The 56,424-nt window shown below is 66.9% G+C and carries 54 protein-coding genes and 1 pseudogene (1 of these 55 running past the window's edge); 33 read left to right on the top strand and 22 right to left on the bottom strand.

Going from position 1 to position 56,424, the window contains the following annotated elements; translation table 11 throughout:
• Window positions 1–184: 184 nt before the first annotated feature.
• The 4 genes from ACWEO2_RS24745 to ACWEO2_RS24760 all read right to left on the bottom strand — a co-directional run bounded on the left by ACWEO2_RS24745 (window position 185) and on the right by ACWEO2_RS24760 (window position 3,068).
• Window positions 185–1,405, bottom strand: coding sequence for a cytochrome P450 (locus tag ACWEO2_RS24745; protein WP_452407477.1), 1,221 nt, complete (start codon window positions 1,403–1,405; stop codon window positions 185–187).
• A 142-nt stretch (window positions 1,406–1,547) separates the two neighbouring features.
• Window positions 1,548–1,955 (bottom strand): arsenate reductase ArsC, encoded by a 408-nt coding sequence (locus ACWEO2_RS24750; RefSeq protein WP_452407478.1) that lies wholly within the window; start codon window positions 1,953–1,955, stop codon window positions 1,548–1,550.
• 16 nt (window positions 1,956–1,971) lie between these two features.
• Complete coding sequence (locus ACWEO2_RS24755) at window positions 1,972–2,694, bottom strand: aquaporin (RefSeq protein WP_452407479.1); 723 nt, start codon at window positions 2,692–2,694, stop codon at window positions 1,972–1,974.
• Window positions 2,691–3,068, bottom strand: a complete 378-nt coding sequence (locus ACWEO2_RS24760) for an ArsR/SmtB family transcription factor (protein ID WP_452407480.1) — start codon at window positions 3,066–3,068, stop codon at window positions 2,691–2,693. Before ACWEO2_RS24760 ends, ACWEO2_RS24755 begins: the two co-directional genes overlap by 4 nt.
• A gap of 114 nt (window positions 3,069–3,182) precedes the next feature.
• Between ACWEO2_RS24760 and arsM the strand changes: the two genes are divergently transcribed.
• From arsM to ACWEO2_RS24775, 3 genes and pseudogenes are all read left to right on the top strand, one after another.
• Window positions 3,183–3,995, top strand: coding sequence for an arsenite methyltransferase (arsM, locus tag ACWEO2_RS24765; RefSeq protein WP_452407481.1), 813 nt, complete (start codon window positions 3,183–3,185; stop codon window positions 3,993–3,995).
• A gap of 375 nt (window positions 3,996–4,370) precedes the next feature.
• Window positions 4,371–4,886, top strand: a complete 516-nt coding sequence (locus ACWEO2_RS24770) for a tetratricopeptide repeat protein (protein WP_452407482.1) — start codon at window positions 4,371–4,373, stop codon at window positions 4,884–4,886.
• Window positions 4,887–5,024: 138 nt separating this feature from the next.
• Window positions 5,025–5,873: pseudogene (locus ACWEO2_RS24775) on the top strand (glycosyltransferase 87 family protein); the annotation flags it as partial.
• Between the two features lie 251 nt (window positions 5,874–6,124).
• On the opposite strand, the gene ACWEO2_RS24780 reads toward ACWEO2_RS24775, so the two are convergent.
• Entirely contained in the window at window positions 6,125–8,086 is a 1,962-nt protein-coding gene (locus ACWEO2_RS24780; RefSeq protein WP_452407483.1) for a potassium transporter Kup, read from the bottom strand.
• Window positions 8,087–8,442: 356 nt separating this feature from the next.
• Here ACWEO2_RS24780 and ACWEO2_RS24785 point away from each other — a divergent pair, with 356 nt between their 5' ends.
• From ACWEO2_RS24785 to ACWEO2_RS24820, 8 genes are all read left to right on the top strand, one after another.
• Entirely contained in the window at window positions 8,443–9,111 is a 669-nt protein-coding gene (locus tag ACWEO2_RS24785; protein WP_452407484.1) for an MspA family porin, read from the top strand.
• Between the two features lie 59 nt (window positions 9,112–9,170).
• Complete coding sequence (locus ACWEO2_RS24790) at window positions 9,171–9,848, top strand: MspA family porin (protein ID WP_452407485.1); 678 nt, start codon at window positions 9,171–9,173, stop codon at window positions 9,846–9,848.
• A gap of 124 nt (window positions 9,849–9,972) precedes the next feature.
• Window positions 9,973–10,626 carry a YcnI family copper-binding membrane protein gene (locus ACWEO2_RS24795; RefSeq protein ID WP_452407486.1) on the top strand — a complete coding sequence of 218 codons (654 nt, stop codon included), beginning with the start codon at window positions 9,973–9,975 and terminating at the stop codon, window positions 10,624–10,626.
• A 116-nt stretch (window positions 10,627–10,742) separates the two neighbouring features.
• Entirely contained in the window at window positions 10,743–11,333 is a 591-nt protein-coding gene (locus tag ACWEO2_RS24800) for a hypothetical protein (protein WP_452407487.1), read from the top strand.
• 383 nt (window positions 11,334–11,716) lie between these two features.
• On the top strand, window positions 11,717–12,355 hold the full coding sequence (locus ACWEO2_RS24805; RefSeq protein WP_452407488.1) for a sigma-70 family RNA polymerase sigma factor: 639 nt from the start codon (window positions 11,717–11,719) through the stop codon (window positions 12,353–12,355).
• Window positions 12,355–12,990, top strand: a complete 636-nt coding sequence (locus ACWEO2_RS24810; RefSeq protein ID WP_452407489.1) for an ATP-binding cassette domain-containing protein — start codon at window positions 12,355–12,357, stop codon at window positions 12,988–12,990. Before ACWEO2_RS24805 ends, ACWEO2_RS24810 begins: the two co-directional genes overlap by 1 nt.
• 55 nt (window positions 12,991–13,045) lie before the next feature.
• Window positions 13,046–13,888: a metal ABC transporter permease gene (locus ACWEO2_RS24815; RefSeq protein WP_452407490.1), complete on the top strand. Its 843-nt coding sequence runs from the start codon at window positions 13,046–13,048 to the stop codon at window positions 13,886–13,888.
• Window positions 13,867–14,661, top strand: a complete 795-nt coding sequence (locus ACWEO2_RS24820) for a metal ABC transporter solute-binding protein, Zn/Mn family (protein ID WP_452407491.1) — start codon at window positions 13,867–13,869, stop codon at window positions 14,659–14,661. Before ACWEO2_RS24815 ends, ACWEO2_RS24820 begins: the two co-directional genes overlap by 22 nt.
• Window positions 14,662–14,705: 44 nt before the next feature.
• On the opposite strand, the gene ACWEO2_RS24825 is transcribed toward ACWEO2_RS24820, so the two are convergent.
• A complete protein-coding gene (locus tag ACWEO2_RS24825) occupies window positions 14,706–16,328 on the bottom strand; it encodes a class I adenylate-forming enzyme family protein (RefSeq protein WP_452407492.1) in 1,623 nt (540 codons plus the stop codon).
• On the bottom strand, window positions 16,325–18,121 hold the full coding sequence (locus ACWEO2_RS24830; protein ID WP_452407493.1) for a CoA transferase: 1,797 nt from the start codon (window positions 18,119–18,121) through the stop codon (window positions 16,325–16,327). The genes ACWEO2_RS24825 and ACWEO2_RS24830 overlap by 4 nt, the downstream gene beginning before the upstream one ends.
• A 127-nt stretch (window positions 18,122–18,248) precedes the next feature.
• On the opposite strand from ACWEO2_RS24830, the gene ACWEO2_RS24835 reads away from it, so the two are divergent.
• Window positions 18,249–19,448, top strand: coding sequence for an acyl-CoA dehydrogenase family protein (locus ACWEO2_RS24835; RefSeq protein ID WP_452407494.1), 1,200 nt, complete (start codon window positions 18,249–18,251; stop codon window positions 19,446–19,448).
• Window positions 19,449–19,455: 7 nt separating this feature from the next.
• Here the strand turns inward: ACWEO2_RS24835 and ACWEO2_RS24840 are convergent, their stop codons facing one another.
• The 3 genes from ACWEO2_RS24840 to ACWEO2_RS24850 form a co-directional block, all read right to left on the bottom strand.
• The gene (locus tag ACWEO2_RS24840; protein ID WP_452407495.1) at window positions 19,456–20,745 is read right to left on the bottom strand and encodes a hypothetical protein; all 1,290 of its coding nucleotides are present in this window, start codon (window positions 20,743–20,745) and stop codon (window positions 19,456–19,458) included.
• A 115-nt stretch (window positions 20,746–20,860) separates the two neighbouring features.
• Window positions 20,861–22,066 carry an MFS transporter gene (locus ACWEO2_RS24845; RefSeq protein ID WP_452407496.1) on the bottom strand — a complete coding sequence of 402 codons (1,206 nt, stop codon included), beginning with the start codon at window positions 22,064–22,066 and terminating at the stop codon, window positions 20,861–20,863.
• 203 nt (window positions 22,067–22,269) lie between these two features.
• The gene (locus ACWEO2_RS24850; protein ID WP_452407497.1) at window positions 22,270–22,797 is read right to left on the bottom strand and encodes a MarR family winged helix-turn-helix transcriptional regulator; all 528 of its coding nucleotides are present in this window, start codon (window positions 22,795–22,797) and stop codon (window positions 22,270–22,272) included.
• 68 nt (window positions 22,798–22,865) lie between these two features.
• Here ACWEO2_RS24850 and ACWEO2_RS24855 point away from each other — a divergent pair, with 68 nt between their 5' ends.
• The 4 genes from ACWEO2_RS24855 (at window position 22,866) to ACWEO2_RS24870 (ending at window position 25,841) form a co-directional block, all read left to right on the top strand.
• On the top strand, window positions 22,866–23,075 hold the full coding sequence (locus ACWEO2_RS24855; protein WP_452407498.1) for a VOC family protein: 210 nt from the start codon (window positions 22,866–22,868) through the stop codon (window positions 23,073–23,075).
• Window positions 23,076–23,082: 7 nt separating this feature from the next.
• A complete protein-coding gene (locus ACWEO2_RS24860; protein WP_452407499.1) occupies window positions 23,083–23,679 on the top strand; it encodes a YdeI/OmpD-associated family protein in 597 nt (198 codons plus the stop codon).
• 152 nt (window positions 23,680–23,831) lie between these two features.
• Window positions 23,832–24,269 (top strand): carboxymuconolactone decarboxylase family protein, encoded by a 438-nt coding sequence (locus ACWEO2_RS24865; RefSeq protein ID WP_452407500.1) that lies wholly within the window; start codon window positions 23,832–23,834, stop codon window positions 24,267–24,269.
• Between the two features lie 612 nt (window positions 24,270–24,881).
• Window positions 24,882–25,841 (top strand): TIGR04222 domain-containing membrane protein, encoded by a 960-nt coding sequence (locus tag ACWEO2_RS24870; RefSeq protein WP_452407501.1) that lies wholly within the window; start codon window positions 24,882–24,884, stop codon window positions 25,839–25,841.
• Window positions 25,842–26,106: 265 nt separating this feature from the next.
• On the opposite strand, the gene ACWEO2_RS24875 is transcribed toward ACWEO2_RS24870, so the two are convergent.
• Window positions 26,107–26,517, bottom strand: a complete 411-nt coding sequence (locus tag ACWEO2_RS24875) for a RidA family protein (RefSeq protein ID WP_452407502.1) — start codon at window positions 26,515–26,517, stop codon at window positions 26,107–26,109.
• Window positions 26,518–26,595: 78 nt separating this feature from the next.
• Between ACWEO2_RS24875 and ACWEO2_RS24880 the strand changes: the two genes are divergently transcribed.
• Both ACWEO2_RS24880 and ACWEO2_RS24885 read left to right on the top strand, forming a co-directional pair.
• Window positions 26,596–26,997: a winged helix-turn-helix transcriptional regulator gene (locus ACWEO2_RS24880; protein WP_452407503.1), complete on the top strand. Its 402-nt coding sequence runs from the start codon at window positions 26,596–26,598 to the stop codon at window positions 26,995–26,997.
• 244 nt (window positions 26,998–27,241) lie between these two features.
• Window positions 27,242–28,201 carry a DUF6924 domain-containing protein gene (locus ACWEO2_RS24885; protein WP_452407504.1) on the top strand — a complete coding sequence of 320 codons (960 nt, stop codon included), beginning with the start codon at window positions 27,242–27,244 and terminating at the stop codon, window positions 28,199–28,201.
• A gap of 104 nt (window positions 28,202–28,305) precedes the next feature.
• On the opposite strand, the gene ACWEO2_RS24890 is transcribed toward ACWEO2_RS24885, so the two are convergent.
• Window positions 28,306–29,322: a helix-turn-helix transcriptional regulator gene (locus tag ACWEO2_RS24890; protein WP_452407505.1), complete on the bottom strand. Its 1,017-nt coding sequence runs from the start codon at window positions 29,320–29,322 to the stop codon at window positions 28,306–28,308.
• 97 nt (window positions 29,323–29,419) lie between these two features.
• Here ACWEO2_RS24890 and ACWEO2_RS24895 point away from each other — a divergent pair, with 97 nt between their 5' ends.
• On the top strand, window positions 29,420–30,664 hold the full coding sequence (locus tag ACWEO2_RS24895; protein ID WP_452407506.1) for an FAD-dependent oxidoreductase: 1,245 nt from the start codon (window positions 29,420–29,422) through the stop codon (window positions 30,662–30,664).
• Window positions 30,665–31,056: 392 nt separating this feature from the next.
• Here the strand turns inward: ACWEO2_RS24895 and ACWEO2_RS24900 are convergent, their stop codons facing one another.
• Window positions 31,057–31,422 (bottom strand): darcynin family protein, encoded by a 366-nt coding sequence (locus ACWEO2_RS24900; RefSeq protein ID WP_452407507.1) that lies wholly within the window; start codon window positions 31,420–31,422, stop codon window positions 31,057–31,059.
• Window positions 31,423–31,522: 100 nt separating this feature from the next.
• Complete coding sequence (locus ACWEO2_RS24905; RefSeq protein WP_452407508.1) at window positions 31,523–32,416, bottom strand: NAD(P)H-binding protein; 894 nt, start codon at window positions 32,414–32,416, stop codon at window positions 31,523–31,525.
• A 105-nt stretch (window positions 32,417–32,521) separates the two neighbouring features.
• Here ACWEO2_RS24905 and ACWEO2_RS24910 point away from each other — a divergent pair, with 105 nt between their 5' ends.
• Window positions 32,522–33,493 (top strand): LysR family transcriptional regulator, encoded by a 972-nt coding sequence (locus ACWEO2_RS24910; RefSeq protein WP_452407509.1) that lies wholly within the window; start codon window positions 32,522–32,524, stop codon window positions 33,491–33,493.
• A gap of 343 nt (window positions 33,494–33,836) precedes the next feature.
• On the opposite strand, the gene ACWEO2_RS24915 is transcribed toward ACWEO2_RS24910, so the two are convergent.
• Entirely contained in the window at window positions 33,837–34,667 is an 831-nt protein-coding gene (locus ACWEO2_RS24915) for an SDR family NAD(P)-dependent oxidoreductase (protein ID WP_452407575.1), read from the bottom strand.
• 243 nt (window positions 34,668–34,910) lie between these two features.
• On the opposite strand from ACWEO2_RS24915, the gene ACWEO2_RS24920 reads away from it, so the two are divergent.
• From ACWEO2_RS24920 to ACWEO2_RS24935, 4 genes are all read left to right on the top strand, one after another.
• The gene (locus ACWEO2_RS24920) at window positions 34,911–36,101 is read left to right on the top strand and encodes an NAD(P)/FAD-dependent oxidoreductase (RefSeq protein WP_452407576.1); all 1,191 of its coding nucleotides are present in this window, start codon (window positions 34,911–34,913) and stop codon (window positions 36,099–36,101) included.
• Window positions 36,098–37,033, top strand: coding sequence for an RNA polymerase sigma factor SigJ (sigJ, locus tag ACWEO2_RS24925; RefSeq protein ID WP_452407510.1), 936 nt, complete (start codon window positions 36,098–36,100; stop codon window positions 37,031–37,033). The genes ACWEO2_RS24920 and sigJ overlap by 4 nt, the downstream gene beginning before the upstream one ends.
• Before the next feature lie 6 nt (window positions 37,034–37,039).
• Entirely contained in the window at window positions 37,040–37,579 is a 540-nt protein-coding gene (locus tag ACWEO2_RS24930) for a YceI family protein (protein ID WP_452407511.1), read from the top strand.
• A gap of 119 nt (window positions 37,580–37,698) precedes the next feature.
• Window positions 37,699–38,652, top strand: coding sequence for an alpha/beta fold hydrolase (locus tag ACWEO2_RS24935; protein ID WP_452407512.1), 954 nt, complete (start codon window positions 37,699–37,701; stop codon window positions 38,650–38,652).
• Between the two features lie 168 nt (window positions 38,653–38,820).
• Here ACWEO2_RS24935 and ACWEO2_RS24940 read toward each other — a convergent pair whose 3' ends face one another.
• The 5 genes from ACWEO2_RS24940 to ACWEO2_RS24960 all read right to left on the bottom strand — a co-directional run bounded on the left by ACWEO2_RS24940 (window position 38,821) and on the right by ACWEO2_RS24960 (window position 42,207).
• Window positions 38,821–39,030, bottom strand: coding sequence for a TOBE domain-containing protein (locus ACWEO2_RS24940; protein ID WP_355179796.1), 210 nt, complete (start codon window positions 39,028–39,030; stop codon window positions 38,821–38,823).
• A 129-nt stretch (window positions 39,031–39,159) separates the two neighbouring features.
• A complete protein-coding gene (locus ACWEO2_RS24945) occupies window positions 39,160–40,209 on the bottom strand; it encodes an ABC transporter ATP-binding protein (protein ID WP_452407513.1) in 1,050 nt (349 codons plus the stop codon).
• On the bottom strand, window positions 40,206–41,018 hold the full coding sequence (modB, locus tag ACWEO2_RS24950) for a molybdate ABC transporter permease subunit (protein ID WP_452407577.1): 813 nt from the start codon (window positions 41,016–41,018) through the stop codon (window positions 40,206–40,208). Before modB ends, ACWEO2_RS24945 begins: the two co-directional genes overlap by 4 nt.
• Window positions 41,018–41,797, bottom strand: a complete 780-nt coding sequence (modA, locus tag ACWEO2_RS24955; RefSeq protein ID WP_452407514.1) for a molybdate ABC transporter substrate-binding protein — start codon at window positions 41,795–41,797, stop codon at window positions 41,018–41,020. The genes modB and modA overlap by 1 nt, the downstream gene beginning before the upstream one ends.
• Window positions 41,798–41,808: 11 nt before the next feature.
• Window positions 41,809–42,207 carry a TOBE domain-containing protein gene (locus tag ACWEO2_RS24960; RefSeq protein ID WP_452407515.1) on the bottom strand — a complete coding sequence of 133 codons (399 nt, stop codon included), beginning with the start codon at window positions 42,205–42,207 and terminating at the stop codon, window positions 41,809–41,811.
• Window positions 42,208–42,364: 157 nt separating this feature from the next.
• Here ACWEO2_RS24960 and ACWEO2_RS24965 point away from each other — a divergent pair, with 157 nt between their 5' ends.
• The 4 genes from ACWEO2_RS24965 (at window position 42,365) to ACWEO2_RS24980 (ending at window position 47,186) form a co-directional block, all read left to right on the top strand.
• On the top strand, window positions 42,365–43,036 hold the full coding sequence (locus tag ACWEO2_RS24965; protein WP_452407516.1) for a class I SAM-dependent methyltransferase: 672 nt from the start codon (window positions 42,365–42,367) through the stop codon (window positions 43,034–43,036).
• Between the two features lie 127 nt (window positions 43,037–43,163).
• Window positions 43,164–45,377, top strand: coding sequence for a hypothetical protein (locus ACWEO2_RS24970; protein ID WP_452407578.1), 2,214 nt, complete (start codon window positions 43,164–43,166; stop codon window positions 45,375–45,377).
• A 106-nt stretch (window positions 45,378–45,483) separates the two neighbouring features.
• Window positions 45,484–46,428: an ATP-binding cassette domain-containing protein gene (locus ACWEO2_RS24975; protein WP_452407517.1), complete on the top strand. Its 945-nt coding sequence runs from the start codon at window positions 45,484–45,486 to the stop codon at window positions 46,426–46,428.
• Window positions 46,425–47,186 carry an ABC transporter permease gene (locus ACWEO2_RS24980; RefSeq protein ID WP_452407518.1) on the top strand — a complete coding sequence of 254 codons (762 nt, stop codon included), beginning with the start codon at window positions 46,425–46,427 and terminating at the stop codon, window positions 47,184–47,186. Before ACWEO2_RS24975 ends, ACWEO2_RS24980 begins: the two co-directional genes overlap by 4 nt.
• Here the strand turns inward: ACWEO2_RS24980 and ACWEO2_RS24985 are convergent.
• Window positions 47,170–50,295 carry a BTAD domain-containing putative transcriptional regulator gene (locus tag ACWEO2_RS24985; RefSeq protein WP_452407519.1) on the bottom strand — a complete coding sequence of 1,042 codons (3,126 nt, stop codon included), beginning with the start codon at window positions 50,293–50,295 and terminating at the stop codon, window positions 47,170–47,172. The two genes, ACWEO2_RS24980 and ACWEO2_RS24985, sit on opposite strands and share 17 nt — an antisense overlap.
• Before the next feature lie 354 nt (window positions 50,296–50,649).
• On the opposite strand from ACWEO2_RS24985, the gene ACWEO2_RS24990 reads away from it, so the two are divergent.
• From ACWEO2_RS24990 to ACWEO2_RS25010, 5 genes are all read left to right on the top strand, one after another.
• Complete coding sequence (locus ACWEO2_RS24990) at window positions 50,650–51,294, top strand: DUF4097 family beta strand repeat-containing protein (protein ID WP_452407520.1); 645 nt, start codon at window positions 50,650–50,652, stop codon at window positions 51,292–51,294.
• A gap of 150 nt (window positions 51,295–51,444) precedes the next feature.
• Window positions 51,445–51,585, top strand: coding sequence for a hypothetical protein (locus ACWEO2_RS24995; protein ID WP_452407521.1), 141 nt, complete (start codon window positions 51,445–51,447; stop codon window positions 51,583–51,585).
• Window positions 51,569–51,763 carry a ferredoxin gene (locus tag ACWEO2_RS25000; RefSeq protein ID WP_354956413.1) on the top strand — a complete coding sequence of 65 codons (195 nt, stop codon included), beginning with the start codon at window positions 51,569–51,571 and terminating at the stop codon, window positions 51,761–51,763. The genes ACWEO2_RS24995 and ACWEO2_RS25000 overlap by 17 nt, the downstream gene beginning before the upstream one ends.
• Before the next feature lie 20 nt (window positions 51,764–51,783).
• A complete protein-coding gene (locus ACWEO2_RS25005; RefSeq protein ID WP_452407522.1) occupies window positions 51,784–53,004 on the top strand; it encodes a cytochrome P450 in 1,221 nt (406 codons plus the stop codon).
• A 698-nt stretch (window positions 53,005–53,702) separates the two neighbouring features.
• Entirely contained in the window at window positions 53,703–55,235 is a 1,533-nt protein-coding gene (locus tag ACWEO2_RS25010; protein WP_452407523.1) for an alpha/beta fold hydrolase, read from the top strand.
• A gap of 124 nt (window positions 55,236–55,359) precedes the next feature.
• Here ACWEO2_RS25010 and ACWEO2_RS25015 read toward each other — a convergent pair whose 3' ends face one another.
• Window positions 55,360–56,424 carry the 3' portion of an ABC transporter ATP-binding protein gene (locus ACWEO2_RS25015; RefSeq protein ID WP_452407524.1) on the bottom strand. It continues 726 nt past the right edge of the window, so the window shows 1,065 of its 1,791 coding nt (coding positions 727–1,791); the start codon falls outside the window, past its right edge; its stop codon occupies window positions 55,360–55,362.

Below are 56,424 nucleotides of genomic sequence, written 5' to 3' on the forward strand. Positions count from 1 at the left end.
GGTTCGGGTGCTGTGTTTATGGCGTTGCCTGGAGTGGTGTGTGGTTCGGGTGCTGTGTTTATGGCGTTGCCTGGAGTGGTGTGTGGTTCGGGTGCTGTGTTTATGGCGTTGCCTGGAGTGGTGTGTGGTTCGGGTGCTGCCTTCATGGCGTCGCCCCGAACGGCGCGCGGTCCGAATGCCGCATTCATGGCGACACCCGGAACGGCACACGGTCCGGCCAGCGCACATAGCTGCCGGGCGCATAGCGGACTCGGTCGATATCGACGACGAAATCCGGACAGCGCGAGAGCAATTCCTCGAGCGCCACGCATGCGACCATGCGTGCGGCGGCGGCGCCGAGGCAGTGATGGTTGCCGTGGCTGAAGGTCAGGATCTGCTTCGGGTGTCGAAGTACGTCGAGTTCGCCTGCGTTGGGGCCGAATTCGCGCTCGTCGCGGTTCGCGGAGGCATACAGCAGCAGTGCGCGGCGTCCGGCCGGAATGGTCGTGCCGTGCAGCTCGGTATCGCGCACCAGGGTGCGCGCCAACCCCTGCACCGGCGAGGTGAGCCGGAGGAATTCCTCGACCGCGTCCGGGATGAGCGCCGGATTCTCGATCAGCAGCCGTCGCTGATCCGGGCGCTCGGTGAGCAGTTGCACCGCACCGCCGAGATTGCCGGTGGTGGTGTCGTTTCCGCCGGTGATCATGGTGAAGGCGAAGCCGAGAATCGAGATGATGCCCGCGTAGTCGCCGTCCGCGCCGAGGCCGGAGGCGACCAGATGCGAGATCGTATCGTCGGCGGGTTCGGCGCGGCGGCGTTCGATCAGCTGGGTGAAGTACTGCATCAATTCACCGATGGCCCCTTGGGCATCGAGCGGACTGCCGCCCGCGGAGGCGGTCATGATGAGATCGGTCCACTCGTCGAATTTCGGCCGATCCGGTTCCGGCACACCGAGATAGTGCGCGACCACCATGCTCGGCAGTGGTTTGAACAGTTCGACGACGATATCGCCCTCGCCCGCCGCCCGCAGCCGCTCCAGTCGCTCGACCACGAATGCGCGCACCTGCGGTTCGACCGAACGCACCTGGCGTGGCGTGAAGCCCTTCATGACCTGCTTGCGAAAGGTGGTGTGATCCGGCGGATCGGTGAAGACGAACGGCCGCGGCTCCGGCAGGCCGATTTCGCCGAGATCGCGGTAGTCGACGGTCAGCCCGTGCGCCGAGGAGAACGTCGTGACGTCGCGCGCCGCCGCGTGCACATCCGCATAGCGGGACAGCACATAGTAGTCGCTCGCCGGATCATCCTGGGGCACAACGTGATGCACGGGATCGTGTGCCCGCAGCTCGGCATACATCTGCCACGGATTCCGCCAGGTCTCCGCGGATCTCAATTCGAACTGCGGTCGGTGAGACAACTCTGTCGTCATGAACCGAGCGTAAGACAAAACATCAAAACTGTCTAGAACGTGTTCTAGCACTCGCTCGGCAGGTGAATCCGGCTCGGCGCGCCCGGTTTCGTCCGTGAAGTCCGACCGTGGTCCGCGAATATGGTCGGTGATGCGCCAGGCGTCAGCTCTGGATGCCGAGTTCACTCAGCAGGTCGCGCACGCGTTGTTCGATCTGGTCGCGGATGGCCCGGACGGTGTCCAGGTCTTGGCCCGCGGGGTCGTCGAGTTTCCAGTCGCGGTAGCTGACGCCGGGAAAATAAGGACAGGTGTCGCCGCACCCCATGGTGATGACGACGGTGGAGGTTTCCACGGTGTCGGGGGTGAGGATCTTGGGTGTCTGCCCGGTGATATCGATGCCGAGTTCGGCCATCGCCTCGACGGCAAGGGGATTTATGGCGTCGGCGGGCGCGGTTCCGGCGGAGCGCACGTCGATGGCGCGGCCGGCGAGATGGGTGAGGAAACCCTGGGCCATCTGGGAGCGTCCGGCATTGTGGACGCAGACGAACAGGACACTGGGCTTGGCAGCCATCGGTGGATCGGATCTTTCAGGAGGCGGGAGCGATGACATCCGCTGCCGATTCGACAGTGGCGCTGGGGTAGAGGACGCGAACCAGAGCGAGTCCGGCGAGTGCGCCGACGATTTGGGCGGCGATGAATCCCGGGACGGAGGCGGGCGCGATTCCGGCGAACGTATCGGAGCAGGCGCGCCCGATCGTGACCGCCGGATTGGCGAATGACGTGGAGCTGGTGAACCAGTAGGCCGCGCCGATCCAGGCCGCGACCGCGGCCGCCGACAGCGTCGCGCGGCCGGTGCGGGCCAGGGTGAAGATGACCGCGATAAGTCCTGCGGTAGCAATGATTTCGCCGACCAGATGTCCGCCGCTGACGCGGTGGTGGGTGGCGATCTGGACCGGGGTCTGGTCGAACATGACGTTCGCCAGCACCGCGCCGCCGATTGCACCGCCGATCTGCGCGCCGGTGTAGGCGATGACATCGCGGCCGGTCAGCCCGGTGCCGCGGCGCAGGCCGAGCAGCCAGTGCGCGGCGGAGACGGTGGGGTTGAAGTGAGCGCCGGAGACCGGTCCGAACATCAGGATCAGCACCGCGAGTCCGAATGCCGTCGCGGTCGAGTTCTCCAGCAGTTGCAGTCCGATGTCGTCGGGCGAGAGCTGGGCGGCGGCGATCCCGGAACCGACGACAACACAGACCAGTAGTGCCGTCCCGACGAACTCCGCGAGCAAACGTCGCGCCAGCGCGGGCGTGCTCATTCGGATACGGTCACGGGCTCGGCGCCCGTGGTGCTCAGGACGGCCGAAAGTCGGTGCAGTACTTGCGGTATCGCCCAGTAGAAGACCCAGGTGCCGCGACGCTCGCAGTCGATGAGGCCGGCCTCGCGCAGCACCTTGAGATGGTGCGAGATGGTGGGCTGGGACAGGTCGAACTGGGGGGTCAGCTCACAGACGCAGACCTGTTCGCCGGGGCGGGAGGCGATCAGCGACAGCAGCCGTAGCCGGACCGGATCGGCCAGCGCCTTGAATGACGCCGCCAGCTCCGTCGCCGCCTCGTGGTCCAGCGAGCTGGTCAACGTCGGGGCGCAGCAGGTGTTGGTTGAGCCGGTTGCCGGCAGATCCTGTTTCGACACCCATCTATATTGACATTCATCGATTCAGGGCGCAAGCTGTATCGACATTCATCAATACAGCCAGGCAGACGAATCTTCTCGCTGCCTGGTGAACCTACAAACTAGGGGTGTGTCATGACAGATCAGCACAGCGAACTTCGTGAGACCGTCCGGGCGCGGTATGCCGAGGCCGCGAATATGGTTGCCGAAGGCGGTGTCGCCAACGATTGTTGCGGGAGCCCTTCGGTCGAGGTCGATGCCAATTTCGGCGCCAGCCTCTACCGGGCCGCCGACCGCGACCAACTCCCGATCGCCGCAACCGCCGCGTCGCTGGGCTGCGGCAATCCGACCGCCGTCGCCGAACTCCGCGAGGGCGAGCGGGTGTTGGATCTGGGTTCCGGCGGCGGCATCGACGTTCTGCTGTCGGCGCGCCGCGTCGGTCCGACCGGTAAGGCGTACGGGGTCGATATGACCGACGAGATGCTGGCCCTGGCGCGGGAGAACGCCGCGAAGGCCGATGCGGCGAACGTCGAATTCCTGAAAGGCGCGATCGAGGCGATCCCGTTGCCCGCCAACAGCATCGACGTGGTGATCTCCAACTGCGTTATCAACCTGTCGGTGGATAAATCCGCGGTATTCGCCGAGATGGCCCGCGTGCTCGTGCCCGGCGGGCGGATCGGGATCTCCGACGTCATCGCCGACGATGCGCTCTCGGCACAGCAGCGCGCCGAACGCGGCGACTATGTCGGCTGCATCGCCGGTGCGCTCTCGTTCGCCGAATACCGCGCCGGGCTGGCCGCGGCCGGTTTCACCGAAATCGAAATCACCGCAACCCATTCCGTGGCCGACGGCATGCATTCGGCGATCGTCAAGGCCGTCAAACCGGCGCCGCAGCCGACTGTCGATGATACGGCGGCGCCGTGCTGCGGACCGACCTGCTGCTCATGAGGCAAAGCGAGCAGTTGCCGCCGACGACATCGGACACTGTTTCGGCGAATGCCCGGATCAGCGGTGTTTCCGCGGCGCTGCGCCACACCAGCGCCCAGCGGGCGGGCGCGGCATCACGGATCGGCACGAATGCCAGGCCCGGCCACGGGTAGTGGCCCGCGAACTCCGCGACGACTCCGGCGACGCACTGCCCCGAGGTCACCGTGTTGACCACCTGCTGGTGGACATCACCGGGCCACGCGCTATCGGGCGGCCCCGACGGCGGACTACGGCGGATTCCGCAGTGGCCACATCGGGGTGGGCGCACCAATCGCGATGGCATTCGGCTACGAACAGCTGCGTAGTACGCACCGATTATCTGTCGATAGGAGATCAATGCGCAGGTCGGCGTTCTGGTTCTGGGGCAGCAGGATCGGGGCGGGGGTGGCCGCGTACGGCACGATCTTCGCGGTCGGATCGTGGTTTTCCGACAACGGCTACTGGCGTGCCTATGCGGTCGCCGGGGTCGGCGGCGTCATCGCGTGGCGGTTCGGTCACCGGCTGGGAGTGCGAACCGCGGCGCAGGAGCGCGCGCCGGTGGCGCATCCGGACATTGCCCAGCGTCGGTGGGAGCTGGGTCAATGTATCGACGCGTTCGGTGCGGAGGATGCGCGCACGCTCGGGGCGCAGTTGGTACTCGCCGATGCCTGCTGGGCGTCGGGGCAGCACGACGAAGCGCTCTACTGGTACATGGCAACCCACGCCAGCTGCCTGCGTGCCCTCGGACCCGATCATCCGATGTCGATCAAGGCGGAGCACCAGCTGCGCGACGCGCATCGCCGATCGAGATTCGGCCTCGGCGAAGATGATTCGGCCGGGCCGTCGGATTCGTCGGAGCCGACCACGCCCTGATCCCGGACGCCATCGACGGCGGTGCCCCCCACCTGCATCTCGTGCTGATCAGGGTCCCGATGGTTAGGCTGCGGCGTTGTGCGTGGGCTGTCGTCGGTATCGAGGTTGTGGTTGGTGTGGGGTGTCACTCGGCTGCTGATGGTGGTGTTCACCGGGGTGACGGCGCTGCCGCATAGTATTTGGGATGCCGCGGCCGCGGACTTGACGCTGTACCGCGAATGGGCCGAACTCATTGTGTCCCAGAATATTTTCCCGCTGCACGATGAGCGGTGGCAGTATCCGCCCGGTGCGGGCGCGCTGTTGGTGCTGCCCTGGCTGCTCGGTGGCGGGCACGGCTACAACTGGTGGTTCTTCGCACTGGTCGCCGCGGCGGACGCGGGCGTGCTGGCCTTGTTGATCCGGGCCGCGCCGCGCGCGGGCCGGGCGAGCGGGCCGTGGGTCTGGACGCTCGGGGTGGCACTGCTGGGCCGGGTCTGTTACGGCCGATTCGATCTGATCGTGGCGGCGGCCGCGGTCGTCGCACTGCTGTGGGCGTCGCGCCGACCGGCGGCGGCGGGTGCAGCCGCCGCCGCTGGCGTGCTGCTGAAAGTGTGGCCGCTGGTGGTCGTGCTGGGGTTGCGCTGGCGAGCGCTGTGGCGGATGAGTGCGGTGGCGGCCGGTGTCGGTGTGCTGGCGAGCGTCGGACTGACGGTGCTGGGTCCGGGCGCGTGGTCATTCCTGCAGTTCCAGTCGAAGCGCGGGTTACAGATCGAATCTGTCGCTGCCACACCGCTGTTGATTGCTCGGCTGGTGACCGGCGGCTGGCGCATCGTGCATCGCTACGGGGCCGAGGAGCTGTCGGGGCCGGGGGTGTCGGCCGTGGCCCTGGGCTGCGTGGCGGCCACGGTCATCGGTGGCGCAGTGCTGCTGGTCGCCTGGTGGCGCATGCGGCCTCCGGCAGCGGATCTGGCCTTGGCCGCGGTGCTGCTCGCCTTGGCGACCAGCCGGGTGCTCAGCCCGCAGTACCTGGTGTGGGCGGTGGCGGTGGCCGCGGTGTGCGCGCTCGACTCGCGCACCACACAGCGGCCCGTCGTGGTCCTGGTGCTGATTACCGCGCTGGTGAGCCAGGTCGAATTCCCGTTCGTCTACGACCGGGTGGCCACCGGAAGCTGGCCCGGCGTGCTGGTTCTGGCACTGCGCAACGCCCTGCTGCTCGGTGCGACCGTGTGGTCGATTGTGCGGCTGAGCCGCGGCACCGGCTACACCTCGATCTGTGAGCCCATGATGACCGTGCGGTCGCGGGGGAGGCCGAAGTATTCGGCAGCGTCGGCGGTGATGTGGCTGGTGGCAATGAACAGTCGCTTACGCCAGTCCGCCATGGTCGGGGCGTCGCCGCGGCGCAGTTCGATGGTCGAGAGGAAGTACGAGGCGTCGTCGAGTTGCAGTAGGCCTTCGGTTTCCGCCGGGTCGAGTAGGGCCAGTGCGGCGGGCACGTCGGGGGTTTCCATATAGCCGTAGCGGGCGGTGACGAAGATGATGCCGTCCTCGCGGTAGCCGAGGTGGTCGATGGCGACGCGCTGGTCCACCGGAACGCGCGGCACCGGCTCGGTCTTGATGGAGATGATCACGATCTGCTGGTGCCGGACGTGGTTGTGCTCGACATTGGCCCGCATGGCCAGTGGCGCGGTTTGTTTGCCGCGATTGAGGAAGATGGCGGTGCCGGGGACGGTGATCGCCGAGGCAGTTCCGCTCTGCAGTTCGTCGACGAACTCGCCGAGCGATCCCTCGCGCCGTTCGCGCTCGGCGGTGACGATTTCGCGGCCGCGTTGCCAGGTGGTCATGATGGTGAATGTGGTGATGCCGATCAGCAGCGGCAGCCAAGCCCCGTGCACGAATTTGGTGATATTGGCCGTGACGAACAGCAGGTCGACCGCCAGCAATGGGATCGCGCCCAGCGCGATCAACCACAGCGGTGTCTGCCATTTCGCGCGGGCGACATAGAAGAACAGCAGCGTGGTGATGGTGATGGTGCCGGTGACCGCCATACCGAATGCGTAGGCCAGCGCCGCCGAGGAACGGAAGGCGAAGACCAAGGTCAGCACCGAAACCATCAGCAGCCAGTTGATCCATGGCACGTAGATCTGGCCGATGGTGGACTCCGAGGTGTGCGCGATGCGCAGCCTGGGCAGATAGCCGAGCTGAGCGGCCTGCGCGGCGACCGAGTACGCGCCGGTGATCACCGCCTGGGAGGCGATGACCGTGGCCGCGGTGGCCAGCAGCACCATCGGTAGTCGCCCCCACCCGGGCACGAGCAGGAAGAACGGGGCGCTGAGATTGGCGGGATCGTCGAGGATCAGCGCACCCTGGCCCATATAGCTGAGTACGCACGCGGGGAATACCAGAACGAGCCAGGCGCGGGTGATCGCTCGGCGGCCGAAGTGCCCCATATCGGCGTAGAGCGCCTCGGCGCCGGTGACCGCGAGCACGATCGCGGCCAGCGCGAAGAAGGCGATGCCGAAATGGCCGAACAGAAAGCTCAGCGCATACGTCGGTGACAGTGCCTTCAGGATCTCCGGATGTTTGCCGATGCCCGCGACACCGCATGCACCGATCGTGATGAACCAGACGATCATCACGGGCCCGAAAACCCGGCCGACCGCCGCGGTCCCGCGCTTCTGGACCAGGAACAACGCCACGATGATCACCGCGGTGATCGGCACGATCAGCTCTTCCAGCGAGGGTTGTACGACCTTGAGTCCCTCGACCGCCGACAGCACCGAGATCGCCGGGGTGATCATGCTGTCGCCGAAGAACAGCGACGCGCCGAAGATGCCCAGCGCGGACAGTGCCATGGCGGTGCGGCGGCCGCCCGGCGCGGTCCAGCGCCGCAGCAGCGTGATCAGCGCCATGATGCCGCCCTCGCCATCGTTATCGGCGCGCATCGCCAGCAGCACATAGGTGACGGTGACAATGATCATTACCGACCAGAACACCAGCGACACCACACCGAATATGTTGTCCCGGCTGACCGGAACGGGATGCGGGTCGCTCGGGTTGAACACCGTCTGCAGGGTGTAGATCGGGCTGGTGCCGATATCACCGAACACCACACCCAGCGCAGCGACCACCACCGCGAGCCCGGCCGTGCTGTGCGCGCCGGACGCACCCGACGGTGTCCCTGGCGTCTCTGCTGTCGCTGCCGTATGCGGTCGGTCGGTCACGGTGATCCTCCTCCACGCGGATCGTTGAGCCAGCTGCCCGCGCATCGTGCCGGACGATACCGGCCTCACCTCACAACTTCAGCACATCCCCGGCTACCACGCTGCTCCCGATTCGCCGGAACGGGAGGGGAGCGGCTGTTCGGTCACCGGGACTGGGCCGGATGCGCATCGCGGCCAGGCGTGATGGACCCGCGCTGGTGGTCATCTACCCGGGTCGTGACCCGTGCCACAGATTCGCGCCGGGCGGGAACTCTCGGCGTTCGGGCGCGACTACCGATCGGTCAGCGCCGACGCCCGGGATCGGAGGGTGTCGCGAACGCTGAATCGTAAGTGGCGCACCTGTTGAGGGGTTAGTAGTGAGAGATGTCTGTGGCTTCGGCGTGCGCCGGAGTCTGGGGATTGCCGGGGCGGGCGCGGTTGTGGCCGTTGGTTTGCTGTCGACGGGCGCCGCGAATGCCGATGCGTTCGTCGCATTGCCGGACGGGCAGAAGGCCGGTCCGGGCGTGAACATCATCCGCAATGGCGAGCATGCGATCGTGTCGCCCTCGTTGGCGGCCAATGGTGCCGGGCGCACGGTGTGGGTGTCGGGTAATGCGATCGCCGAGGTCGCTGTCACGCCGGAGGGTGTGGTCGGTCCCAATAACGGCCCTTCGGGCGCTGCGGGCACCAATAATTCATCGACACACGGTATTTCGCAGCTGAGCACCGGTTACCTCGTCGGGTGCCAGGTCAGCATTGCCGACAATGCGATCTCGGCGGGAGTGTCCGGCGGAATCAACCTGAGTGGGGGATCACTCGGCGGTTCGGTGGGGGTGAATCTCGGGCCCGGTGAGGTGAAGTTCGTTCAGATCGACTACAAGGACATTCCGAAGCCTGGCACGTACTCGGTGGAGTATCAGGACGCCGAGATCGAGATCCAGGGCTGTGCGGGCTATGCACAGGCGCGTGCGTACACGGTTGTGGAAATCATCGGCGACCACTACTCGAAGACCACCCTCTATGGGGCTCCGTTCAGTATCGGCTGATCCCGGATTTGTCGAATCTCTTCTCGCTCAGGCGAATTCACTCTTCGAGGAAGTCAAAGATGATCAACCGCAAGCTCATTGCCCGACTCGCCGGCCTGGGGATCGCAACCGTCGCCGGTCTGGGATGCTGCGCCACGGGCGCGGCGAATGCCGATACCTTCGTACCGCTGCCCGGTGCACGTCTGACCAAGACGCTGTCGGATGGCACCGTCGTCGATATCACGCTGTCCGGTGAGTCGGCGAATATCAACCCGTCGATGGGGGCGACGCCGCTGCACCGCAATGCCTGGGTGTCGGGGACGGCGTCGGTCGAGTTGTCCGGGCCCGGGGTCAGGGGCGGTCGCATCGCCCCCGGTTACGTTGTCGGCTGCCAGGTCAATATCGCCGGTGGCGGTGCCAATGGCGGAGTGACGGGCACCCTCGACTGGAGTGACGGGCAGCACGTCAAGCCGGGTGCAGGCGCCAATAGCGGCGGCAATCTGACATTGGGTCCCGGCCAGGCGAAGTCGTTCTTTCTGCTCGACCTCGAGCAGGCGGATGATTTCGGCCAGGAGGTGCACCGGATCCGGCACGAGTTCAAGGGCCCCAGCGGGGGTGTGTCCTGGGCCGATGAAACCATCGACCTCAATGGATGTGCCGGGTATGCCCAGGCCCGCTCCTTTGTGGGCGTCGAGGTGGAGACCGCCAATGTCGTCACCTGGGTCACCGTGTGGGGCGAGCCGTTCAGTATCGGCTGAGGGATACCTACCAGCTGGGTCGCCGGATAAGCCGATATCCCTGGTAAAGGGATAACGCGCGGCTATCGTCACTGCTGAGCATCAGTTGCGTTCGATTCCTTTACCCGAAGGAGTGATCTCGACGATGAACAAATCCTGGTTGGGACGTGCGGGTTCGACCGTCGTCGCCGCAGCCGCCGCCGTGGTGATCGCCGCGGCTCCCGCATCGGCTCATGTCACCGTGTCGGCGCCGGATGCGACGCGTGGCGGTTCGGCAGTGCTGGTGTTCCGGGTGCCGAACGAATCGCTGACCAATAGCCCGACCGTCGAGTTGGCGGTGCGGATTCCGGGGGTGACCGCTGTCGATACCGAGGCGGTGCCCGGCTGGAAAGTGGTGACACACAAGGACGGCGATGTCACCGCCGTCACCTGGACCGCCGACTCCGGTGGTGGGATCGGGCCGGGACAATTCGGACAGTTCACGGTGCTCGCCAATGGGCTGCCCGACAAGGACAAAATCACCATGCCAGCGGTGCAGACCTACGCTGACGGCGAGATCGTCAAGTGGGAGGATCAGCCCGAAACCGGTAAGGGTGAGCCCGAATACCCCGCTCCGACTTTGGCTTTGGCGGCCAAACAATCCGGTGGGGCCGAGAACCACGGCGACATTCCGGCGATGTCGACCAGCAGCGGGTCCGCCAGCGATGACACCGCACGCTGGCTCGGCGTCATCGGCATCGTGCTCGGCGCGCTCGGTCTGCTGATCGGTGGCGGCGCGGTGATGCGGCGCAGGCAATGATCGAAACCTCGGATCGTGCTCGGTCGCGCCGGGCATGGATCGAGAGATGACCGAGCGCGGCTGATCAAACCCTTCCGACTCGCACGCGCGTGCCGGATGGGAGGATAGGCATTGTTATGAACCGCTTGCCGATATCGCCGCACCTGCGGGCAATCCGTGCGGCGATATTCGCGGCGATCGGTGTGTTGTTGTCCGCTGTCGGCCACGCCGAGGCATCCGGGCACGCGCTGTCATTGTCGACGCTGCTCGTGGCGTTCGCCGCGACGGGTTCGGTGGCGTGGGCGCTGGCCGATCGGCAGCGGGGAATCATTGCGATCGGCGGTGGCCTGCTGGTAATGCAGGCGGCACTGCACCTGTGGTTCGGTGTCTCGGTGGTATCGGGCGGTCATGGCGCATCGCACGTTTCGGCTCTGCCGGATTCCCTCGCGCAGGCAGGTTCGCTGGCGATGATCGCCGGGCATGCGGTGGCCGCTGTGGTTTGTGCGGTGTGGCTCTGGTGCGGCGAGCGGGCCTTGTTCGCGCTGTTGCGCGCGCTGTATTCGCGGATTCTGGCACCGCTGCTGTTGGTGTTGATCCACTCGACGGTGGACGAAGCCGGGGTCGGTGTTCCAGTCGTTTCCGAGCGCGCGGCCGTGCCTGTGCGCGGTGCTGTGCTGCGTCATGTGGTGGCTCGGCGGGGACCGCCGGTCGGCGTGGTTGTGGTCTGAGAGTCCGTCACGGGCAGCCGGAATGGTTCCGGTGCAGTGGCGCGGGACCGGTGGCCGACGATTCCGGTCGGCACTTTATCGGTGCGGCGTGCACGAGTGGCGGACGTCGCCGTCGTAGCTTGTGCGTCCGTCCTGGACGGTAGGTGCGGCGAGCTTCCGCCCAGCGGTCGCCGAAGGTGGTACGCGCACTCGTCGGTGCGCGGCGATAGGCCGTGTGCGACCGGTCTTTTCAACGCCGCATTGCTGTGGCGTCGCTGAACCGAGATTGTTCGACAAATGCATTCACTATTGAGAACACTGCCGCGCGGCAGTGGTATTTCGTTGTCCCCCATGACATTTCCCGCGGTGCGCCCGGGTGAGTCGTGCCGGTCTGGAAACCGTCCATGTCCGACGAAGAACTGACCGCGCTCGCGCTGGCGGCCGGCACGGGAGATCGAGCGGCGCTGGCCGAGTTCATCCGATCGACGCAACGTGATGTGTGGCGTTTCATCGCCCACCTGACCGATGTGCAGTCCGCCGACGATCTCACGCAGGAGACCTTCCTGCGCGCCATGCGCAGCCTGCCGCGGTTCGCGGGTCGGTCCACCGCCCGGACCTGGCTGTTGTCGATTGCGCGGCGGGTGGTCGTCGATCGGTTCCGCAGTGCCGCGGCCCGACCGAAGAACGCACAGCTGGCCGAATGGCAGCAGGACCTGGACCATCGCCGCGAGCACGAAAGACCGGATTTTCCAGAGGAAATGGCGATTGCCGATCTGCTGCGCGGCCTGCCCGCGGAACGGCGGGAGGCATTCGTCCTGACCCAGGTACTCGGTCTGTCCTATGCCGAGGCAGCGCAGACCGTGGGCTGCCCGACGGGCACCATCCGCTCGCGGGTCGCGCGGGCTCGCGAAACCTTGGTCGCGCTGTTGCAGGCGGCGGAGACGCCCACGCCCAGGGAACCGAACGGTGCACCCGTGCGACTGCCGCTCGGTGCGCGCCGCCCGATCACTGGGATCGGGCCGGGTATGGCGGAGGTGGTGTGATGGGCGGACTGGAGCTGCGGTTGGCGGGGGTGTCGTGCCGGCACGGTCGCATCGAGGTCGTCAGCGATGTCGATCTCGACGTCCGCGCCGGACAGCGAGTCGCGCTGACCGGCACCAACGGTTCCGGCAAGACGACGCTGCTGCGTGCGGTGCTCGGTCTGCACCGCGCGGTCCGCGGCGAGATCACCGTTGGCGGGCGTAGCGGCGGCGGCACTGCCGAGCAGGCGTGGCGCCGCCGGGTCTGCGCATGGATTCCGCAACGTCCGGCGGCTGGGCGGTTTCCGTTGCTCGCCGGTGAACTACTGGCCAGCAGCGGGGACCGGGCGGCGGCCGCGGCGATGGCAACGCGGCTCGGCGTCGGCGCGCTGGTCGACCGGCCGCTCGACACGCTGTCGGGTGGGCAGTTGCAGCGCATCCACCTGTCGCGGGCGGTGGGCTGTGTGGCGGCGGGCGCGGGTGTCGTGCTGGCCGATGAGCCAACGGCCGCACTCGATTTCGCGGGACAGGACGAGGCGGCCGAGGTATTGGCCGGACTGCCGGTCACGCTCGTTGTGGTCACCCACGATCGGGCGCTGGCGCGGCGCTGTGACCGGGTGCTGGAGATGGCGGCGGGCCGGTTGCGGGAGGTCGAATGAGATTCGTTGCTGCGGTGCGCATCCCGGCGCGAGTTCGCAAGACACGGGAGCCATCGTGAACGGCCCCGCGGCGGTGGCCGATCTGCTCGGGCTGGTCCCGGTGCGGCGGGCCGGACTGGCGTTGCTGCTCGGGTCGATCGGGTTGCCGATCGTCGGGGTGGTGATCGTCGGGCTCGACATCATTCCGGTGCGGTTCGCGATGATGCACGTCGCATTGCTCGGCGCTGCCATCGGGATGCTGACCGGACTCGATCCGGCGCTGTGCGGGCTGGTGGCCTGCGCGGTCGCCGGAGCCGGGATCTCGCCGCTGGCCCGCACACCGGAAAGCCTGTCCGGGGCAATGGGTCTGCTGATGAGCCTGGCCATCGCGGCGGCGTTGCTGGTGCTCGCACTGGCGGGGGTGAACGCGTCATCGGCGTTCTCGCTGCTGTGGGGCTCGATCCTGTCCGTGCGCACCCAGGACGTGATAGTGCTTGCGGCACTCGCGATTGCGGTGCCCGCGCTGTTCTGGTGGCGGCGGCGCGACCTGGCCCTGCTGTTGCACGATCGGGAGTTGGCGCTGGTATCGGGGGTGCCGGTGCGGTGGCTGACGCTGGTGCTGCTGGTATTGGTCGCGGTAGCGGTGGCCGGGGCGATTCGGCTCACCGGTGCACTGCTGGTCGATGCGCTCACGCTGCTGCCCGCGCTGGCCGCGCGGCGGCTCGGCCATTCGCTCATATCGATCATCTGCTGGGCCATCGGTATCGGCGTCACGGTCAACCTCGTCGGCTTCCTCCTCGCCCTCGCCTTCGACCTGCCTCCCGGGCCGGTCCTGGTCCTCACCGCGGGGGCAGTCGCCCTCGCGGCCCACCTGATCCCCGAACGGAGATACAACTCATGGCACGTTTCCATGCACTGACCGCGGGGCTGGCCCTCGCCGTGGCAGCCGGTGTGCTGCTCGGCGGCTGCTCCAGCACCGACGGCGATCACGACCACCACGACGGACACCAGCACCCCAAGATCGTCGCCACCACCACCTGGGAAGCCGCGTTCGCGAAAGCCGCAGGCGCAGCGGATGTCACGGTGATCGTGCCCGCATCGGTGCACCACGCACCCGATTACGACCCCAAGCCGTCGGATCTGACCGCGGTCGCCGAGGCGGACTTCGTGCTGTACGCGCCGTTCGAACCGTTCGCGGCGAAGATCAAGGAGGCGGCCGGTGCCAAGGCGAAGCTGATCGAGGTCAACCTCGACAACTCCGCCGATAAGGCGACCGCGCAGGTCAAGTCCCTTGGTACCGAGTTCGGCACCGCGGCGGCCGCCGATGCCTGGACGGCGACGTTCACCGCCGAATACGACAGGCTGGGCAAGGACATTCGGGCCGCATGGCCGGGCGGCAAGCAGCCGACCGTGGTGGCGCAGGTCTTTTCGACCTGGGCGGCGCAGTTGGCAGGCGCCGATATCGTCGGCACCTATGGGCCCGAGGCAGTCACACCGGGACAGCTGTCCGCGCTCGCGGCGAAGAAGCCCGAGTTCGTGCTCGATAACGCGCACATGTCCAGTGGAACCGTGCTGCCCGACAGTGGCGCCGAGCAGGTGTCGATCATCAACTATCCGGGCCAGGACCAGGAACTGCTGACCGTCTACCGCGATGCGGCCGCCGCATTGAAGAAGGTCATGTCCGGTTCCTGAGAACTGTGGGGCAGGCACGTGAAGTGCCTGCCCCACAGCCGATTTCAGCTCACGGCCGCCCGCATGGCCGCCCGGTCCGGTTTACCCGCCGGAGTCAGGGGTAGCGCATCGAGCAGCAGTAGCGATTCGGGATGCTTCCCGCGCTCCAAACCGTGAGCGCTCAGGTGTGCGCACAATCCGTCCAGGTCAGGTGTGCGACCGGGCCGCGGCACGACGCACGCGGCGAGCCGTTCACCCAATCTCGGATGCGGCACACCGACGCACGCGACGTCACGGATGTCGGGGTGACCGGCGAGCAGCTGCTCCACCTCGGCCGGGCTGATATTCGCACCGCCGCGGATCACGATCTCCTTGAGCCTGCCGACCACGTGCAGGCGTCCGTCGGCATCGAGGACGCCGAGATCTCCGGTGCGGACCCAGCCGTCGTCGGTGCGGTAGCGGGCGTCCAGTGCGGGATCGCCGACGTAACACAGCGGGGTCATCGGGCCGCGGGCCACGATTTCGCCGGTCGCACCCGCGGGGGCGGTTTCGCCGGTATCGATATTCGTGATGCGTATTTCGGCGACGCGCGGATTCGGGCGTCCGACAATAATGCCGGGACCGGCAGTGGCCGTATCGGTTTCGCCGATATCGGTGTGGCAGTTCACGCCGTCGGCGGAGCCGTAGAGGTTGATGACCGAGCAGCCGAAGGCGTTTTCGGCTTCGTCGGCGGTGGCTCGGTCCAGCGGTGCACCGCCGAGCACGAGTGCCTGCAGCGAGCCGGTATCGGTGCCGGATGCGTTGTGTTCGAGCATCATTCGAACCATCGTCGGGACGCCGAAAACGTGGGTCGGCCGGTGTTTTTCGATCGCGGCCAGTGCGGCCTCGGGGGTGAAATGGTCGAGCAGGATGAGGGTGCCGCCGTGTCGGGCCAGGGTGACGGCGGTGCCGCTGCTGCCGAAGGCCGAGGCGAGGGGGACCAGGAACAGGCAGCGCGGCGGTTCGCCCTCGAGCAGCGCGGCCATGAAGTTGCCGCGGCCGCCAGCAAGCGCATTGTGTGAGTAGGCAATCATTTTCGGCTCCGACTCCGAACCGGAGGAGACCAGGATCCGTGCGGCGGTATCGGGATCGGGCCGAGCCGGGACGAACAATTCGCCGTCCGTGCGCAGCAGTTCGGCGAAGGAGATACATCGGTCCGGGACGGGTTCCTTGCCGACGGCGGCGACGAAACGCAGGTCCGGTAATTCACCGAGCAGTTCGGCAAGATCCGCCGCGTGGGCGTGGCCGCGGAAATCGGTGGCAGCCAGTACGGCAACGGCCTCGGCGCGGCGCAGCAGCGATTCGGCCTCCCGCATGCCGCGGCCCGCCGGAAACGGCAGCGCCACCGCGCCGAGCGCCGCCAGAGCCAGGTCGGTGATGACCGCTTCGCGGGAGGTCGGAAGCTGAACGCCGACAACGTCTCCGGGGCCGACGCCCGCGGCTGCCAGACCCGCCGCCAGGCGACGGACCAGCCGGTCAAGTTGGGTATAGCAGACCTTGCCCTTGGCATCGAGCAGCGCGGTGCGATGTGGGTCGAGGCAGCGCTGCGCACGAAACAGCGAATACAGGTCGAGGTCGGGACAGGCGCCGTCGGCGGCCCACGAACGGCGGAGCCGATGCGGGACCAGATCGTGTAGCACAAGGCTCATCGGAAACTCCAGGGAGACGAAACAGCGACAGCGCCGAGTGAGTCGGTGGTCAATGCGTCGGCGCAGCGCGGGTCGCCGGGCAGATCGGCCAAATCGGTGGTCACCGCGGTGGCTTCGATTCCGCTGTCGCGCAAGGTGGCGACGGCTTGTGTGGTGGATAGACCGCCGATTCGATCGGCGTGCTCGACGGCCGCCGCGGCGTGCTCATCGGTGGGGATGACCCACCCGTCAGCGGTGGCCAGTGGTCGGCGGAATCCGGCCGGTCGGCGCGGGTCCAGTCCGCCGGCGGCCCGGCGCAGCGCGGGCGCGGTGAGCAGATTCGCCGCCGCGAGCAGCGAGGATTCGACCCGAACACCGCGCGCGGTCTGCTCGCGGGCGAGTAGACCCGCCAGGATCGCCTCGGTGCCCAACATGCCGCCGAGCACATCGAGCAGCGTCATCAGCGACGGTACCGGTGTTTCATCCGCGGGCCGTGCGGCCTCGCCGACCCCGGTACGGGCCTGCACCATGAAGTCGGTGCCCATCGGGGCGTCGGCGAGCCGCCCGGCCCAGCCGCTGGTGTAGGCGTAGATCAGGCCGGGGTTGGCCGCCCACAGGTCATCAGCGCCCAATCCGAGCTGCTCGGCCTTGCCGGGCGCCCAGTTGTGCAGGAACACATCCGCTCCGGCCGCCAACTCGCACAACCGCTTCCGATCCTCGGCGGATTTGATGTCGATCTCGACCGCGTCCTTGCCCCGGTTCAGCGCCAACCAGCGCGCGGAGATATCCGAGCAGGTGGGCGGCATACCGCGCAGTGGGTCGCCGCCCGGCGGCTCGATGCGCACCACGTCCGCGCCGAGCAGCCCGAGCAGATGCGCCGCCAGCGGGGCCTGCACCCGACGCCCGGCCTCCAGCACGGTGAAACCCGCGAGGGGGCGATCGGTCGCCGGTGCGGAAACCGAAGCGGCAGTGTGCCTTTCGCTGCCCAGGCGGAACTGCCATGGCACGGTGTCCTCGCCATTGGCGCGCATCTCCTGGCCGCGCTCGGTGAGTGTGCGCAGTCGGCACACGTCCGCGCCGGACTCCTCGGCGGCGGCCCGCACCTGCGCCCAGCTCCGCAGCGCGGTGGTGTCGTGCAGTGCCCGGGGAATCGGTGCGCAGGCGGTTGCGTAGCGGAATTGGAAGGGCCGCCAGCCCTTTCGCAATGCGTCCTGCGGTGCGTCCAACGCCCGCCAGAAATCGGCCCACACACCGACGTCGAGGGCTTCTACCTCGAATTGGACGCCGTCGGCAGTAGTGAACGGCGGCCCGCCCGTTGCCAGCGAGGTCGCTTCGTCATCGTCGGCGCACGCTGCCGCCAGATACTGGGAGACGGTCAACAAGGCCGTCTTGTCGACCGCGACATCCACTCCGGTCAGCGTGCCGCCGCGGGCGCGACCGATCAGGGTGGCGAGAAGTCCCTGCACCGTCAGGATTCCGGTGGCAGTCGAGACGTAGTCCACCGCCAGACCGCGAGGTGTGCCGTCGCGTCGGCCGTGCACGAGCATCAGTCCCGCCGCGGCCTGCGCGGTCGCCTCATCGTGCACCTGACCGCCGGATCCGCCCCAGGCCACCGCGGCGTGCACCGCACTGCCGTCCGGGCCGGTCAGGGTCAGCGCGTCGGCGTCGCCGTCGATCGGTTCGGCGCCGAGCAAGCGCAGGTGTTCGGTCGCCGTGGTGATCGGGCCGGGTGGGCTCGCCGTGTGAAATCGCATGCCCCGCAGGGGTGCCGTTAGCTGGTCGGTGCCGGATGTCCGCATGGTGCCGGGTGTCATGGCTCTCCCTGTTGAACGGTCGTGCTGCCCGTGGGAACTCGGCGCGGTTGCCCGCCGACCAATCCCTCGGACAACAGCAGTCGGACCGTCGGGCACTTGGGTTCCCGGTCAGCGTGGAGGAGAAGTCATGACGCCGTTCACATCTCACAGTGCCGTTCCGGCCGCTGCCGCATCGAGACCGCTCGGGCCGGAGGTGGATATCGCGGAATTGCGGGCGCGCGTGGCAGCTTTCGTCGCGGAAGCAGTGGTGCCCCAGGAAGATGTGCTCGACGCGGGCGGGCCGAGGGCGGCCGTCATATCCGCGGAGCTGCGGGCGGCGGCGCGGACGGCGGGATTGTGGGCGTTGCCGTTACCGGTCGAATGGGGCGGACAAGGACTTTCGTTCGCCGACTACATATGCCTGGCCGAAGCGGAGGGCGCCAGCGATCACGGGCCCGCGATCCTCGGCTCGGCATCGCTGCTGGATGTGTCGATGCTGCAACGACATGGCAGCCACCACGTGCGCGAGAGCTACCTGAAGCATCTGGTCTCCGGTGAGTTGCGCGCCGCCTACGCGATGACCGAACCCGACACTCCCGGCACCGATCCTGCCATGACCGCCACCCGCGCGACCGCCGAACCGGATGGCTCGTGGACGCTGACCGGTCGAAAGTGGTTCGTCAGCGGCGGCGCCGATGCCGACGTGATCACCGTGCTTGCCCGCACCGATGGCGAGGCACCCAGTCGCGATGGGCTCACCCTACTGCTGGTGCCGACCGATACGCGCGGCTTCCGAATCGTGCGCGAGGTACCGGTATTGGGCGTCGGCGGGCAATGGGAGATCGAACTGGACCGGGTCCGGGTACCCGGTGACCACGTGATCGGCGACCTCGGGCGGGCACTGGCCATTGCGGGGGAGCGGCTGCAACTCGGCCGAACGCTGCGGTGTTTGCGCTGGCTCGGACAGGCGGAGCGCGCGTATGCGCTGATGTGTGATCGGGCCCGCGGCCGCACCCAGTCGCGCGGGCCATTGGCCGAACGGCAACTGGTGCAACAGCATGTCTTCGAATCCTTGCTCGCCATCCGCGGCACCCGGCCGCTGGTACACAAAGCGGCCGCGCTGATCAGCGCTGGTCACGATGCTCGGGTGGAGGCCGGTCTGGCGAAGGTCGCGGCGGCCCGAACACTGCAGCAGGTCGCCGACGCCGCGATCCAGGTGCACGGCGCGGCCGGGCTGGGGCCTGATACCGCACTACCTCGGTTGCTGCGCACCGGCCGGATGGCACGCATCCTCGATGGTCCCGATGAGCTGCATATCGAGGCGGTGGCGCGGCGGGTGCTGCGCTGACCCGGGTTCAGGTGTCGAACGGTGCGACCACACCGGTGTGGATGGCCAGGGCGAGTGCGAAAAAGTAGTCGCCCCAAATGAGTTCGTGCGCGGTGGCCAGGTTGGGATCCAGGTCATAGCAGCCGTCCAGCAGCATGCCGGAGTGGTTCAGATGCCGGGTTGTCAGCCGTTCGAGTATCTCGATCGCCCTGTCTTTCAGGCGCTTCGCTCGCTCCGGAACATGATGTGCGGCAGCCAGTTTGAGGAGCGCGACGGCTTGTATGGCGGCTGCGGAGGTGTCCGGTGGCGCATGCGGTGTCATCTCGGCGGCCGGAATCAGCGGTGCGGTGTCATCGATCAACTCCGCGGCGGTGTCCAGGTAGCCGGTATCGATATGCCAGCTCGCATCCGCCAGCGCCAGCAGCAGCCAGGCCCGTCCCCGGCTCCAGCCCGCCCTCGGCTGCGGGCACGCATGCCAATCGCCGTCGGTCCACGCCCAGGCCGGGGTGAACACCGGTTCGGTGCGCCATCGGATGAGGTGGGTGTCCAGATGTGCTTTGGCCGTGGCCGTACCTGTTGCGGTGGCCAGCGGCGGCTTCGGGCGCGCGGCGCGATCGCCGTCGGTCTGGTCCCGTGCCGGGGTGGACGCCGGTTCGGTGCGCCATGGGGTGAGGTGGGTGTTCAGATGTGCTTTGGCCGTGGTCGTACCTGTTGCGGTGGCCAGCGGCGGCTTCGGGCGCGCGGCGCGATCGCCGTTGGTCTGGTCCCGTGCCGGGGTGGACGCCGGTTCGGTGCGCCATGGGGTGAGGTGGGTGTCCAGAGGTGCTCTGGCCGTACCCGATGCCGTGGCCAGCAGCGGCACGATGCCCGCCACGCTATCGACGCGGGCCAGCAATCGCGGGCCGCCGAAGGCCGAACCCCATGGCAGCACGCCGAGTTCGTGATCGAAGTCGTTCAGACAGGTCTGCGCGGCTCGCGCGCCCAGCTCAGCAGCTGTGTCGTCACCCATGGCATTGCTCGCCAAAGCTGTTCCGTACCAGAAGATCAATCCGCGGGTTGCGGTATCCGCGCCGACCCAGTCCGCCAGACGAGCGGTCACCTGCGCGGCGGCCGAACGGTCGTGGGCCGATCCGCTGAGCAGAGCCCGCAGCCACAGCAGACCCGCCCAGAAACCGCCGGTCCAAGAACCGCGCGAGGTCGTCACCCACTCACCGCTGCTGCGCTCGGCATACAACGGGAACCGCTCACCCACGACAGCGCGTGTCTTTTCGGCACGGTCCAATACCGAATTCAACGCCACCTCGGCCCACTCGCTCATTCCCGCACCTCACCTGGGTAGTCCCCGATGCGGAGAAGCTCCAGAACGTCCCCGAGGCCCAAACCTGTGGATTCGGAACCGTTCGGCTCCGCAGTGACCTCGGCGTTTCGCTCGCTCATGCCCGGTCCCGCAATGCCCACGCCCCGGCGACACCCGCGGCGGTCACGAACTCCGCGGCCACCAGCAACCAACTGCCGCTGTAACCGATCGAAGGCACCACTGCGCCGAAAAGCGGTGGCCCCACAGCGAACCCGGCAAAGAACCCGGCCGATACCAATGCCGAGTCCCGCCCAGCCCGACCGGGTGCCGCCCGCTGGATCACCAGCACCATCGACACCGCATTACCCGCCATCCCGAATGTTCCCACCGCGACGACCGCAAGCCAGACCAACCCGTTCACCAGCGGTGCCGCGGCCATGAGCCCCGCGGCGCCCGCCGACCCGACCGCCAATCCCGCGGGCAACACCACTGCCATGCGCGGCCTGCTCGCTACCCGCGCCCACCCGATCCGTCCTGCGATCCCGGCCACGCCGAGCACGGCGACGAGCGTCCCGGCCGCGGCCGCGCTGAGCCCGAGCCGACGCTCTCCGAACAGCGCGAGATAGGTATTGATCGAGGCCATGCCAGCACCCAGGAACAGTGAGTACACCGCAAGCCAACGCACCACGCTCGGCCCGGTCGATGTGACATTCGTCGAACCTATTGCGGCAGCGCCGATTTCCGGCTTATGCCGCGGTGGATCGGTCGGCAAGGTCCACCACACCCATAACGTGACCAGCACCGCCGAACCGGCCGCCACCAACACCGACACCCGCCAACCAGCGACAGCGGCCAACGCCGTCAACGGCAGCCCCGCAGCGATCGCGCCCAATTGCACGCCGGACTGCTTCGTGCCCGTCACTCCCGCTCGCTGCGCAGCCGGAACAACCGCCAAAATCGCCTTGTTGGTCGCCGGATTCGCCAATGCCTGCGGCAACCCACCCAATCCAACCGCCACCAGCAACACCACGTACCCCGGCGCGGCAGCGATCAATCCCAATGCGAGCGCGACCAGCCCCAACAAGGCAACCAGACATCGCCGCGGGCCGAGCACATCCACCGCCCGCCCGGCCAGTGGCGACAGCAGCGCGGCAGTCCCGAACCCGACCGTCGTCGTGAACCCCAACATCGCCGCGGACAACCCGAGATCCGGCACGATCCGTGGACCCAGCGCCCCCACCAAGAACAGTTGCAGCATGGAAAAACCCATGGCGGCGGTCAACACCCCTGCCACCGACACCGTCGCCACCCGGTCCGCACGGACCTGCGGATGTGCCTGCACCGCCGTTCTCCTCCCAGCCACGCCACCGTTCGACGCCCGAACTCACGTAGTCGGGTTGGCGGCTGTCCGGGTTCCCAGCGAATTTCTCCAACCGCCCACTGCCGCGTCCAGACACCTTCCCCCGTATCGAGCCCTCGGCCCGGGGAGTTCCGTCGAACGCAGTCAGATGGTGGTCGCACACGCCACAATCGACCGCCCTATCACTACGCTCGGTGAGCACTGGTCGTAACCGCGTTGTTGACCGGGCATTCGCCTTCGCTCCGGCCGCACGCGGCGAAGTCGCAGAGTCGACACATCCAAGGTTGTGAACGGTCGTTGGTGCCGGTCGCACGTTCCTCGGCTCTGAGGAAGGCCAGTGTGGTCAGCATTGTGTCCAGCGCTGCCGCAAGATTGTCGACCTCGTCCGAGGACAATGCCGATAACGCGCTCGTCAGTGACGTCTCGCGTGTTTGAAGTATCCGTGCGGCCGTGCGGCGGCCAGTTTGGGTCAGGACAAGGGAGACAGCCCGTCCGTCCTGTGCTCCGACGCGCTCGACGAAACCTTCGGTGGCGAGACGGTCGACGAGGCGGACGGTGCCCGAGTGAGTCAGGCCCAGCACGGAACTCAACTGGGTGACCGATCCGCCATCGAGGAACTCGTGCAAGGCGGCCAGTGCGGCGGGGGCCGACGGGCCGAGCGCCGCGACCGCTTCGATGGCCGAGTTCATCCGGTCGGTGACTATGAGGCTCAACGCGCCCAGGGTGTTGGCTGCGTGCTGGCGGCTTGACTGTTTTCGCGTCACCGTTCTAGGTTACATGTATGAGTCATACATATACTTCGTCCGGGCGTCGTGAGTCGACGGCGGCGCTGTCGATGCTGAACATCGACAGCGCGGACCCGGCGAGGCTGGCACGGTTCTACGCGGCCGCGCTCGGCTGGGAGGTCACCTACAGCGCCGACAGTTACGGGATGGTCGAAGGCAACGGCCAACCTTTTTGCCTGAGTCCCCGTTCCCCGGCCGCACCGTAGCCGCGCCGTGTCCGATCTCGCGGAGCTGCTCGTCCAGGACGCCGAGGCGTGGCGCACCTGGTTGGACAGTCATCACGCCGACAATCCGGGCGTGTGGCTGGTGCTGAACAAGAAGGGCGGTCAGGCGACGGCCCTAACCTACGCGCAAGCGCTTGACGAGGCGCTGTGCTTCGGCTGGATCGACGGGCAGATCGCACGACGTGACGACGACAGCTATCGCCAGCGCTTCACGCCCCGTCGGCCGAACAGCCCCTGGTCCGCCAGGAACGTCGAGCACATCGCCCGCCTTACCGAAGCCGGGCGGATGCAGCCAGCCGGGATCGCGGCCGTCGACGCGGCCAAGGCGCAAGGGCGGTGGCAAGCGGCCTACCGCGGGCAGGCCGACATGCAGACCCCGCCCGACCTGCTTCAAGCGCTGGCAACCAATCCCGCCGCGGCCTCCACCTTCGACCAGTTGGACGCCGCCAACCGCTACGCCATCGCCTACCGGCTCAACACCGTCAAGCGCCCGGCGACTCGGGACCGCAAGCTGGCCGAGTATGTCGACATGCTCGCTCGCGGCGAATCCCTCCATCCCCGCAAGCCCCGGAAGGATCGCCAGTGATCGTCCCCATCCCGTCCAACGCCGAAGCAGCACCGCGACCTGGTGGTCGCTGATGCCTGCAAGCGCTTGATGAGGCGCTGTCGCAGACGATCTCGGCCAAGGGTGCATTAGCGCACGTAAACCAACGAAGGGCAGGACCCATGGAAACACGCATGAAGATTGTGGCGAGTCCCGACTTGCTCACAGGGATCGAGCATCTCCAAAAGGCGATTCACGCCAGTAGCGTCGACCCGCTCGTGCTCGAGCTGGTCCATCTGCGGGCCAGCCAGATCAACGGTTGCAGCCCGTGTGTGTTCGCTGGCGTCCAGTCGGCGAAGAAGCTTGGAGAGACCGAGGAGCGACTGCACAGCGTGGTCGCTTGGCGCGAAACCCCGTTCTTCACCGAGAAGGAGCGTGCAGCGCTCGCGCTCGCCGAGGCCGCCACCCGGATCCAGGACGGCTCGGCGGGAGTGACCGACGAGATCTGGGACGCTGCTGCCACCCACTACGACGAGAACCAGATGTCCGCGATCATCCTGAACATCGCAATCACCAACTTCTTCAACCGGATCAACCACACGATCCGGGAGCAGGCCGGCAAGACCTGGTGAAGGCGGGCGTGCGTCATCCGTTCAAACGCCGCGGTGGTCGACGTGGCGATGGGACGGGATCGGTCAGCTCCACCGCTGACCGATCCCGCGCCGCTTCCGGCAGGCCCCCCGTCCTAGGCTCCCACCTTCGGCGGGGGTCTGCATGTTGACCGCCTGTTGTCGCACTTGGGCAGCAGGGAAGCGGTAGGCGACACTGGCGTATGGGATTGGGCTGCGCGTCCACCGGTCGATCAGCTCATCTTGGTCGAGCTCCCTCATTACGCGCGAAAACTACACCGCGCCAACCTCCCTCGACCGGGTTTCGGGAGCGTTCATGTACCGGGGTGCGAGCAGAAGCCTGTTGTAAGGTCTCGAAAGTCCTGTTCTCCAGAATCCGTATGTCTCATGAGATATTGAGGCGTCCCCGTGCAGGTGCGACTGCCCCGCCCGGGGAGTGCGGGGCACTGCGTGCTCGGATGAGGTATCGCGGACGAGGTGTACTCGGCCCGCATCGAATCGAACCCTGTTGTGGCACAAGCGTGCCGGGAGGGGATTCCTGAGCGGGCCGGTCATTGGCGATCGCGCCGATATGCCTCATAATTGGTTCACGGCCACATTCGGGGAGGGTTCGCCGTGACGGGTTTCGTTCTTATCGTCCTGTCCGCGCTGCCGGTTGGGGTATCGGCGCTACTGCGTATCCCGTTGTGGGTGCGTTCGATCCCGGAATTGTCTGCCAGTGAGCTCGGCTACCTGTGGCGCGGCGGGCGTGGCGCTGTCGTCACCGCGGTCAAGTCGCTGGATATGGACGACGTGATCACGATGAACGAGCGCCGAAAATTCCGGCGGACCAGGAAAACGCTACCTTCGGACGCCGACGAGTTGGAGCGCGCCGTCTTCAGCGATGTACGCGACCCGGCACGGTTGTCCGAACTGCCCGAAAAACGGTTCATCCGAAGGGAGTTGGCGGCGACGCGGGACCGGCTCGCGCAGGCAGGCCTGATACCGCGTCTGTGGTGGCGTCGGACCATAGTGGTGGTCACGCTGATTCTGATTGTGGTGGCTGTGGCGGCGTATTGGGAGTCCGATGCCGTCACCTGGGGCAATCTGGCGGTGTTGGTTGCGGGGATTCTTGCCGCGCTCTGCCTGCTGCTATTCAGTCGGCGAACGATCGCGGGAGGGCGGTTGCTGCGCCGGGAGCGTCGCGAGAGCCTTAGTGCACTCGCCGACTGGGAGCCCGCGGAGCCTTCGCCCGCCGGTCCGGGCTCCGACGAAACGGACTCCGCGCGGGGAACAGGGTTCTTTCGAAACCAGCGCTCGCTGTTCAAGCGAATCGTGGCGCTAGGCATGACCGTGGACCTGACCGCGGTCACAGGAATCCCGGTGCCGAGCTATGGCGATCACGGCGGCTCCGATTCGGACGGCTGGCATTGGGATGGCCTGGGTATCTGGGGTTCATCGCACGACGGTCACGGGCACTACGGCGCTGGTCACGGCCACTACGACGGCGGTCACGGCCACTACGACGGTGGTTACGGGCACTACGACGGTGGTTACGGTGGAGGTGACGGCGGTAGCGCTGGCGGTGGTTACTGACCCCGTTCCGGGGACGGTGAGCCGTTATCTCACCGGTTACCGCGCGCGAAGCCGCCAGGCGTCCCCAACCCGAGAACGACTGCTAGGCCGATGTCACCGAGGTCAGACCGGCTCCGCGGGCGCTCCCCCCGCTGGCCGTTGGTGAACGGCCTTCGCCAGTTGCGATCCACACGGCATCGAGCAGGTTCGACTACCGACACAGTGGTGAGGATCGCCCGGGATTCGAACGAAGCCTCACCACTGTCCATGACCAGCGGCCTGGATCTCAGTCGAGCACGGCGAACGCCTCGACCTCGACGAGCACATCGGGCTCGAACAGGTAGTCGACGCCGATCGCCGACAGGGGCGGCAACGGCTGCGGTATCCCGAGTTCGTCTGCGACGCACTCGATTCCTGCCACGAAGTCGTGGTACTTGTCCGGGCTCCAGTGCGTGACGAAGAACCGCAGACGCACCACGTCGGCGAAGCTTGCTCCGGCCCCGGCGAGGCCACGTGCGGTGTTGCGCAGTGCGTGCGCGACCTGACCGGTGAGGTCACCTGTCGCGACAGGGTTGCCGCTGGCGTCGCGCGCGATCTGGCCGGCCACGTGCACTTGGCGAGTACCCGTGCTGATCGAAACATGGTGGTACGGAACAGGAGTGAACATGCCCGCCGGGGTCAGCAGCTGTACTGCCATGGGTGTCCCTTTCGTTATCGGAGTAGGTATCCGATGTCTACCTGGTACTCCAAGGGAACTTCAACGAGACTAGGTGTCGTGCCGGAAACCGCTCCACCACATTCGGATAGCCCTCAGCTCACCGAGCGACACCGCGAGCTGCTCGACCACGTGCTCGACAAGTGGTCACTCCAAGTACTCGACGCACTGTGCGAACGAGGCCCGCTGCGCTTCAACGAACTTCGTCGAACGATCCCCGCCGTGACGCAGAAGTCACTCACCGCCGCACTCCGGCGCCTGGAGCGCAACGGGATGGTCGAGCGCGTCATCACAAGTACGCGACCCGTCGCCGTCGAGTACCGCCTCACGTCCCTCGGACGGTCGTTACAAGACCTCATCGACGCACTCCTGCATTGGGCCACAACCACACTGCCCGACGTCGAGCGCGCCCGCGCACGCTTCGACGACCGGGCTCGAGCTGAAGAAATGCCATCGCTTTGAGATCGGAAGCAGTCGCGCAAGCGTGAGACCAGATCTGGAGCCGCAGGTCGCGCGGGGGTTCAGGTGGTGATGGTGGCGACGGATTCGAGGCCGTAGGTTCGGGCATAGCCGTGCTCGGTGCCGACGAGGAGCACGTTCGCCAGCAGTGGGATGGCACATTTTCTTGCGTGATTGCGCTCGTCGATAGTGTTGCTGCAGAACCAATTTCGACGAGACGACCGCAGCAGCCTTTCAGAGGAGAGTCATGTCCTTTCCCAAGCTTCCCCAGTCGGAGACCGGTGACGTGCTGTTGGTGTGTGCGTGCTACGAGGACGGCATCGCACGGTGGGGCAAGCTATTTCACGAGATAGCGGCCCGCCGGGAAGGCGATGTGCTCGTCGTCGGGGGCAGCGAAGTGCGGCTGCGACCGAGCGAGGACTCCGGGTGGCACTTACTGTACGGCGGAAACGTCCCGGCGCTTGTCGCGGACGGCGGCCCGGTGCCGTCGGTCGTCGTCTTGGCGGACATTCCGGTGGTATACGGCGGGGACGGGCCGTTGCTGGTGGACCTGGCGCTGATACCGGGGCGCGGCGTCCGGGTTCCCTCGGCACGGCTCGGCGCGATCCTGGCCGAACTGCTGGGCGGCGCACTCACGTTCGACCACCTGGTGCGCGACATGGATGTGTGTGGCATGTACCAGGGGGACGGCGGTCGGCCGGCGTTCCCCGCGCCGACGGCGCTGCCGCACCGTCCCTTCCCGGCACTGCCCGCCACCGCTGGCGTACTGCTGGTCCGTACCTTCTTCGACGACGAGGAGGGCTGGCGCGCACTGCTCGACGAGCTGGGTGGAACCGACGAGGATGGCTGGGTCGGCGAAGACCCGGACCTGGACGAGATCGACGTGGGGCACTACCCGCTGACGGCGTTGGTCGTCGACGACCGAGCTTTCGAGGGCCTGCTGCCGGGGCAGGTTCCGGCGCTGGTCCCGCCGCCCGAGGAGCACACCGAGGAGCACACCACGATGGTGGTTCTCGCTGATGCCAGGACCTTTGCCGAGCCCGGCCGACCCCTGACCGCTGTCGACCTTTACGACACCCCGGGGCAGCCCGCCGTCCTGCCCTGCCGCATGGTCGGATCGCTCGCCAGCAACCTCGAGATCAGCAACATGTACTTTTACGAGTTCGTCGCCGTGGAGGATACGGAGCCGTGGTGGGAGAGATCCTGAAAAAGCAGGCTGCCCGCCTGCCGTGAGCATCGGGCAGCAGGGGCGACATCACCATCGCGCGCGCAACGCTGGCGTCGATGAGTCTCGGAAACGGCCATTCAGCCTCACGGATTTTCGTCCTCCGCTGGAATATCCGCGATAGCTCTCCATCGATGCACGAGGCGGCCGCAGGCTTGGACCAGTTCCGGTGGGTGCACGTCGGTGAGGTCGGTGTCGAAGGTGGCGAGGATTCCTGCGATGCCTGCCCAGGACCAAGCTCCGAGGGTGAGTCGGCAGTGGTGTGTGTCGAGGTATTCGACGACTGATCCGCCGGGTGCCCAGCGGGCGACCGTGTCGGCGGGCAGGTTCAGGCGTGCGGCTCCGGTGCATTGCCAGGTGGCGGGGGTGTCGCCTCGGTCGTGGCTGGTCATGACGAAGCGGGCGACATCGCCGCCGGGGAGGTCTCGAGCAGCGAACGAGGTGCGGGTTGTCGTGCGGGGATGAAGGCGGTCGACACGGTGAACGCGCCAGGTGTCGTCTGTGAGGTGGTAGGCGACCACATACCACCGCCCCGCCCAGACGACCAGATGGTGTGGTTCGATACGGAAACCAGGGGTGAAGTCGGCAGCACCAGGATCGGGGCGTGAGCCGTCGGCGCGCAGCATTTCGACGGTGAGCACATGTCGGTGACGTACCGCACCCCCTACGGTTCTCAACGCGTTCGAGTCGATCGGCGGGGCCGGGAACTCCCAGTAGTTCTGCAGCCTGGTCAGCCGCATGGACTCCATGGACGCTCGCAGCCGCGCCGGCATGACCTGCTCGATGGTGTCCAGAGCCCGCGCGGCGTCATCTCCGAGACCGAACACGACGCTTGGGGCGATCTGCAGGGCCACCGCGACCGCGAGTGCCTGGTCGTCGTCGAACAGCAGCGGCGGAAGCGTGTGACCGGCGCCGAGCCGGTAGCCGCCGGCCGGGCCGTGCACGGTGGTGACCGGATAGTCGAGCTGTCGTAGCGTCTCGATGTCACGCCGGATGGTGCGTTCGCTGGCGCCGAGCCGGGCGGCGAGCTCGCTGAGCGGCCACTGTCGGCGTGCTGCGAGCAGCGACAGCAATCGCAGTGCCCGCCGTGAAGTATCTGCCACCGTCACATCATCACCAGTAGAGGCCATTCGGTGTCCACTACCGGTGCCATTGTCGTCTGTGAGAGTTATCCGCCAGCAGTTGAGGAGTTGGAAGAATATGCGCGTCATCGTGGTCGGGGGTGGGATCGGTGGCCTCGCGCTCGGTGCTGGTCTGCGTCGTCGGGGATTCGAAGTGATGGTGTTCGACCGCGACACCCATGTGGCGGCGACCGGGGGCTACCACATCACGCTGGACGGGCGCGCGCAGTCGGCTTTGCGGGATCTGGTCGCACCGGAGATCATCGAACGGCTGCTGGCGTCGGCATCGGCGCTGCGGCTACGGCCCCGGGACGCGTTGTGGGATCGGCGTGGCCGACTGCTGGGACACGGACCGGACCTCAGTGGAGATCCCAGCGTGGACATCGACCGCATCACCTTGCGGACTCTGCTGGCCGAGGCGGTAGGCGACGATCTTCACCTGGGCCGGGCGGTCATCGGGATCGACCGCGCCGAGGACGGCACTCTCCGGGCGCTGTTCGCCGACACCGCACCAGTTCCGTGCGATCTGCTGGTGGGCGCCGACGGAACCCATTCTCTGGTCGCCCGTCACCTAGCCGGCGGCCCCACCAATGCGCCGGCGGGCATCATCGGCTTCTCCGGCAGAACCTGTCTCGACGCTCTGAGCCCACCCGAGCAACAACGGCTCGGCCCGCGATCGGGGCTGGCGATCGGCCCTCGGGGCGCGGCGCTCTACGTCGGTTTTCTCGACCCGGTGGGTAACGCCGTGCTCGACGCACCGGAACTGCGGATGGCGATCACGACCGGCCCTACCTACATCTGGGGCGCCATGTTCCCCGAGTCCGTCGCCACCGACTCGCTGCGGGATCTGCGCGGTGGCGAGCTGCAGGTCGCGCTGCTGGCCGGATTCCGCGATCGGGGATGGAGCGAACACACGCTCGAGGTGATCGCCCGTGCCGACCCGCACAGCGTGGCCGCATTCCGCTTCAATGCCGCCCCAACACGAGTGCGTGACCTCGCCCCCTGGCCCGCCGGTCCCATCACCGCACTCGGCGACGCCGTCCACGCGACCCCGCCGACCGCCGGCATGGGAGCCGGCGCCGCCATCCGCGACGCCGCAAGCCTGGTCGAGCACCTGCGCGAGGTCGCCGCCGACACCACCACCCTCACCGTTGCCGTCAGCAAGTTCGAGGCGGACATGCGGGTACGCGGCAGCGAGGTCCTCACCCTGGCCATGAAAACCGTCCGGCGGATTCTGGCCACCGACACCCCACTCGGAGCGTCCGCGACCGCCGTGGCGACCCCGATCCTGGCTGCCGCCGGTCGTCTCGGGCGCCGACGCTGACGCCGCCTGGGCGGTCCCCGCGGCACACCGGCGCGGCAGACAGGACCATCGAGCCATGGCATGCAACTGTTCAGAACAGGGTGTCGCGCACACAGCGGCCAGTATCCAGTCGGGCTGAGTTGGGCGAGTTCGCCGTCGATGGCGGCTCATTTCCGACGGGATGGCGGCGCGGACGCTGGTCCCGCGGCCTCGCAGGACCACGCTATGAGGTGCAGGCAATCAGTGGTCCATTCGACTCCGAGCTGAAGAATGGCCATCAGCGTAAGACAAAGACTGCGGCCATATTTTGAGACGGGATGGAGAAGTGCAGTTCAGAAAGTTGTTGGTGGCCACGACTTTTGAGACCCGACAGCCGCGTAGGGTCTCAAAACTCGGGGCGGAATCCCAGGGGTTCAGGTGGTGATGGTGGCGACGGGTTCGAGGCCGTAGGTTCTGGCGTAGCCGTTCTCGGTGCCGACGAGGAGGTCGATGACCTCGAAGTAGCGATCCCAGAACGGGGTTTCGCGCAGTGCGTCGATGAGGAGCTGGTAGGCGTGGTGGTCTTCTGCTTCCCAGACCCAGACGTCGGTGATGCGTGCGGAGTAGAACTCGGTGTCGTAGAAGCGTGACCGCACGCCGGTGGTCTTGGCCTCGATGGCGGGCAGGACCTGGGTGGTGAAGGCGTCCACACGTTCCTGGACGGTCAGAGCAAGCCACTCGGGTGTGGTCTTGACGAGCATGAACGCCGTGACCGGTGGTTCGGGTTTTTCAGCGGGCATCAGGGGTGCCTCCAAAGATGTTGGTGCGCTGGACATCATGGGTTCCTCGTGACGGGTGGTGCGCTGGGCATCATGGGTTCCGGGCGACGGGTGGTGGGCCTCAGGAGCGGATAGCGGGCATGAGGGTCTGGGCGCACCACTGCTCGAAACTGGTGGGGGACGCGGTGTCCGGGGTGCGGGCGGCTCCGGCGTCGAGGCCCTGGTCCTTGGCCCGCTTCATGTCGACGACACCCTGGACGAACGCCTCGTTGAGGCCATAGCCGACGAGGGTGGTGTACAGCTCGTCGAGCGACTGGCGTTCGTAGCGGACGGGGCGGCCGAGCTGTTCGGTCATGATGCGGGCCAGGTCGTTGGGGGACAGGTCCTGCGGCCCGAGGACGGGGACGCTGTCGGTGCCGGTCCACGAGCGGTCCAGCAGCAGGCCGGCGGCGACGGCCGCGATATCGGCGACGGCGACGAGGGGGGCTTTGCGGTCGGCGGCAACGACGTCGGTGAACACGCCCTTATCGCGGATCGAGTCGGACTCCTCCAGGAGGTTCTCGAAGAAGGACGGGTTGGCCAGGGCCCGGTAGGCGACGCCAGTGCCGGCGATGAGGTCGTCCATCGCGAGGGAGGCGGTGACCAGGCCGGCGCGGTCGGCGAGCGGGGTACCGCGGCCGAGCGCGGAGACCCCGACGACATGGCCGACGTCGTGGGCGGCGAGCGCCTGCACGGCGGGGCGGGTGAAGCCGCTGTAGCCGTCGTGCGGGGTCTGGGAGGCGTCCGGGGGGACCAGCCAGAAGACGGCGTCCGCGCCCTCGAAGGCCCGGTCGAGGACCCCGGCGTCGGCGTGCGAGCCGGTGATCACCTCGACTCGTCCGCGCGCCGCGTCCGGGAGCCGCGCGGGATCGCGCACGATCACCCGCAGTTCCTCACCCGCGGCGGGGGCGGACTCCAGGAGCCGGGCGAGCAGGGGACGGCCGATGTTCCCGGTAGGAGCAGTAATAACGATCATGAAAGCCTCGCAGGTCTGTTGGATCGGTACACCCGTCATCCTGCGGAGAACCAAGCGTTGCCACAATGGGAACTTCAGCACTGAATCATTGACTGAAATGGAATAATGCTGGTGAACAGCCCGGATCCGGTCATCGACGCCAATCTCGCCATCGCGCTGGACGCCCTGCTGGCCGAGCACAGCGTCACCCGCGCCGCCGCCCGACTGCACACGTCGCCCGCCGCCATGAGCCGCACCCTCGCTCGCCTGCGCCGCATCCTCCAAGACCCCCTCCTGGTTCGGGCCGGACAGACCATGGTCCCCACTCCGCGTGCCCAGGCGCTGCGCGACGAAGCCGCCGCAGTGGTACGCAGCCTCGGAGCACTGCTCAGCCCCGGCACGGGCGTCGACCCTGCCGACCTGAGCAGGACCTTCACCCTCCAGGCCGCCGACCTGGTCGGCGCTGCACTGGCCCCTCGACTGCTGCAACTGGCCCAGCAGGAGGCGCCGGGGGTCTCGTTCTGGCTCCGGGCCGAGGAGTTGGAGGCCGGATCTGCACTCCGTGACGGCCGGATCGATCTGGAGATCGGATCCATCGACCACGTGGATCCCGAAACCCAGGTCGAAGAACTGGTCAGTCTGCGCATGGTGGCGGCGGTCCGGCCCGGCCACCATCTCACCGAGGAACCCTTGACCCCCGCCCGGCTCGCTGCCGCCCAGCACGTGGCGGTCAGCCGCCGTGGCCGGTTCGCCGGCCCGCTCGACACCGCGCTGGCCGAGCAGAACCTCCAACGGCGGGTCAGCGTCGTCCTCCCCAGCCACCTGGCCGCCATGACCCTCGCCGCCCGCAGCGACATCGTCTGCCTCGTACCTGCCGCACTCCCCGGTGCCGACCCGTCGCCCCTCACCGACGACGCGACCACCCTCGGACTGCACCTCCTCGACATCCCCCTGGCACTGCCGCCCCTGACCATCAGCATGGCCTGGCACCCCCGACACACAGCCGACGGAGCCCACCGCTGGCTCCGCAACGCCATCCGCCGGACCCTTCGCACAACCAAGAGCCCGACCACATCATCTGACACGCGACAGCCCTGATCATGCTGTCCGCGAATCTACGGCGGCCTGGACTGCGATGCCCGCGAAGGAGCCGCCGGATGATGGCTCTCCAGCCGGCGCCCTCCGCCGACTGCCCTGGCCGTTCATCGGCATTCCTGCTGACGATCCGGTGGTTCTGGCGCAAACCGGTGTTTGCGCCAGAACCGGGGAACCGACCGCTTCGGAGCCGGTTACCGTGGGCCACAAGGCAAGTCGGTGGCAACCGACTTGCCGGGATTCCTTGTATCCGGAGGTCTTCGCCGACGCGCCGCGGGGGCAACCGGTGAGTGGAGCAGGATCGAGATCCGGTGGGCCAGAAGCCTTCCCGCGGGGCGGTCGCCGATCAGACGGCGGCGGTGTGGCCGTCCGCTTTCGCCGAGAAGTCTTGCCAGTCGGCCCAGGTCTGTAGCCGGTCGGCGTAGACCTGCGAAACGACCTGGTTGCCTTGGGATCCGAAGAACACTCGCAAGGGCGGGTTGGCGGAGTCGACGAGTTCGACGAGCGCTCGGCCTGCCGCGGCCGGGTCGGCGGGCTGGAGCGACTGCGCGTAGGCGGCGAAGGCTTCGCGCATATCGGCGTAAAGAGGGTTGATCTCGGCGTGGACGCCACCTGCCGCACCCTCGGTGGCGTACGAGCCGGGCTCGACCACGGTCACTTTGATGCCGAAGCCGGCGACCTCTTGGGCGAGGGATTCGCTCAGACCTTCGAGGGCCCATTTGGAGGCGTGGTACGCACTGGCCAGCGGGAACGCGGCCACACCGCCGACCGAGGAAATCTGGATGATGTGCCCGCCACCGTTGTCACGCAACTGCGGCAGCGCGGCCTGCACGACCCACACCGCGCCGAACAGATTGGTTTCCAACTGATCTCGAAGTTGCTGCTCGGTCAGCTCTTCGACAGCTCCGAGCAGGCCATAGCCCGCATTGTTCACGACGACGTCGAGACGGCCGAAGTGCTCTTCGGCGTGCTTTACGGTCGCGAAGACCCCATCCCTATCGGTCACGTCCAGGTCCAGCGGAAGGATCGCATCGCCGTAGGTGGCGACCAGTTCTGCGAGGCTTTTGGAATTCCGGGCAGTCGCGGCCACCCTATCGCCCTTGGCCAGTGCGGCCTCGACGAAGTTTCGGCCGAGGCCACGGGAGGAACCGGTCACGAACCAGACCTTGCTCATGATGTCTTTCCGTTCTGTCTGCATTGGCGAATGCAGCGGGGAGGGTCGTCCTCACTGCCGATGTTCCGTGCTGCCGCACCGAACGAGCACAAGACGCCGGTAAACCCCATCCCTGTGACGGCACGACAGCGTGACGTGCGTCACCCGCACGGCCCCTTGAAGGATCGACAAGTGAGCCGCATTGGCAACTTGGGTGACCTGCGTCACGTGTTGTTATGTCTTGGTGGCGGGCGGTGTCTCGAGGGCATGAACGAGCACAGCAGCACCTGCACCAAGGTCGTCGTGATCGGCGGCGGCTACGCCGGGACCGTTGCGGCCAACCGTCTGCGGCAACGCGACGATATCGAGATCACCCTGGTCAACTCCCGCCCGCAGTTCGTCCAACGCCTGCGGCTGCACCAGTTGGTGGCCGACACCGGCGAGGCCACCGCCGACTACGGCGAACTGCTCGGTGACGACGTGCGGTTGGTCGTCGATGACGCCGTCCGCATCGATATCGCCGCGCGGACCGTGGAGTTGGCGTCGGGCCGCGCCCTGGACTACGACTATGTCGTCTACGCGGTCGGCAGCACCGCGGCGATACCGGCATCGGTACCCGGAGCAGTCGAATTCGCCTACCCCATAGCGGAATTGGAGCACGCTCAGCGGCTGCGTGCCGTCATCGACGAGTTGCCGTCGAACGCTGCGGTCACTGTCGTCGGTGCCGGGCTCACCGGGATCGAAACAGCCGCCGAGCTGGCCGAACAGGGTCACGCGGTCACGCTGGTCTCCGGGGATGGATTGGCTCCGACGTTCTCGGATCGGGGGCGGCGGTTGGTGGCCAAGTGGATGGCCAGAAATGGAGTCGAGGTGCTCGACAACATGCGCGTGGCCGAGGTGCGGCGAGATGGGGTGATACTGGCCGACGGGAGTGTGGTGCCAAGTGCGGTCACCGTCTGGACCGCCGGTTTCGGTGTGCCGGACCTGGCCGCGCGCAGCGGCCTGCAGACCGACGCGCTTGGTCGGCTCATCACCGACGAGACGCTGACCAGCATCGACAGCGGCCACATTGTCGTGGCCGGTGACGCGGCCGCGCCGTCGAGGCGGCCGCTGCGGATGAGCTGCCAGGCCGCTGGACCCCTCGGCGCTCAGGCCGCCGACACCGTGCTGGCTCGAATCGCCGGTGCTGAGCCCGCGGTGCTGGACATGGCCTTCCTGGGATCCAATGTCAGCCTCGGCCGCCGGGCCGGGATCGTGCAGCTCAGCCACAAGGACGACACACCCATGAACGCCTATATCGGCGGCCGCATCGGCGCGCCGATCAAAGAAACGGCCACCAAGTGGACGCTGTGGGGAATCCGGTGGGAAGCGCGCAAGCCGGGCGCGTTGTTCTGGGCCAAGGGCGGCAGGGGGTCGGAGCAGCCGGTGGTGGCCGCCGAGATGGTGGCAAACCCGTGAGTTCCATCGACGAGCATGCCGAGCGGTTCACCCTGTTGCGCCCGCTGCTGTTCACCATCGCCTACGAAATCCTCGGCTCCGCAACCGAATCCGACGATGTGCTGCAGGATAGCTACCTGCGCTGGGCCCAGGTAGACCTCACGACCGTGCGGGACACGAAATCGTATCTGGCGCAACTGGTTACCCGTCAGGCACTGAACGCGCTGCGGGCCAATGCCCGGCGTCGCGAGGACTACTTCGGCCCGTGGCTGCCCGAGCCGTTGCTGTTGACCGAACACGATGCCGCGGCCGATATGGTGCTCGCCGAATCGGTGTCGATGGGGATGCTCGTGCTGCTGGAAACGCTGACCCCCGATGAACGCGCGGTGTTCGTTCTGCGCGAGGTATTCGGCTTCGACTATGACGACATCGCCACGGCGGTAGGCAAATCCGTGACGGCGGTGCGCCAGCTGGCGTACCGGGCCCGCGAGTACGTGCAGGCGCGGCGCAACCGGTTCGGGCCCATCGATGCCGCGCGCACCGCCGAGCTCACCGAACGGTTCATGACGGCGGTGACCACCGGTGATATGGCGGGCCTGATGTCGATGCTCGCACCGGATGTCACCTGGACCACCGACAGTGGCGGCAAAGCCACTGCGGCGGGCCAGCTGGTGATGACGGGTGCGCAGCAGGTGGCCTCGATTCTCATCGCGCTGTTCGGCCCGATACAGCGCAGGCCGGACATGCGGATCGAGCCGGTGAACTGCAACAGCGAGCCCGCTGTTGCCATCTACACCGGCGATCACCTCGAAGGCGTCGTCTTACTCGAAATCGTTGACGGCAGGGTCGGCAACGGCTATGGCATCCGCAATCCCGACAAACTCGCCGCCCTCGCCATCGCGCGCACCATCTCGCGCAACACCCACGAAAATCCGATAGCTCACCAGGAGTGACAGACCATGTCAACCACGATCGAACTCAGCGAACTGACCGGCGACTACGTCCTCGATACCAGCCACACGCGGATCGGGTTCATTGCCCGGCACACAATGTCTACCAGGGTGCGCGGGAGGTTCGGTGCGTTCGAGGGGAGCGCGCACCTGGACGGCGCCGCACCCTCGAAATCGAGCGCCCAGCTCACGATCCAGGCGAAGAGCATCGACACCGACAACCCGCAGCGCGACGATCTACTGGGCAAAAAGTTCTTGGGCGTCGACGACCACCCGACGATCACCTACACCCTGACCCGGGTGGAGCGGTTCGACTCGACCAGCATCACGGTCACCGGTGATCTGACCATGCGCGGTGCCACCAGGCCGGTCACCGTGGACTTCGAACTGACCGGTACGGACATCGATGAGCAGGGCGCCCTCCGAGCCGGCTTCGCGGGCAGCGTCACGATCAACCGCAAGGACTGGGGCGTGCACTGGAAGGCGGCCCTGGGCATCAGCCCGAAGGTCACCCTCGAGTTCGACGTTGCCGCGATCCGGCAGTCCTGACCGACGGCGTTCCTGGGTGTGACACACGGCATTGCCGGAACCCGTCACGAACGAGCTGCCCGGCTCGTCCAGGACACGAGCCTGCTACTGCGGGAACGCTTATGCGAAAGGAGAATCGAATGGCGAACGACAGGACGTTACGCCGACACCGGTGGTCGCGAGCGCTGTCCACGATCGTCGCTTTGCTGTCCGTCAGCGTGGCGATGCCGTCGGCGGCATCGCATGCGGACAGCTCGGTGGATCGCGGCGTGCAGTCGCCGACACTCGATGGCGGGCAGTTCATCGACACCGCGGTGGCGCGCTTTCACTATCTGAAGGCGGGCGAGGGACCGCCCATCGTTCTGCTGCCGGGTGGGACACTCTGGTCGTACACCTACCGCGACATCATTGCCGCGCTTGCCACGGATCACACCGTCTATGCGGTCGACCTGCCGGGTTCGGGCTGCACCACGCTGCACGATCCGGATTTCGGATACGACGTGCGGGCGATGGCGGAGTCCTTGCGGCAGTTCATCTCTGCGATCGGCCGCACCCGTGTCTCCGTGCTGGCGCATTCCCTGAGTGGTTCTGTCGCGGTGGATTTCGCTGCGCGATATCCCTCGGAGGTGGATCAACTGGTGCTCATCTCACCACTGGTTCTGGATACCGAGCTCAATATGAACATGCGGCTGATGCGAACGCCCGTCCTGGGTGAACTGGCCACGCGGGTGATGACCGAGGACATCTATGTGGCCGGATTGCGCGGAGCGTACGCCCACCCCGAGACGTTGACGAAGGAACTCGCGGACACGTACTGGATCCCGCAGAGCCAGGCAGACAACCGCACCGCGATGTGGAAGCAGCCACGCAGTCTCGATCTGGCCGAGGTGCAACGAGAGGCGGGCACGATCAGGGCACGGACGCTGATCCTCTGGGGAGAACTGGATAGTGTCGTGAGCCCCTCGCAAGCGCAGCCGCTCGCACAACTGATCCCCGGGGCGACGCTGCGAATGCTCGCAGGCGCGGGTCACAACGCCCATGAGGATGATCCCGCCGCCGTCGATGCAGAGCTCACCGCATTCCTCGACCACTGATGATCCAGCTGCCGTCGAAGCCGAATCTTCCTGTCGGACTCGGTTACTGGCATCGGGGCTGCTCCGCCTGTGCGGGTGTGCTGCAAAGTCGGGCGCCATGGGATGGTGCGGAGGATGGTCGATCCCCTGAGTCCGGCCGCCCGATCGAGACCGGGCGGCCGGATGGAGCTAGTCGATGCCGAGGGTGACTTCGGTCGATTTGATCAGGACTTTGACGGGGGTGCCGTCGGTGAGTGCGAGGTCGTCGGCGGCATCGCGGGTGATGGAGGAGGTGATTTCATCGCCTCCGGTGAGTCGGACTCGTACGACAGCCATCGCTTCACCGCGGGTGACCGAGATGACGGTGCCGTCGAGTTGATTGCGGGTGCTCAGTCGCATGGCAGTCAGTCTAGGCAGCGGTGTGTCCAATGAGTGGGATGCGCGGCGGATCCGTGACCTGGGGCGATTCCCGGATACGTCGCGGACGTAGCGCTTGGCGGTCGAGTCGCAGGCGTCAGGTTGGGCGGATCACGCCGGGTAGATGTGGACTTCGGTGGCCTTGACCGCGGCCCACAATGGTGCGCCGTTGTGCAGGCGCAGATCGGCGACGGTTGCAGGGGTGACGTCGGCGAGGACCGATGGGCTGCCGTCCAAGCGGACTCGGGTGGTGTGGGCGTGCTGTTCGAGCCCGATTATGGTGACCGGCCAGGTGTTTCGCGGGCTGCCCGCGGGTTGTTCGGGGTGCAGGCTCACCGCGTTGGGCGGGAACGCGACATGCACTGGGCCCTGAGCCGGTTCGGCCACGGTGAGTGTTCCGCCGTCGTCGAGGTCGACGGTATTGCCGTGGGCGGTGCCGCGATAGAGGTTGAGGCCCACCAGGTTTGCGACATAGTCGGAGCGAGGTCTGCGCGCCACTTCGCCGGGTGGTCCTTCTTGGATGATATTGCCGTCTTCGAGGATGACCAGGCGGTCGGCGAGCACCATGGCGTCGAGCGGATCGTGGGTGACCAGCACCGTATGCCCGGTGTAGTCGGCGAGGTGGTGAGCGAGGTCGGAGCGAACCTGTAAACGGGTGCTCGCATCCAACGCGGCCAGCGGTTCGTCGAGCAGCAGCAGCTGCGGATCGGTCGCCAGCGCGCGGGCCAGGGCAACGCGCTGCGCCTGGCCGCCGGACAGCGCGCGGGGTTTGGCGTGTCGGTGTTCGGCGAGGCCGACCCGGTCGAGCCAATATTCGGCGCGGTCGCGGGCCGCGCGGCGGTGCTGTCCGCGGGCACGCAGTCCGAAGGCGACGTTGTCCTGGGCGGACATGTGCGCGAACAGCAGATAGTCCTGGAATACGACGCCGACCGCGCGGCGCTCGGCGGGGGTGAACAGCTTCGGCGGTGCGTCCCAGGTGTTTTCGTCGAGCCGGATGCGCCCGCCGGTGAGTGGGGTGAGTCCGGCCAGCGCCCGCAGTGCGGTGGTCTTGCCCGCCCCATTGGGGCCGAGCAGTGCGACGACTTCTCCGGCTGCCACGGTGACGTTGATGTCGAGTTCGAATCTGCCACGGGTGATGCGTATTTCGGCGTCGAGGGTCATATCGCGTCTCGGGTCCACCGGTCCCGCAGCGCCGCGAGTACGGCCACCGAGACGAACAGGAGTACCAGGCTGAGCACGATCGCGTCCTGGGGATCGGTTTCCAGGGCCAGGTATACCGCCAGCGGCATGGTCGTGGTCTTGCCGGGGAAATTGCCCGCAAAGGTGATGGTGGCGCCGAATTCGCCGAGTGCGCGGGCCCAGCACAGCACCGCGCCCGCGATCACGCCCGGCATGACCGAGGGCATGGTGACCCGTCGGAAGGTCAGCCAGCGCGATGCACCGAGGGTCGCGGCGGCCTCCTCATAGCGGGGGTCGGCTCCACGCAGTGCGCCTTCGACGGAGATGACCAGGAACGGCATCGCCACGAACGCCTCGGCGACCACGACCCCGGCGGTGGTGAAAGGCAGTGAGACACCGAACCATTCGTTCAAATGGCGGCCGATGATGCCGCGCCTGCCCAATACCAGCAGCAATGCGACCCCGCCGACGACCGGCGGCAGTACCAGCGGGACGGTCACCAGTGCCCGGACGAATCCGAGTCCCGGTATCTCGCCGCGTGCGAGCAGCCATGCCAGTGGGATACCGAATACCAGGCAGACGACAGTCGCCAGGCTTGCGCATACCAGCGATAGGCGCAGTGCCCGGCCGACTTCGGCGCTGAACAAGCGGTCGGGCATGCCGTGCCAGGGCGCGCGCAGCAGCAGTCCGACCAGCGGCAACAATAGGAACGCCAAGCCGCAGACGGCGGGCAGCACGAGGATGAGCGGCCGCCGCCCGCGTGCTGCCCGCCGTCGCGCCGACGTCCGGATCACGGCTTGTCGAATCCCGCCTTGGTGAAGACCGCGCGGGCCTGGTCGGACTCGATGAACGTGACAAATGCTGCGGCGGCAGCGGAGTTGGGTGCCTTGGCCAGTGGTGCGACCGGGTAGTCGTTGATCGCCTTATCGGCCTCGGGGAAGTCGATGCCCTCCACCTTGTCGCCCGCGGCCTGCACATCGGTGCGGTAGACCAGCGCCGCATCCACCTCGCCGAGGGTCACCTTGGTCAGCACCGCTTTGACGTCGGCCTCGCGGGTGTCGGGCTGCGGGTTGACACCCGCGACCTCGAATACGGTCTTGGCGGCGGCGCCGCACGGCACCTGCTCGGCGCACAGCGCGATCTTCGGTTCGGTCTTGCCGAAGTCGGCGAGTCCGGTGATATGGCCGGGATTGCCCTTGGGGACCGCGATTTCGAGGCGGTTGCGCACGAAGGTCACCGGCTTGGCGGTGATATCGCCCGCGTCGACGACCTGCTGCATGTTCTTCGGAGCCGCCGAGGCGAATACATCGACGGGGGCGCCCTGCCTGATCTGTTCCGCCAGCGCCGAACTCGCGCCGAAGCTGTAGACGACCTTGGTGCCGGGGTGTGCGGCCTCGAATTGCTTGCCCAGTTCGGTGAACGTCCCGGTCAGCGATGCGGCCGCGAATACCGTCACCGTTCCGGAGATCTTGTCGGTGGGGGCCGGGTCGGATGATTTATCCGATCCACAGCCGACCAGTGTCAAGGCGACGCCGCCGGTCAGGGCAACCGCACTCAGCGAACGAATCATCCTCATCCTCATCAACTTTCCGGGATTTCTACAACAACGTGGGTGGACTTGACCGACGCAACCGCCACGCTGCCGACCTCGAGGCCGAGCTCGTCGACCGATTCCCGGCTCAGCAGGGACACCAGCTTGAAGGGCCCGGCCTGCATCTCGACCTGGGCCATCACCGTGTCCTTCACGATTCGCGTCACGATCCCGCGCATCCGGTTCCGCGCGGAAACGGCCACCGTGGCACCGGGCTCCGGCGCCTCGGCGTTGGCCTGTAGAAATTCCGCCAGCTCACGGCCGCTCACGCCCTTGCGGCCGCTGTCCAGCTGGATCGCGTTCAGTCGCCCCTGATCGATATACCGCCGCACGGTGTCATCGCTGACACCCATCAAAGCAGCAACCTCGCTGATCCGCAGATTCGACACGAGTGGGAGCATATTGCCGTATCCACGGAATGTATAGCCGAATGCAGACGCGCCAGCGGATCGTTATGGATACCGGCGCGGCGGCTGCGAGCCGCGAGAGTTATTCGAAACATGACCTCACACGGCGGCGAAACGGCAGGTGCGACCATGGCCCCGCATGGACCCGCTCCCGCTCATCCCGTACCATCCGGCGCGGCAGCCGATCTCCAACAGTCCGCAAAGGAATCTATTGGGAACCAGCCTGGTCTACCGCAACGCAACCGTCTACCAACTGCTCATGCGGGGGCTGTACGGGCGGCACTATCAGGCCCGGTTTCGCGCGATTGCGGAGCTGATCCCCCAGGACGCCGATGTCGTCGACGTGTGCTGTGGTCCGGCAACGCTGTATACCCGCTACCTGCGCGGGCGAGCGGGCACTTATATCGGCCTGGATCTGAACAGCCGGTTCATCGCTCGTCTCAACGACGCGGGCGGGCACGGCACGGTGTGGAACGTGCACTCCGACGACCCGTTTCCGGAGGCCGACTATCTGGTGATGCAGGCGAGCATGTACCAGTTCCTGCCCGAGCCGGTTCCCGTCCTCGACCGGATGCTGGCGGCCGCGCACAAGCACGTCATCATCGCCGAACCGATCCGGAACCTGGCGTCCAGCAGTAACCGCGTAGTGGCCGCGATCGCTCGCCGCTACACCGACGCCGGTGAGGGGGCGCAAAGCCATCGCTTTACCGAGCAGACATTGGATGAGCTGTTCGGTCCATATGAATCTCGTATCCTGCACCGGTCGTTGATCGCCGGTGGCCGTGAGAAATTGTTCGTGCTCGCGGCATGAGGGCATCGAATACGGGCATGCCGAGGAGGGTGTGGAACTCGTGACGGACAGTGCAGTGTCGAAGGCGGCGCTGGCCGAACCTTCGGGGGCCACGCAGAACTCCACTTCCGAGCCCACTCGGCGAGATATCTCGCGGTGGGCAGCGGTCACGGCGATCGGGGTCATCGCCGGATACGCCGCGGTCCTGCTGGCCAACGGCCGTCACTTCTATACCGACGACACCGAATCCCAGTACACCGGCCTGTGGGTGGCGCTGGGGCGGGCGCTGCGCAACGGACAGTTTCCGGTGCTGTGGCCGGATCGGTGGATGTCGGGCAACAACACCATCGACGATGCGGGCCTGTTCAATCCGCCGCAGCTGTTGATCGACCTGATCGCGCCGTCGGTCGACAATCTGGCGCTGTACGCGACGATCGTCAAACTGGTCTTCTCGATCATCGCCGCCCTCGGGGTGTATCGGATCTGCCTGGCCTACGGTGGCCGCCCGGCGTGGTCGGCCGCGGCGGGCATCGCGTTCCCGCTGTCGGGTTTCTTCCTGTTCTTCGACGAGGCCAGCTGGATGACCGCCCTAACCGGCACGGCTTGGCTGGTGCACGCCTGGGCGGCCGCGGTGCGCTACACCCGTGGCAAGGCCGGTCCCGTTCCGGTGTTCGGGTATCTGTATCTGACCATCTCGACGCAGTACATCTTCCCGGCCGTGGAAGCGGCGCTGATGCTGCTCGCGGTGGCCGTCGGGGAGATCGTGTACCGCCGCGCGTGGAAACCGGTGCTGCGCCTCGCGTTTGCGGCCGCCTGCGCCGGGCTCGCCGGACTGCTCACGTTCCTGCCGAGCATGCTGGCGGCGAAGGTGACCTGGCGCGGCGTCTCCAGCATTATCAACGACCAGTTCCTCACCATTCCCTGGTCGGAATCGCTGAATGCCAGCCTGCCGAGCACGCTGCCCGCCTTCACGTCCTGGTGGGGCTATATCCAGCCGATGCCGCTCACCTACGTCGCCTGGTTCCTGATTCCGGCACTTGCCTTCATTGATTGGGGCCGGGCGCGGCAGGCTTGGCAGGAACTGTCCGCGGTCGCGCTGTTCACGCTCATCATGCTGATGTGGACCGCGGGCCCCGGCACGATCGGACCGCTGCGCTGGCCGGTCCGCGTGCTGCCGATGCTGGCGATCGGCTTGCTCGTGCTGGTGGGCGTGCTGCTCGGCCGCTATGGCACCGTCCGGAATTGGCGCAACCGCGGCATCGCCGCCGGGGTGCTGATCCTGACGCTGTGGGTGCGGTCGTTCTCCGCGGACCCACACAACGTGTTCCGGCACATCACGGCGGCGCTGGTGATCGCCGCGGTAGGCGCGGGCGTGGTGTGGCTCGGCCTGCGCCGGGGCACCGCCGCGGCCGTGGCGCTGACCATCGTCGCAATGTTCCCGATCGCCTACTACCAGGTCAATGCCGCCCAGCCGACGCCGATGCCGTGGCATCTGCCCGCGAACCGGGCCGAGGCACGAGCGGCGTTCCCCGACTTCACCGGCACCACCCTCCAGCTCGGCGAGCGCGGGCTGCTGCAGCCGAGCGACAAGAATCTCGAAGGCGCCTACGGTTCACTGGTTTTCGGCAACTACGCCGAGGACATGGAACTGAACTACGTCAACGGATACACCCCGACCGGCCACTACTACTTCGGTGAAATGCTGTGCATGCGCTGGGATTCCAGCGTCTGCCCCGACGCCTACCGCCGCGTTTTCGCACCCGAGCGCAGCACCGGTCGCCCGCTCGTCGATCTGATGCTCATCGACCGGGTCGTACTGCAGAAGGCCCTGTTTCCCGACGCTCGCAACCAGCCCGCCCCAGAGGGTTGGCAGTGGGTCGACTACCCGGGCCACGAGCGCTACATCGCCGTGCTGGAGCGGATCAACGGCCCGGTCTCCACGGTGAACGGCCGAGTCGCCGACACCCGAAACGTCACTGCCTCTTCGGTATCGGAGACCAATACCGACAGCCGTGTGCGGGTCTCCTCCGACACCGGCGGCCGCGTGGTGTTCGCCCGACTGGGCTGGCCCGGCTACCGGGTCACCCTCGACGGCAAGCCGATCCCGTTCACGACCGTGGCCAAGTCCTTTGTCGCCGTGGATATCCCCGCGGGCACCCACGACGCCGACCTGGAACTGACCTGGCGCCCGCCCGGCTGGAAGATCGGTCTGGCCACCCTGGCGGCCGGAGTGCTCGGTACGGGGCTGCTGCAATGGCTGTATATCCGCTCCAGGCGCAAAGACGAGCCGGACCGGGAGCTCAGCGCGACCGATCGCGAGTTGGCGGACATTATCGCGGCCGGACAGCAGTCGCCCGAATAGGATCGTTTGCCACCCCTGGTCCGCTGTGACCAGGTCAAATACCGTATCAGTCGGCGTGTCAGGTCGCTATCAGGTCGGTATCAGCCGGGCTGGCGACGGTGTTCACATGAACAACGCAGCAATCGCGGCCTCCGGGCTGCGGAAGGCATACGGGGACAAGACGATCCTCGACGGCATCGATCTGAATATCGATGCGGGCACGATCTTCTCGCTGCTCGGTCCGAACGGAGCGGGCAAGACGACGACGGTGAACGTGCTGACCACCCTGCAGAAGGTCGACGGCGGCACGGCGCACATCGCCGGGCACGACCTCACGGCCGAGCCCGAAGCGGTGCGCAAGGTGATCGGGGTCACCGGTCAGTTCGCCGCGGTGGACGATCTGCTGACCGGTGCGGAGAACCTGGAACTGATGGCGGATCTGCACCGCATGCGGGGTGCCCAGCGCAAGCAGGTGGTCGGCGGACTGCTGGAACGATTCGATCTGGAGGGGTCGGCGGGCAAGCTGGCCTCGACCTACTCCGGCGGCATGCGTCGGAAGCTGGACCTGGCGATGACGCTGGTCACCAAGCCGGACATCGTCTTCCTGGACGAGCCGACCACGGGACTGGATCCGCGCAGCCGTCGCACCATGTGGGAAATCGTCCGGGAGCTGACGGCCGATGGCGTGACGATCTTCCTCACCACCCAGTACCTCGAGGAAGCCGATCAGCTGGCCGACAAGATCGCGGTGCTCGACCAGGGCCGCATCGTCGCCGAAGGCACTGCCGATGAGCTCAAGCGGCGGGTGCCCGGCAGCCACATCCGGCTCCGGTTCACCGACGCCACGGAACTGGATGCGGCGGTGCGGATCCTGCCCGGCGCCACCCGGGACGACGAGGCCCTGGCCCTGCGGGTGCCGGGCGACGGCGGCTCGAAATTCCTGCGGGACCTGCTGGATCGGCTCGCCGCGTACTCGATCGAGGCCGCCGAGGTCTCCATCCATACCCCTGATCTCGATGATGTTTTCTTCGCCCTGACCGGGCGCGCTACCACGGAGGCTGTCGCACAATGAGCACCATTTCCGCATCGCTGGCCGATTCGTCGACCATGCTGCGCCGCAACTTCAAGCACATCGCCCGGACTCCGGTCACGATCTTCAATGCCGCGCTGATGCCGGTCGTGATGATGTTGATCTTCGTGTACGTCTTCGGCAACGCGTTCAATGTCGGCGAAGAGTACATCAACTACTCGACACCGGGAATGATCCTGCTGGCCATCAGCTACGGGCTGTCGGGCACCGCGGTATCGGTGAGTTCCGATATGGCCAAGGGCGTCATCAACCGGTTCAAGGTCATGTCCGTCTCCCGCAGCGCCATCCTGATCGGCCACGTCGTGGCCACCATGCTGACCAATGTGGTTGCCATTACGGCGATCATCGGCGTGGCCTTCGCGCTGGGCTTCCGGCCGGACGCGACCGCAACGGACTGGTTCGGCGCGATCGGGGTCATTGTGGCGACATCGTTTGCGGCCTCCTGGCTCACGGTGGCGCTGGGTATGGCCGCCAAGACCCCGGAGTCCGCGGGCATGAGCGTGGTGCCGCTGATCATGCTGCCATTCCTGAGCAGCGCGATCGTGCCCGCTGACCAGATGGGACAGGGCATCCGGCAGTTCGCGCAGTATCAGCCCTTCACGCCGATCATCGAAGCCCTGCGTGGATTTCTCACCGGCCACCCGTCCGGCGGCTACACCGCCGTGGCGCTGGCCTGGTGCGCCGGGTTCGCCATCGTCGGATTCCTGTGGTCCCGTGCCACTTTCAACAAGCGAGTGTAGAAGCGACCAGTTCCTGCCAATCCGCCTCCGCGCCCGTTCGCGCCGCCTCGGTGAACTTCGTGTCACCGAGGCGGCGTCGTGCTATCTGCTCGATCCGGTCCACATCCGGCAGCGAACGATCCGACAGCCCGCGCACTCCCGCACTCGCCGCGAGCAGCCGCACGGCCTGCCCGTTCTGGTCCGCACGCAGCGCCAGATCCGCGATGCCGACGAGCACATTTGCGATGAGGCGAGCATGCCCGGCTTCGGATGCCGCCCGGAACGCCGCGGCGTGGTGGGCACGGGCTTCGTCTAGGTCCTGCGCCAGGAAGCCGCGCAGTCCATGGATCATCGCGCTGTTGTGCGGCTGCTCCGCGTCTTTGCCCAGCATGGTCGTCGCGACGTCGATCTGCCGGTATGCCTGCTCGGTGTCGCCGCCCCAACGGGCCAGCTCCGCCTTTGCCAGGGCCACCTCGGCCAGCGCATTCGGCCAGGCGGCCTGATCCGCGCAGCGCTGCGCCTCGGCCACCGCGGCCGCGCTCGCCTCCGGATCGCCAAGCAGCCAATGCAACTGAGCCTGCCGCGCTCGCATCGGGACCACATCCTCGATCGCGCCGACCTCGGTGACCACCGCGATCGCCTGCTCGAAAAGCTCACACGCACTAGCGAATTCACCGCGGGTGGCCATCCGATCCGCCAACTCGGTCAGCGCGAACGAAATCCCCCAGCGCTCACCGACGGCCCGGAACTCGGCGAGCGCCGTCTCCAGATACGCGTCCGCCTCTTGCCCGTCCTGGCCCAGCACGATCCGCATCTTGCCCAACTGCAGCCTGGCCAGCGCACGCACCCAGGGGTTGTCGTCGGTGAGCAGCGATTCGAATGCGGGCAGATACTCGTCCGGCCCCCGCAACATGCGTTCCAGCGCGACAACGAAACTCAGCGCCGGATGGTGGCCCCGGATGCCCCGGCTGAGCTGGTACGCCTTGCGGATCCATTCCGCCACCTGATGCTCGTCATTGCGCCCGGAACTCAGGAAGTGCACAACCAGCCCGTACACCGTGGCCCGGGTGGCATCGTCCACCTCGCCGGGCAGGTCGGCGGCCGCCATGACAAGCTCCGTGCCCTCGGCCTTGTGCCCGCCGAGCCACCAGTACCAGCCAGCGGCCGCCGCGAGCTGGATCGCCCCGGTCGCGTCGTCGGCCGCGAGCGCGCCGCGCATCGCCACCGCGATGTTGTCGTGCTCGGCCTCGAGCGTGGCCAGCCACTCCAATTGCTCGGCCCGGCGCAGATACGGCTCCGCGGTGGCGGCGAGTCCGGTGAAGTATGCGAGATGCGCTCGGCGCGCCGAATCCGCTTCGTCCGCCTCTACGAGCCGGTCGCGGGCGTACTGCTTGATCGTGTCGAGCATCCGATAGCGCGGCCCGTCGTCCGCCGCGATGAGCAGCAGCGATTTCTCGGTCAGCGCGGTCAGCAGCTCGAGCACCTCCCACTGCTCGACTGCGGTGTTCATCCCGTCCCCCTGCCCTTCGGGCCCACCCCCCGTGCCCGCGCAAACCTGTTCGGCCGCATCCAGACTCGCGCCGCCGGAGAACACCGCGAGCCTGCGCAGGACCATCCGTTCGGCGTCGGTGAGCAGTTCCCAGCTCCAGTCGACCACCGCGCGCAGCGTCCGGTGCTGCGGTATCGCGGTGCGGCTGCCGCCGGTCAGCAGGCGGAACCGATCATCGAGGCGGTTGGCGAGCTGATCGAGGGACATGGTGCGCAATCTGGCCGCCGCCAGTTCGATCGCCAGCGGTATGCCATCGAGCGCCCGGCAGACGCGCGCCATGGTGGACAGGGTGTGGGCATCGGCCGCGAGATCCTGGCGCACCGCGCCGGCTCGGTCCCGGAGCAGCTGAACGGCCGGGGAGGACTCGATCTCGTCCGGGTTCGCGCCTTCGCCGGGCAATGCCAACGGCTCGACCTGCCATAACGCCTCACCCGTAATCCCGAGCGGTTCTCGGCTCGTCGCAAGAATCCGCAGCCGCCGACATTCCCCGAGCACTCGGTGGGCGAACGCCGCCGCAGACTCGATCACGTGCTCACAGTTGTCCAGGATCAACAGCGTTTCGCGCTCGCGGATCGCCGCGATGAGCCGCTCCATCGGTTCCGCATTCGGTGCGCCGCCGAGCAGTGCATCCCGGAGCCCGAGCGCGGCGAGCGCCGCCTGCGCCACGTCACCACCCGCGTCGGCGGACGCCAGTTCCACCAGCCAGGCCCCGTCCGGTAGGTCGTCGAGCAGAGTCCGCGCGGTTTCCAGGGCCAACCGGGTTTTTCCGGAGCCGCCGGGTCCGGTCAATGTGGTGAGCCGATGGTCGGCCAGGAGTGCGCGCACCGCGGCGATGTCGGCATGCTTGCCGACGAATCTGGTCAACTCGGCCCGCAGGTTCGTCGTGCGGTCTTCCTCCCGCGCACCCACTTCACCGCGCAGCAGCGCGACGTGCAGTGCGGACAGCTCCGGTGCGGGGTCCACGCCCAGCTCGTCGGCGAGGGCTTCGCGCGCCCGCTGATACACGGTCAATGCCTCGGCACCGCGACCCGCGGCGGCCAGTGCCCGCATCAGCGCGGCGACGAGCCGTTCCCGCACCGGATTCCGGGCCACCTCCTCGGTCAGCTCGGCGACCACTTCCGGACCCCGGCCGAGGCGGATCTCCGCTTCGTATCGGTCCTCCAAGGCGGTCAGGTGCAGCACCTCGAACCGGGTGACCACCGCGTCGACGGCCGCGCTTTCCCGTACCTCGACGTCGTGCATGGGCGCACCGCGCCACAAGGCGAGGGCATCGCGCAACAGCGGGGCCCGCTGCAAATCCGTACCGCCGCGGGCCTGGTCGAGTAGCTGTTCGAACCGCACGGCGTCGACCGCCTGGGGTTGCACCGCCAGCCGGTATCCACCGGCCTGCACATCGAGCGATCCGTCCGGCAGCGCCCTGCGCAGCCGGGAGACCAGCGCCTGCAAGGCATTCGCCGAGTCGGAGGGCGGCTGCTCACCCCAAATCCAGTCGACCAGCTGCGTTTTCGGGACCGCGCGACCGGGTTCGAGCGCGAGGGCGATCAATAGCGCCCGCAGCCGAGAACCAGATATCTCGATCAATCCGCCATCATCCACTCGGATCTCCAGCGGTCCTAGTACCCCGATCTGCACCGGACCATTCTGCCGTGGATGATCGGCGGTCGCCGGATCGCCCGCCCCCTGGGGGCAACTGCTCCGAGGCCCTAGGCGAAACAAGTTGCCGGGCAGGCGGTTCAATGCCTGCCCGTTCGTCGCCTAAACCAGCTGTGACCAGGTAAAACATCGTGTCGGTGGCCATGTCAGCTCGGCGTCAGCTCGATATCAGCCGCGCTGGCGAAAGTAATCGGCGTGAACAGCACAGCGAGTGCGGCTTCCGAACCACGGAATGCCTCCCGGTTCACATACCAACCGCTTCACCCACTGAAGGAGCCAGCCATGCCCGCATTCAAGACCCTGGAACCGATCGCCGTCGCCGTCGAGGTGCTTTCCGGCAACGTCACCGTGATCGCCTCCGACCGTACCGAGACCGTCGTCGAGGTCCGCCCGGCCGATGCGTCCAAGAAGGGCGACGTCCGCGCCGCCGAGGACACCCGGGTCGATTTCGTCGGCGGCACCCTGACCGTGCAGACGCCGAAGGACTGGCGGACCTACACCCCGTTCGGTGGCAACCCGTCGATCGAGGTGACCATCGAGGTGCCCACCGGCTCCCGCCTGAAGGCCACCGCGGGTGTGGGTCGTGTGCTGAGCACCGGCGAACTCGGCGACTGCGAGGTGGAGGTCTCCGCCGGTGACATCGTCCTCGATCGCACGCGCGGTGCGGTGACCGCGAAAGTCGCCAAGGGCGACATCCGCATCGGCGAAGCCTCGCGCGGCGTGCTGCGGCTGGAAACCTCCACAGGCGAACTGGAGGTGGGCATCCGCCCGGGCAGCGCGGCGCGAGTGGAAACCAACGCCTCGAGCGGCACCGTACAGAACCTGATGGAACCGGTCGCCCGCTCCGGGGACACCGACGACATCGTGCAGGTCTACGCGCGAAACTCATACGGCAACATCATCATCCGCCACGCCACCGCCGCCTGACGCCGCCGGATCCGTCAGCACGGGTCATGGAGCGTCGGCGACCGGGGGAGGTCCGAGATCGTCCGGTACGCGAAATGCGAAGAGCCGAAACAAGATCGGACCTCCAATAGGTCGAACACGGCGTAGGCTCGGTGTCGGGTCGATTCAGAAATGGCGACCTTCGGGCCGCGAAAGACATACGGGGACAAGGTGATCCCCGATGTCATCGAGCTGCGCACCGAAGCGCTCGGCTACGGCGCGCTCCCTCCCGGTCATGCGGGAAGAAGGGGAACCAATGGAAATCAGGGTTGACCGCGAGCGCTGCATCAGCGCCGGTATGTGCGCACTGACCGCCCCCGAAGTGTTCGACCAGGACATCGAGGACGGCCGGGTGGTGGCGCTGGAGTCCACCCCCGCGCCCGAGCGGGAGTCGGCCGTGCGCGAGGCCGTCCAGCTGTGTCCGTCCGGCGCGATCACCGTCGTCCGATAAGGGCTACGAAAGGAAATTCAATGAATCACCCCATTCCGCACGGCCTTCCCATGGAGCGCGATGCCGGCCCCTTCGACCCGCCCGCCGAGATCACTCGGCTGCGCGAGGCTCGCCCGGTCAGCCCCATGGTCTTTCCCGATGGTCACGAGGGCTGGCTCGTCACCGGCTACGACGCGGCCCGCAAGCTCCTGGCCGACACCCGGTTCAGCTCCCGCCAGGACATCGGCGTTGTCCACGTGCCATACGAGACTCCCGGTATGCCCAGCTCTAACGAGCCGTCCCCACAGGTGCCGGGCTTGTTCGTCGCCATGGACCCGCCGGACCACACCCGGCTGCGGCGCAAGCTCACCGGCGCCTTCACCGTCAGACGCGTGAAACAGCTCGAAGAGCACATCACCGACATCGTCGAGCGGCAGCTGGACGAGCTGGCGCGCCGCACCCCGCCGGTCGACCTGGTCAAAGAGTTCACGCTGCCGGTGCCCTCGCTGGTGATCTGCGAACTGCTCGGTGTGCCCTATGCCGACCGGGAGACCTTCCAGGTCAACTCGGCCAAGTTCCTGGTCAGGGACCAGTCGCTGGAAGAGAAGATGGCCGCGTACGGCGCGATGACCACGTACCTGGCCGGACTGGTCACCCGCAAGCGCGCCGAACCCGGCGAGGACATACTGTCCGATCTGGCCCGCGATGACGACCTCAGCATGGAGGAGTTGGTCGGCATCGCCTTCATGCTGCTGCTCGCAGGCCATGAGACCACCGCCAACATGCTGGCACTGGGCACCTTCGCGCTCCTCGAGCATCCGGAGCAGCTGGCCGAACTGCGCGCCGACCCGGGTCTGCTACCCGATGCCGTCGAGGAACTGATGCGCTACCTGTCCGTTGCCGACATCTTCTATCGCTACGCCACGGAGGACATCGAACTCGGCGGTGAAACGATCGGCAAGGGATCGACCGTCGTTGTCTCGCTGCTGGCCGCCAACCGCGACCCCCAGCGCTTCGACAACTCCGACGCCCTGGATATCCACCGGACGGCCCGAGGTCACACGTCCTTCGGCCACGGCGTGCACCAATGCCTCGGCCAGCAATTGGCCCGCATCGAGATGCGCGCCGGTTTCGCCGGACTCCTGCGTCGCTTCCCGACCCTCGAGCTCGCCATCCCCGCCGCCGAGGCGAAACTCAAGACCGACATGAATATCTACGGCGTCCACGAACTGCCGGTCACCTGGACCGAAACGCCTCGGTAATACCCAGGCGGATACCGGAAAAGCTACCTCGGCACCCGCGGTGACCACCGGGCTAGCAGTATCAGCCCAGGCTGCGACGACATCGACACCGCAGCAGGCTGACTGGTGGACGGTCGACTTCCTCGGCTGAGCGTTTGCGCTGAAACCGAGAGGTTGCGTCGGCCGCTCCACCATCCACCGCATCATCGGCAACGCGCCGCGGGGGTAGCTCCACTGTCGGTTCTCGAAGGCGCTTCAGTGATTTTCGAAGTCACGTTCAGTGGCAGTTCTCAGGATTACCGCGACATGTCCTCGGCCGACTCGGCGAGACCGCGGTGAGTTCGTAGCGCAGCGAGGCTGGTCGGCAACGATGTCGTGTGCCATTTCCGGTTCGGTTGTCCGGCGGGTGCATGCTGGTGTTGGATTCGGGACAGCGATCGCGGCCACCGACCAGGCAGCAATGACCAGACGCGGATCGCCCCGGCAAGGATATACAGAAGCAAAGCTTCATCTGAATTCGTTACCGCAGTTGACATTTGGCTGAATCTCTAATAGATATCAGCGGCGCCGCTCGGCGATTGGGCTGCTCTCACCAGTCGATTGCGACTCGGGAACAGCTTCTTTCACCGATCCCGTGGGGCCCGGGTTCGTTGATCTACGCACAGGAGGCTCCATTGGTTTCGCGACTGCGGCGTGACGGTTCTCGTCGAATCAGCGCTGTGGTACTCGCACTTGTCTGCAGTGCCGCCGCGCTCGGCACGCCCGCCGCGGCCACCGACGGTGTCGACGCCTATCTCGATGGTCTCGCCGAGGCCGCGCCGACACCGGAACTGCACTGGTCCGAGTGCCAGGACGGCTTTCAGTGCACCGCCGCGCGAGTGCCGCTGGACTACCACCAGCTCGATGGCGACCACATCGACCTTGCGGTGATCAAGCTGCCGGCCGCTGATCCGAGCCGTCGCATCGGTACCCTGTTCGTCAATTTCGGCGGCCCCGGCCCATCCGGCGTCGACCGGCTCCGGGAGCGGGCCCGCTGGCCGTGGTTGTTCTCCGATGAGCTGCGGTTGCGCTTCGACCTCGTGGCCTGGGATTCGCGGTCGGTGGCGCGCAGCTCGGCGACCCGCTGCTTCCCGAACACGGACGAACAACTCGCCTTCCTCGGCGCCAGCCCGGAAATGCCCACCGATGTCAGCGGCGAGGCCGAGTACTTCGCGTACGCCGAGGAATTCGCCGACCGCTGCGAACGCAACGCCGGGCCGATCCTGAATCACGCGGCCACCGCCAATACCGCGCGCGATCTGGAATTGCTGCGCCGCGCGGTCGGCGATCCGCAACTCACCTACCACGGAATTTCCTACGGCACCCAACTCGGCGCGAGCTATGCGAACATGTTCCCCAGCCGAGTGCGGGCGATGGTGTTCGACGGGTCGCTGGACTTCGAGGGCAACGTCAACGGCCATGACGGACAGGGCACGACAGTCCCACTGGACACCAGACAGAATGTGGCCGCCGGTATCGCGGACACCTTCGACGAATTCCTCCGCCAGTGCGCGGTAGCCGGTCCACGCTGCGCATTCGGTGCGGGCGATCCGCGACTGAAATGGACGGTGCTCACCCAGCGGGCGCGGCTGGCGCCCATCAAGGTGGCGGGTCAGACCTGGACCTATTCGGCGATCATCGGTGCGGCCAGCGCGCTTTCGCAGCCGTCGACCTACCCGGACCTCGCCACCCTGTTGCAGTCGCTGTTCGATTCGGGCACCAGCCTTCCGGCTCTCGCTGGCCTGCAGGCGATTGCTGAGGCCTCGTATCTGGGCAATCGCACCGAGGCGTATTACACGATCCAATGCAGTGACAGTGCCGTGCCCACCGATCCCGCCGTCTATAGCCGCGCGGCCATCGCAGAGGACCTGCGGATACCACACTTCGGACGAGTCGGCGTTTTCGACACCACCGTCTGCGCCTTCTGGCATGGCCACGACGCCGACCGGTACACCGGCCCGTGGAATCGCTCGACCTCGGCCCCAATTCTGGTCCTCAACAGCAGATTCGATCCGGCCACACCGCTGTCCGGCGCGGTCACGGGCGCCGCCGAACTTGCCAGCGCCCAGGTGGTCGTGATCGAGGGTGCGGGCCACAGCAGCATGTACGTAGCGAGCACCTGCGCCGAACAGGTCAAGCGGGAGTACCTGACGTCCGGGCAACTGCCCCCGGCCGGTACCAGCTGCGGCATCGACAAAGCCCCGTTCGACTGACCGCATGGTCGGTGATCGTCCTCGTCATCGGTATCGGCGGGCCGCGACCCGGACACCGAGCACTCCCAGGAACGGCGCCTCGATCTGCGTCACGCCGGCGATGCGCTCCTACACGTCGGGCGATTCACAAAGTTGCGCCAACAAGCTGCTGGTAGTCCCCGTTCCGGGCAACCAATTCGTCGTGTGGGCCGCTGTCGACGATCCTCCCGTCCTTGAGGAACATGACGATCTCCGCCTCGCGGATCGTGGACAGGCGATGGGCAATGACCAACAGCGCGCACTCTTTTCGCACTGCCTGGATGGTCACGTTCAATGCCTTCTCGGTCTCGGTGTCCAGCATCGCCGTGGGCTCATCCAGCATCATCAGCACCGGACGTCGTATCAAGGCGCGTGCCAACGCCACCCGTTGTCGCTCGCCGCCCGAGAGCAGAGCGCCGTGCTCACCGACTGAAGTGTCGAGGCCACGAGGCAGTCGTGCGACAAGATCTGCCAGACCGGCGAGCTGTATTGCGCGCTGCAGGTCGTCATCAGCGAGGCCCGGCTCCCGGTATGTCAAATTGTCTCGAAGACTGCCGAACAACAGGGGCGCATTCTGTTCCAGCAAGCTGATCTCCGAGCGCCATGCCCGGCGCGGTCGATCGACGTAAGACCGACCTCCCAATAGAATGTCACCGTTGTCCGGATTGTAGAATCTGCTCACCAATGAGAACACCGTAGATTTTCCCGCACCCGAATGTCCGACCAAGGCCACATGTCCGCGTGCGGGGACCGAAAAAGTCACACCGTTGAGAATTGTCCGCTCATCGTACGAGAAATGCACGTCCCGGAACTCCAGTGCGAGATGCCCATTTTCCGCCGGCTTTTCGATCGTTGCGCTCGTCGATCTACCATCTGGTTTGATATCGCTCTGCTGGATGTCGTCGACGTCCTCGGCAGGCAATTCGAGTGTCGACTCTATCCGGCTGAGCGCACCCAGGGCTTTCTGCAGCCCGACGGAGCCATTGAAGAGATCGCCGACCGGAATCAGCAAATTCATCGCGAGGAGCATCATCGACACCAGGCTGCTCAACTCCATCTGGTGATTCGCCACCCGAACGCCACCGACCAGCAGGGAAACAACGAACGAACCGGTCACCGCCAGGTGCATTGCCGGATTTCCCAATGCTTTCAATCTGGCGGCGCGCACGCC

The organism is Nocardia sp. NPDC004278, assembly GCF_053602975.1.

What these genes read in the sequence shown, in the direction of transcription:
- ACWEO2_RS24745 (WP_452407477.1), bottom strand. Translation starts at nt 1,405, where the DNA reads ATGACGACAGAGTTGTCTCACCGACCGCAGTTCGAATTGAGATCCGCG.
- ACWEO2_RS24750 (WP_452407478.1), bottom strand. Translation starts at nt 1,955, where the DNA reads ATGGCTGCCAAGCCCAGTGTCCTGTTCGTCTGCGTCCACAATGCCGGA.
- ACWEO2_RS24755 (WP_452407479.1), bottom strand. Translation starts at nt 2,694, where the DNA reads ATGAGCACGCCCGCGCTGGCGCGACGTTTGCTCGCGGAGTTCGTCGGG.
- arsM (WP_452407481.1), top strand. Translation starts at nt 3,183, where the DNA reads ATGACAGATCAGCACAGCGAACTTCGTGAGACCGTCCGGGCGCGGTAT.
- ACWEO2_RS24770 (WP_452407482.1), top strand. Translation starts at nt 4,371, where the DNA reads ATGCGCAGGTCGGCGTTCTGGTTCTGGGGCAGCAGGATCGGGGCGGGG.
- ACWEO2_RS24790 (WP_452407485.1), top strand. Translation starts at nt 9,171, where the DNA reads ATGATCAACCGCAAGCTCATTGCCCGACTCGCCGGCCTGGGGATCGCA.
- ACWEO2_RS24795 (WP_452407486.1), top strand. Translation starts at nt 9,973, where the DNA reads ATGAACAAATCCTGGTTGGGACGTGCGGGTTCGACCGTCGTCGCCGCA.
- ACWEO2_RS24800 (WP_452407487.1), top strand. Translation starts at nt 10,743, where the DNA reads ATGAACCGCTTGCCGATATCGCCGCACCTGCGGGCAATCCGTGCGGCG.
- ACWEO2_RS24805 (WP_452407488.1), top strand. Translation starts at nt 11,717, where the DNA reads ATGTCCGACGAAGAACTGACCGCGCTCGCGCTGGCGGCCGGCACGGGA.
- ACWEO2_RS24810 (WP_452407489.1), top strand. Translation starts at nt 12,355, where the DNA reads ATGGGCGGACTGGAGCTGCGGTTGGCGGGGGTGTCGTGCCGGCACGGT.
- ACWEO2_RS24820 (WP_452407491.1), top strand. Translation starts at nt 13,867, where the DNA reads ATGGCACGTTTCCATGCACTGACCGCGGGGCTGGCCCTCGCCGTGGCA.
- ACWEO2_RS24825 (WP_452407492.1), bottom strand. Translation starts at nt 16,328, where the DNA reads ATGAGCCTTGTGCTACACGATCTGGTCCCGCATCGGCTCCGCCGTTCG.
- ACWEO2_RS24830 (WP_452407493.1), bottom strand. Translation starts at nt 18,121, where the DNA reads ATGACACCCGGCACCATGCGGACATCCGGCACCGACCAGCTAACGGCA.
- ACWEO2_RS24835 (WP_452407494.1), top strand. Translation starts at nt 18,249, where the DNA reads ATGACGCCGTTCACATCTCACAGTGCCGTTCCGGCCGCTGCCGCATCG.
- ACWEO2_RS24840 (WP_452407495.1), bottom strand. Translation starts at nt 20,745, where the DNA reads ATGAGCGAGTGGGCCGAGGTGGCGTTGAATTCGGTATTGGACCGTGCC.
- ACWEO2_RS24855 (WP_452407498.1), top strand. Translation starts at nt 22,866, where the DNA reads ATGAGTCATACATATACTTCGTCCGGGCGTCGTGAGTCGACGGCGGCG.
- ACWEO2_RS24865 (WP_452407500.1), top strand. Translation starts at nt 23,832, where the DNA reads ATGAAGATTGTGGCGAGTCCCGACTTGCTCACAGGGATCGAGCATCTC.
- ACWEO2_RS24875 (WP_452407502.1), bottom strand. Translation starts at nt 26,517, where the DNA reads ATGGCAGTACAGCTGCTGACCCCGGCGGGCATGTTCACTCCTGTTCCG.
- ACWEO2_RS24885 (WP_452407504.1), top strand. Translation starts at nt 27,242, where the DNA reads ATGTCCTTTCCCAAGCTTCCCCAGTCGGAGACCGGTGACGTGCTGTTG.
- ACWEO2_RS24895 (WP_452407506.1), top strand. Translation starts at nt 29,420, where the DNA reads ATGCGCGTCATCGTGGTCGGGGGTGGGATCGGTGGCCTCGCGCTCGGT.
- ACWEO2_RS24900 (WP_452407507.1), bottom strand. Translation starts at nt 31,422, where the DNA reads ATGCCCGCTGAAAAACCCGAACCACCGGTCACGGCGTTCATGCTCGTC.
- ACWEO2_RS24905 (WP_452407508.1), bottom strand. Translation starts at nt 32,416, where the DNA reads ATGATCGTTATTACTGCTCCTACCGGGAACATCGGCCGTCCCCTGCTC.
- ACWEO2_RS24910 (WP_452407509.1), top strand. Translation starts at nt 32,522, where the DNA reads ATGCTGGTGAACAGCCCGGATCCGGTCATCGACGCCAATCTCGCCATC.
- ACWEO2_RS24920 (WP_452407576.1), top strand. Translation starts at nt 34,911, where the DNA reads ATGAACGAGCACAGCAGCACCTGCACCAAGGTCGTCGTGATCGGCGGC.
- ACWEO2_RS24930 (WP_452407511.1), top strand. Translation starts at nt 37,040, where the DNA reads ATGTCAACCACGATCGAACTCAGCGAACTGACCGGCGACTACGTCCTC.
- ACWEO2_RS24935 (WP_452407512.1), top strand. Translation starts at nt 37,699, where the DNA reads ATGGCGAACGACAGGACGTTACGCCGACACCGGTGGTCGCGAGCGCTG.
- ACWEO2_RS24940 (WP_355179796.1), bottom strand. Translation starts at nt 39,030, where the DNA reads ATGCGACTGAGCACCCGCAATCAACTCGACGGCACCGTCATCTCGGTC.
- ACWEO2_RS24945 (WP_452407513.1), bottom strand. Translation starts at nt 40,209, where the DNA reads ATGACCCTCGACGCCGAAATACGCATCACCCGTGGCAGATTCGAACTC.
- modA (WP_452407514.1), bottom strand. Translation starts at nt 41,797, where the DNA reads ATGATTCGTTCGCTGAGTGCGGTTGCCCTGACCGGCGGCGTCGCCTTG.
- ACWEO2_RS24965 (WP_452407516.1), top strand. Translation starts at nt 42,365, where the DNA reads ATGGACCCGCTCCCGCTCATCCCGTACCATCCGGCGCGGCAGCCGATC.
- ACWEO2_RS24975 (WP_452407517.1), top strand. Translation starts at nt 45,484, where the DNA reads ATGAACAACGCAGCAATCGCGGCCTCCGGGCTGCGGAAGGCATACGGG.
- ACWEO2_RS24980 (WP_452407518.1), top strand. Translation starts at nt 46,425, where the DNA reads ATGAGCACCATTTCCGCATCGCTGGCCGATTCGTCGACCATGCTGCGC.
- ACWEO2_RS24990 (WP_452407520.1), top strand. Translation starts at nt 50,650, where the DNA reads ATGCCCGCATTCAAGACCCTGGAACCGATCGCCGTCGCCGTCGAGGTG.
- ACWEO2_RS24995 (WP_452407521.1), top strand. Translation starts at nt 51,445, where the DNA reads ATGGCGACCTTCGGGCCGCGAAAGACATACGGGGACAAGGTGATCCCC.
- ACWEO2_RS25000 (WP_354956413.1), top strand. Translation starts at nt 51,569, where the DNA reads ATGGAAATCAGGGTTGACCGCGAGCGCTGCATCAGCGCCGGTATGTGC.
- ACWEO2_RS25005 (WP_452407522.1), top strand. Translation starts at nt 51,784, where the DNA reads ATGAATCACCCCATTCCGCACGGCCTTCCCATGGAGCGCGATGCCGGC.